Raw genomic sequence first — 55640 nt, 5'->3', positions numbered from 1 at the left:
CCCAGTTCGGCCGGGGAGGTGTGGACCTCACCCAGGCCGTGGCACTCGTGGGCGGCTTCGCGTTCCTGGCGGGCTATGTCTTCCACGCTCTTCGCACCGCCCGCACCCCGCTGCTGGACCTGAGGCTCTTCGCGGGCCGGGGTTTCGCCCTCGCGGGCGTCAACACCTTCCTGCTCGGCGCGGCCCTCTACTCCTCGATGCTGCTGCTGCCGCTGTACTTCATGCAGGTGCAGGGAACGAGCGCGCTGCACGCCGGACTGCTGCTGGCGCCCCAGGCGCTGGGCAGCGCGCTGATCACGCCGACGGCCGGCCGGCTCACCGACCGCCACGGGCCGCGCAACGTCGTACTCGTGGGCATCGGGCTCACGGTCGCCGGCACCGTTCCCTTCGTCATGACCGGCGATCGCCCGCCCGAACTCCTGCTGACCGCCGCTCTGTTCGTACGGGGTGTCGGTCTCGGGGCCGTCGTCCCGCCGAACGTCGCCGCCACCTACACCTCCGTCGACCGCACCCAGGCACCCGCGGCCACCAGCGCCCGTACGGTCCTCAACCGCATCGGCGGCTCGATCGGCACCGCCGTGCTGGCCGTCATCCTGCAGAACGCGCTGAACGACGCGGCCGCGCACGACGGCAGCGTCCAGTCCGCCTACGCCCACACCTTCTGGTGGGCGCTGGCCTTCAGCGCACTGACCCTGATCCCCGCAGCGCTGTACCCACGGCACGCCCCGGGCAAGGGCTGAATCACCTTTTCCGTACGCCGACCGACCCACACCACAGGAGAGCCCCATGACCAAGTCCACCGCTGAACTCCGCGGGGGCCTGCGGCTGATGGCCGTGCACGCGCACCCGGACGACGAATCGAGCAAGGGGGCGGCGACACTGGCACGCTACGCCTCCGAGGGCGCCGAGGTCCTCGTGTGCACCATGACCGGCGGCGAGCGCGGCGATGTGCTCAACCCGGCGATGGACCGTCCCGAGGTGTGGGCCGACCTGCCGCGGCTGCGGCGCGCGGAGATGGAGCGGGCCCGCGAGATCCTCGGCGTACAGCAGCGCTTCATGGGATTCACCGACTCCGGGCTGCCCAGGAACGGTGAGGCGCTGCCCGACGGCTGTTTCGCCCTGGAGCCGCTGGAGGACGCGGCCCGGCCGCTGGTCGAGGCGATGCGCAGCTTCCGGCCGCACGTCGTGGTGACGTACGACGAGAACGGCGGGTACCCCCATCCGGACCACATCAAGACCTATCAGGTCTCGGCCGAGGCGTTCGCCGCCGCAGGCGACCCCAAGCGCTATCCGGGAACGGGCGAGCCGTGGCAGCCGCTCAAGCTCTACTACACCCTCGCCTTCAGCAAGGCGTACTTCCAGGCGATCTACGACGCCATGACGGCCGCCGGTCTCGACTCGCCGCACGGTGAGGTGCTCAAGGAACTGGCGAACGTCGAGGAGAAGTGGCAGATCACCACGCAGGTCGAGTGCGCCGAGTGGTTCCCCACCCGGCTGCGGGCCCTGCTCGCCCATGAGACGCAGGTCAACCCGGACGGGCCCGAGCGCTCCTGCCCGCTCGATGTGGAGCAGCGGGCCTGGCCGACGGAGGACTACCACCTGGCCCGCTCGTACGTCGAGACGACGCTGCCCGAGGACGACCTGTTCGCCGGCATCGAACCCGGCACCGAAGCCGACGCCCGCTGACCGGTCCAGCACCGCTCGGCGCAGGCTCCAGTCACCCCCGCGAGGCTGGCGGCACCGACACCGGGAGCTAGAGAAAGAGAGACCCATGCGCATCATCCGCTACCACCAGCACGGAACGCCGGAGGTACTGCAGGTCGACGAGGTCGAGAAGCCCGAGCCGGGTCCCGGACAGGTGCGTATCCGCGCCGAGGCAACCTTTGAACGCCCTGGAAAGGAGCGGCTCGTGATGTCCTCGGTTCAACGCCGGCTGGTGCGCGACATGGTGCGTATCCGCTGTGTGGAGGAGACGCTGGCGGACCTGTACCGCGAAGAGCAGCAGATGCGTACCCCCACCCACTTCTCCATCGGTCAGGAGGCCACTTCGGTCGGGATCTGCGCGGCGGCCCGGCGCACGGACGTCGTCTACAGCGGCCACCGCTCACACGCGCCCTACCTCGCCAAGGGCGGCGACCTGGACGCCATGGTCGCCGAGCTGTACGGAAAGGTGAGCGGGTGCGCCGGCGGGCGCGGCGGGTCGGTGCACCTCATGGACAAGGCGGCCGGCTTCGGCGGCTCGGCGGCGATCCTGGGCGAGATGATCCCGGTCGCGGTCGGCGCGGCCTGGGCGTTCGCCATGGAAGGGGCTCCCCGGGTGGCGCTGACCTTCTTCGGTGACGGCGCGTCGGAGGAGGCGCGTTCCACGAGGCGCTGAACTTCGCCATGGTCCACCGCGTCCCGGTCGTCTTCGTCTGCGAGAACAACCAGTACTGATCGCCTCGCCGCTCAGCGCCCGCCAGCCCCGTGGGACGACCATCCGGGAGCGCGCGCAGGGCTACGGCATGCGTCAGATGCGCAAGCTCACTTACTGGCAGGCGATCAGCGAGGCCACGGTCCAGTGCATGGCCGCCGACCCCGGCGTCTTCGTCGCTGGGGAGGGGGTGGACGACGACAAGGGCATCTACGGGACGACCCGCGCGGCGTACGAGCGCTTCGGCGCGTCCCGGGTGATCGATCTGCCCAACTCCGAGAACGCGTGCGCCGGTATCGCCGTGGGCGCGGCCGCCATGGGGCGTCGCCCGCTGATGGTCCACTCCCGCGCGGACTTCATGTTCCTGGCGATGGACGCGCTGGTGAACCTCGCGGCGAAGTGGCGCTACATGTACGGCGACCAGGGCGGCGTCCCCGTGGTCACCCGTGGCGTCGTCGGCCGTGGCTGGGGCCAGGGCGCCACACACTCCCAGAGCCCGCAGTCGGTCTTCGGCCACTTTCCCGGCCTGTACGCCGCGACACCGGCCTCGCCCGCGGACGCCAAGGGGCTGCTCGTCCAGGCGCTGCGCTCCGAGACACCGGTGCTGCTGCTGGAGAACCGCGGCCTGTACCAGGTCGAGGGCGACGTTCCGCCGGAGCCGTTGCCGGCCCCCTTCGGCCGCGGCCGCGTCGCCCGGTCCGGCACGGACGTGACGGTGGTCGCGGCCTCGCTGATGGTGTACGAGGCGCAGCGCGCCGCCGATCTGCTGGCCGGACAGGGCATCAGTGTCGAGGTCATCGACGTACGCAGCATCCGCCCGCTGGACGACGACCTCATCTGCGAGTCGGTGGCGAAGACCGGGCGGCTGGTGGTGGCGGACACCAGCTGGGCCCGTTACGGCTTCGCGGCGGAGGTGGCCGCCGTGGTCGCCGAGAACGTACCGGACGCGCTGCGCCGACCGGTTCGCCGGGTCACGCCGCCGGACTGTCCGGCGCCGGTGTCGTCCCCTCTGGAGGACGCGTTCCATCCCGACGCCGGCAGGATCGCGGCCGCGTGTCTTGAGCTGGTCGGCGGCGACCGGAGCGCGGTCCCCAGGCTGACCGGGGTCACGGCGGGATTCGTCGGACCGTACTGAGCCGGGGTGGGCGCCGGAGGCGGTCGGGCGACGTCCGACCCCCTCCGGAGTGAATCCGGCCGGTTCGGGGGCCGGGTGCTGGGTACTCGTGCGGCGCCGTCACAGGTGCAGGTGCGTGCGGTCGCGCGTGGCCCGGGGCGCAGTTTCCTCTTCTGCGGTGCGGGTCATAGCTGTGACGTTGCCCCCACACGGTTGGAGAACAGATGAGCGAGAAGAACCCGGTGAAAGCCGTCGCGGCGAAGGCGGCCGATGTACTCAGCGGTGACCAAGGGCCGGAGAACGGGATTCCGGGGAAGCCCGGCGCCGAGTCGCCGCCGGTCGACGAGCCGACCGACGTCCGGGCGCCGCTGCCGCCCAAGCCCGACCAGAGCGGCCCCGAGACGGTCAGCCCCACCGGGAGGCCCACCGGCGCCGCGCAGGCCGACATGGCCCAGGGCGACGCGTACCTGACCACGGCTCAGGGCACTCGGCTGTACGACACCGATCACTCCCTCAAAGCCGGTGCGCGCGGGCCGGTGCTCCTTCAGGACCACCATCTGCGCGAGAAGATCACGCATTTCGACCACGAGCGCATCCCGGAGCGGGTCGTGCACGCGCGCGGCGCCGCGGCGCACGGCGTCTTCCAGGGCTACGGGACCGCCGCGCAGATCACCAAGGCGGCCTTCCTCGGCAAGGGCGTCGAGACGCCGGTGTTCACGCGGTTCTCGACCGTCCTCGGGTCGCGCGGTTCGGCGGACACCGTGCGGGACACACGTGGCTTCGCGACGAAGTTCTATACGGACGAGGGCAATTTCGACCTCGTCGCCAACAACATCCCGGTCTTCTTCATCCAGGACGCGATCAAGTTCCCCGACATCATCCATGCCGGCAAGCCGCACCCGGACCGGGAGATCCCGCAGGCGCAGAGCGCGCACGACACCTTCTGGGACTTCGTCACCCTGCACACCGAGGCGACCCACCACACCCTGTGGAACATGTCGGACCGGGGCATTCCGCGTTCCTTCCGGATGATGGAGGGCTTCGGCGTCCACACCTTCCGGCTGGTCAACGCCGAGGGCGCGACGACGCTGGTGAAGTTCCACTGGAAGCCCAAGCTCGGCGTGCACTCGCTGGTGTGGGAGGAAGCGCAGCTGATCAACGGGATGGATCCCGACTTCCACCGCCGGGACCTCGCCGACGCGATCGAGGCCGGCGCGTACCCGCAGTGGGAGCTCGGCATCCAGACCTTCCCCGACACCCCGGAGCAGGTGTTCGAGGGCATCGACCTGCTCGACCCGACGAACATCGTCCCGGAGGAGCTGGCGCCCGTACAGCCGATCGGGCTGCTGACGCTCAACGCCAACCCGTCGAACTTCTTCGCCGAGACCGAGCAGGTCGCCTTCCACCCCGGGCATCTGGTGCCCGGCATCGACATCACCGACGACCCGCTGCTCAGCGGTCGGCTCTTCTCGTACCTGGACACCCAGATCAGCCGTCTCGGGGGCCCCAACTTCGCCCAGATCCCGGTCAACCGCACCCACGCGCCGGTCAACGACATGAACCGCGACGGCATGCACCAGACGGCCGTGCACACCGGCGCGGCTCCCTACCGGCCCAACTCCCTCGACGGCGGCTGCCCGTTCCCGGCGGGCGCGGACACCGCGGCGTACATCGAGGTGCCCAGGGAGGTGCCCGCGGCGAGGAAGGTGCGCGAGGCACCCGCCTCCTTCGCGGACCACTTCAGCCAGCCCCGGCTGTTCTGGCTCAGCATGACGCCCGTCGAGCGCGAGCACATCATCGCGGCGTACACCTTCGAGCTCGGGAAGTGCTACGAGCCGGCCATCAAGGAGCGCGGGCTGAAGGTGCTCGCCAACATCGACCCGGAACTGTGCGAACAGGTCGCCATGGGCCTCGGCCTGCCCGCGCCGGCGGCCACCGTGTCGCTGACGACCCCCGACCCGAGCCCGGCCCTGTCCCAGCTGGGACAGACCTGGCCGCTGGACGGACGCGTCGTCGGGATCATCACCGACGCCGACGGCGACCTCGACGGCGTGCGGTCCGTACGCCAGGCGGTGCTGGACGCCGGGATGGTCCCGCTGGTCATCGCCCCGTCCGGCGGCAAGCTGGAAGGCGGCGGCGAACCGCTCGCCGTCCAGCGCACTTACGTCACCGCGCGTTCTGTCGAGTACGACGCCATTCTCGTGGCGGGCGTGCCCGGCATCGGCAGCGACGCCTACGGCGCACGGGACGCCAAGGCCGCCGAGGCGGTGGCGCCGGCCGGCGCGGCGACCGATCCACGGGTGCAGCTGATGCTGTCGGAGGCGTTCAGGCACGGCAAGGCCATCGGCGGCTGGGCGGGCGCCGAACGTGTCCTGGAGTCCGCGGGCATTCCCGTCGGCACCCCGGGCGTCGTGACCGGCGACAGCGGTACGGGCACGCTGGAGCAGATCAAGCAGCTCCTGGGGCAGCACCGCGTGTGGGATCGCTTTCCGATCGCCGTCTGAGCCGTTCCGGCTCGGGTCCTGATAGTCCGTCACTTCGCGTCATGGGCCGGCCGCGCCCATGACGCGGTATCAGCAGAGTGAGATCTCGTACGTACGAAGGGAAGCGGTGGTGGCGCACGGGGCAGTGGACACGGGGTCGGCGCCTGCGGGGTCCGCGCCGGGCACGGCGCTCAGGCGTGCCCTCACGACACCGCTGCTCTACTTCTTCATCCTGGGCGATGTCCTCGGCGCGGGCGTGTACGTCCTGGTGGGCCAGATCGCCGCCGAATCGGGCGGCGCCGTGTGGGTGCCCCTGGGCGTCGCGCTCTGCCTGGCCCTGCTGACCGCTTCCTCGTACGCCGAACTCGCCACCAAATACCCACGGGCGGGCGGCGCGTCACACTACGCCACCCTCGCCTACGGGCCGTTCGCCGGGTTCCTCGCCGGCTTCTGCATGCTCGCCGCGGGCATCGTCTCCGTCGCGGCTCTCGCCAGGGGCTTCGGCGGGGACTACCTGGCGGTTTTCGTTTCCCTCCCCGTGGCGCTGGTGGCGGTGGTGTTCCTCGCCGCGCTCGCCCTGCTCAACGCCCGCGGCATCAGCGAATCGACGCGCGCCAATGTCGTGGCCACCGTCATCGAGGTGGGCGGTCTCCTGCTGGTCGCCGGGCTCGGCGCCTGGGTGGTGCTGCGAGGCGACGGCGACCTGAGCGCACTGACGAGGCTCGGTACGCCCGAACACGGGCCCGCGGCGGCGGTCCTGAGCGGGTCCGTCCTCGCCTTCTACTCCTTCGTCGGATTCGAGACGTCCGTCAACGTCGCCGAGGAGACCCGCGACCCACGGCGCTCCTACCCCCGTGCCCTCTTCGGCGCGCTCGCCACGGCCGGCCTGGTCTACGCGGTGGTGGGCGTCGCGGCCGGTGCGGCCGTCGACACGAAAACGCTCGCCGAGTCCAGCGGGCCGCTGCTCGAAGTGGTCGAGGCCGCCGGGGGAGTACCGCCCTGGCTCTTCGGCGCCGTCGCGCTCGTCGCGGTCGCCAACGGCGCTCTGCTCACCGGCATCATGTCCTCCCGGCTTGCCTACGGCATGGCACGCGACGGGCTCCTCCCCGGAGTCCTGACCAAGGTGCTGCCCGGCCGCCGCACCCCGTGGGCGGCGATCGCCGCCACCACGGCACTGTCACTCCTGCTCGCGGTCACCGGGGACGTGGCCACCCTCGCCTCAACCCTTGTGCTGCTGCTCCTCGTCGTCTTCTTCACCGTCAATACGGCCGTGCTCGTCCTGCGCCGTGACGAAGTACCGCACGGCCACTTCAGGACGCCCACCACGGTCGCCGTACTCGGTGCGCTGTCGTGCGTCGTTCTCGCGACACAGATCGAGCGCGAGGTGTGGACGCGCGGGCTGCTCGTGCTGGCGGTGGGCGCGCTGCTGGGCGTACTGGCGGCCGTACGGAGGCGCAGGAGGCGCAGCGGCTGAGAGCGGCCTATTGCCGGGCCGGGCTGTGGTTTCCTTGGCCCTCACCGGGCGAGAGGGGGGCGGGGCAGTGGGGTGGCCGGATGTTGCCGGGGACACGGCTCTGACCATCAAGGTGCCCGAGGCCGATCCGCTCGTCAGAGCCGGATTTCCCGCCCATGTCACCGTGCTCTATCCGTTCCTGCACGAGAGCCGGACAGCCGGTCCGGTCCATCGCGAACTGCTGGAACTCTTCCGCTCGTACGACCCCTTCGACCTGACGTTCTGCGAGTTCGGGCGGTATCCGGGCGTCCTCTTCCTCGCTCCCCAGCCGGCCGATCCGATACGGGCGCTCACCAAGGAGCTCACCGGGCGCTGGCCCGAGGCGGTGCCGTACCGGGGCCTGTTCGGTGAAGGTCTCGACCCGCACCTGACGATCGCCAACCACGAGGGACCGGACACCTGGGAGCGCGCGTACGACGCCCTGGAGGCGGAGTGCGCGCCCGCCCTGCCCGTGACTTCGCGGGTCGAGACGGTGCACCTGATCGTCCGGGACGGGGAACAGTGGCGGGACCATACGGCGTACCGGCTGGGGGACGGGGTGTGAGCGTTACGCCGTGCTGTTCTCCAGGACCACCGACCGGGTGAGGTTGCGGGGCTTGTCCGGGTCGTAGCCGCGGGACTCGGCGAGGGCGACTGCCAGGCGCTGGGCGCGGATCAGGTCGGCCAGCGGGTCCAGGGCGCCGGCGTCGGTAGGTTGCGACTCGGCGGTCAGCGTGCCGCCGACGCGCCGGATGTCCTGCGCGAGGCCGTCCGGCAGGGCGCCGAAGATCCAGGCCACGCGCCCGGGTCCGGTGATGCTGATCGGGCCGTGCCGGTACTCCATGGCCGGGTACGCCTCGGTCCAGGCGCCCGCCGCCTCGCGCATCTTGAGCCCCGCCTCCAGGGCGAGTCCGTACGTCCAGCCGGTGCCGAGGAAGGTGAACTGCCCGGCGCCGAGCACCTCGGCGGGCAGCGGCACGGCGACGGCCCGCTCGGCGTCCCGGATCGCCTCGGAGAGGGGACGTACACCGGCCGGAAGCGCATCCTCCGCCTCCAGGTGCGCGCGCAGCAGCGCGAGGACGGTGGTGGCGAAGCGGGTCTGCACCACCGACTCCTCGTCGGCGAAGTCCAGTACGGCCACGGCGTCCGCCGCCCCCATGACGGGGGTGGTGGGGTCGGCGGTGATCGCGCCGGAGGGCGAGGTGCCCTTCACGCGCCGGAGTACCTCCAGGACCTCGGTCGTGGTGCCGGAGCGAGTGATCGCCAGGACGCGGTCGTAACCGTCGCGGTACGGGAACTCCGAGGCGGCGAAGGCGTCCGTCTCGCCGTGGCCGCCGCTCTCGCGCAGTACGGCGTACGCCTGGGCGATGAACCAGGAGGTGCCGCAGCCGATCACGGCGACGCGCTCGCCGCGGCGCGGCAGGGCGTCCGTGTGGGAGGAAAGCGACGTGGCCGCCCGGGCCCATGTGGCAGGTTGAGAGGCGATCTCGACCGCGGTGCGGGAGGAATCTGCGGTGGACATGGAACGAACCCCCATATGATTGAAACTGCTCGAAGAGTCGATGTTCCAAGCATCTTCGAGCGCTGGCGCGTCGTGTGGCGAAGTATCCACCAAGCCGAACTCGCAGTCCATGTTTGTGAAGGAGTCGGACCGCATGTCGAAACACGAGCGGTGGAGCGCGCTGCTGGAGCTGCTGGCCGCCGAGGGAAGGCTGGAGGTCGAGGAGGCCGCCACCACGCTGGAGGTCTCCGCCGCGACGATCCGCAGGGACCTGGACGAACTCGCGGAGCAGCAGATGCTCGTACGGACGCGGGGCGGCGCGATCGCGCACGGAGTGTCGTACGAGCTGCCCCTGCGCTACAAGTCCTCGCGCCACGCGTCCGAGAAGCAGCGGATCGCGGCGGCTGCGGCGGATCTCGTCGCGGACGGGGATGTGGTCGGCCTCAACGGGGGCACGACCACTACGGAGGTGGCGCGGGCTTTGGCGCTGCGGGCGTCTGCGGGCGGTGGTGCCGGTGCCGGTGCCGGTCCTGTGCTGACCGTGGTCACCAACGCGCTGAACATCGCGGGTGAGTTGGCGGTGCGGCCGCAGATCAAGCTTGTGGTCACCGGTGGGGTGGCACGGCCGCAGACGTACGAGCTGGTCGGGCCGCTGACCATGGGTGTACTCAACGAGGTCGTGCTGGATGTCGTCATACTCGGCGTCGACGGGGTGGACCCTGAGCTGGGCGTCATGGCGCATCAGGAGGACGAGGCGAGCGTCAGCCGGCTGTTGGCGGAGCGGTCGCACCGGGTGATCGTGGTGACGGACTCGTCGAAGATGGGAAAGCGCGCGTTTGCCCGGATCTGCGGCCTGGACCGTATCGACGTGGTGGTGACCGACTCCGCGATCCCGGCAGAGGCGGCGGGCCGGCTCACCGACGCCGGGATCAAGGTGATCACCGTCTGAGGACGGACGGAGCGGGGTGAGCTCCGCAGGACACCCGCCCGCCCGCAGCCCCTACCCCCTCACGGGGCGAGCGCCATGGCGAAGATGTGGACGTTGGCATTCGAGGGCAGGACCACGAACTCGACCGTCTTGGCCGGGTCCAGCGCCACCGAGTGGGCGAACACGCTGTACTTCACCGTCGCGTTGCCGTACCCGTCCTGCCGATTGCGGCCGTCGGTCGACTTGACCAGCGTCGCGCCGTGCGCCGTCACCGGGTCGAACGACCAGTTGGGGAAGCCGAACGTCCCCGTACTGGAGGACCCGTCGGTGTAGTAGACGGTGGCGTTGCCCGTCGCGGCGCTGGTGACGCCCGAACCGAGGAACACCAGCCTGCTGCCCTTGCCGCCCAGGGTGATCGCCTGACCGCCGCTCGCCACGTTGTCCTTCGTCCCGGCCGGTACGTCCGGCCAGGTCAGTTTCGCCCCGAGGGCGTCGACCGTCGCCCCGGGCGTCAGACCCACCGCGGCGAGCTTCTGCGCCGAGAAGCTGTTGCCCTCACCGTCGTAGTCGCCCGCCTTCGTCGCGGACTCGTCGGTGATCGCCACATTGTTGTACGCCGCCGCAAGGCTCGCCTGCGGGGTCCCGGACCGCTCCGTGCGGGTGCCGGTGGCCGTGCCCTGGCCGTCGCCGCCCTGATACGTCGCGGTCGCCGTGAACGTACGGATCACGAAACCGGGCCGCTTCTCCGGGACTTGGATCCGGAACGTCGTATCGGCCGAAGCGCCCGTCGCCAGCGATCCGCTCACGCTGCGCACCGACGGCCGGACCGCCCATCCGGCCGGTCCGGCGAACGACACCTTCAGCGAACGCAGGCGCTGCGGCCCGGCGTTCTTGACGGACACCTTCACCGTCGAGACGGCCGGTCCGTCCAGGTCCACGGGCGAGATGGTCACCTCGGTCCTGGCCGCCGCGGCGGCCCCCGGCCCGGCCGCGACCGCCGCCGCTCCTGCCGGGACGAGCATCACCGCGCCCGCCACCGCCGCTCCCACCGCCACAGCCACCGCTCTGAGCGGAGTGACCAGTCGTGCTGGGGCTGATCTCATCGCGTGCTCCTTGGAGTCCGGCAGCTCAGGAAACGGGGGGCATCTCGGTCATGCGCGAGTCGAGACCGGAGCGCAGATTGACCCAGCCGCCCCGCGTGAAGTCCGGTATCGCGACCGGCCGGCCCTTGTTCGCCAGCGACATGACGCTCAGCGGCACCGGTGCGCACCAGACCGCCGAGTCGTACACGTCGATGTCCGGGACCAGCCCCGCCCGCATCGTCTGCACCGTGCGCCACTGCAGGACGTAGTCCATGCCGCCGTGGCCGCCGTTGTTCGCGGCGTCGTCGCCGATCTTCTTCCACAGCCAGTGGTCGAACTCCTTGCGGTACGTGTCGAAGTCGCGCCAGGAGTGGCCGCCGTGGTCCGGCTCGACGTAGATGCGGCCGCCCGTCGTCGACGTACCCGCGTAGTCCTCGAAGATCCCGCGGGTGCCCGCGATGGAGTTGATGCGGCTGTACGGACGGGGCGAACTGACGTCGTGCTCGGCCCGGATGGTCCGGCCCTTGGCGGTCTCGATCGCGCAGGTGACCAGGTCGCCGTTGATGTACGTCTCGTTCCACGACGGGTGCGACCTGGGGACGAAGCGCTCCCGGTAGTCGGCGAGGCCCTTCGGCGCGGTCGCGGTGGCTTTGAGAGTCGTCATCCGGTCGCCGCGGTTGATGTCCATGGCCGCCGCGATCGGGGCCAGTCCGTGCATGGCGTAGAAGGACGCGGTGCTGCGGGTGTGCCAGAGCCGGCGCCAGGAGTCGGTGTAGTACGTGTTGGAGAAGAGCAGCGCGCGCAGGTCGTGCAGGTACCCGCCGTGGCCGTTGGTGATGTCGCCGAACAGGCCCTCGTGGGCGGCCTTGAGCATGGCCAGTTCGTTGCGGCCGTAGTTGCAGTTCTCGGCCAGCATCAGGTTCTTGCGGGTGCGCTCCGAGGTGTCCACGAGCTCCCACAGTTCGCGCAGCTCGGTCGCGATGGGCAGCTCGACGACGACGTGCTTGTCCGCCAGCAGCGCGGCCTTGCCCTGCTCGTAGTGGAACTCCCACGGCGTCGCGATGTACACGAGGTCGATGTCGTCGCGCTTGAGCATTTCCGTGTACGAGTCGGCCGAGCCGCCGAACTCCGCGGGGCGCGGCTTGCCCTTGGCGACCAGCTGGTCGGCGGTGCGCTTGGCGCGGTCGGCGCGGATGTCGCAGACGGCGGTCACGACGCAGCCGGGGACCACGGACCAGCCCGTGGTCATTCCGGAGCCGCGGTTGCCGAGCCCGATCACGCCGACGCGGACGGTTTTGTACGCCTCGAAGGGCACGTTGATCATCGACTTCTGGCCCGGTCTGCGGGCGGGCGTCGCGGCGGAGTCCTCGGTCGCGGCCGACGCGGCCGATGCGGCAGCCAAGGGCGCCGCCGTCGCGCTTCCGGCCGAACCGATCCCGGCCGCGAGCGACGCTCCGGTGGCCAGCGTCCCTCCCAGGAGCAAGCGACGTGAGACTGCGGGGATTTCGGGCATACGAGACGCTCCTCGTTACGTGACCGGCATCACTTCACTGGCGGAGTCGACTCTGGCGGGATTGCCAGTTACATGTCAATAGGTGTTCGCAGGAACCGTGTTACGAACAAAATCGAGCATTCGGCGCCGGGGGAGGACCGGGCGACGGCGCACCCAGGCACACCCGCACCCGGTGTTCACGGTTCGCCTGCGCACAGCAGGAGCACACCCGCGGGGCGGCCGAAGCCCTGCGGGTGTGTCGGTCGGGCCCTCTGGCGTGTGTCGGGGTGCGGCAGGCAGCAGCCTCAGGCCTGTGCCAGTGGGGCGGGGGTGAGTACCACGAAGTCCGCGCCGGACGGGTCGACGCAGACGGCCAGTCGTCCGACGCCCTCGGCGTCCTCCGGGCCCATCTGCACACTGCCGCCGTTTCCGGTGACCTTGGCGACCGTGGCGTCGCAGTCCTCGACCGCGAACACCGGGTGCCAGTAGGGCCTGCCGTTGTTCAGTGAGAGGGCCTCCGACGGGAGCTGCATGAGGCCGCCGTGCATGCGTTCCGGGGGAAGACCGGCAGGGGTGATCATTGAGTACGTCCCGCCGCCGCCCGGCAGCTCCATGTCCTCGGTGCCCCAGCCGAAGAGATTGCCGTAGAACTCCTTCGCCCCGGCCGAGTCGGTGGTGTAGAGCTCGGTCCAGCACAGCGTGCCCGGCCGGTCCGCGGCCTCCATCCCCTTGGTCTTGCCCGGCTGCCAGACGGCGAACTGACCGCCCTGCGGGTCGGTGTACTGAGCCATCCGCCCCTCGCCGTCGGCGTCCATCGGGGGGACCCGCACCTTGCCGCCCGACCGCTCCACGGCCTCGGTGGTGGCGTCGGCGTCCGGGGTGCAGAAGTAGATCATCCAGGCCGAGCGGGCCCCTTCCTCGGTGAGCTTCCCGATTCCGGCGATGGTCCTCCCGTCCCGCTTCAGCACGCCGTAGTCGTTCGCGTCCGGTGCGTCCGGAGGGCCGTAACCCTGGAACTGCCAGTCGAACACCGCGTTGTAGAACCCGGCCGCGGCGGGGACATCGGGGGCGCCGAGGTCGATCCAACAAGGGGAGCCCGGCGCGAAGTCAGTGGTGATCATGACGTTGCCTTTCGTCGCAGGTCCTCGTAGATCCAGCCTGTCACCCACCACTGACAACCGCCCGTCGGCCGGCTCGGGCGCTCTCTCAGGACCGGTTGGCCGTGACCCGCACCGTCTTCAGGCCCGGATCCGCCGGGTCCGGGACGTTCATGCCCGCGTCCAGGCCGGTACGCAGATAGCGCAGCACCGGCTCCGTCAGCCGCTCACCCGGCAGCGCGGCCGGGATCCCGGGCGGGTACGGCGTGATCATCTCGGCGGCCACCCGCCCGACCGCGTCCTCCAGCGGTACGTTCTCGGTGTCGCCGAAGTACGCGTCCCGTGGCAGGCAGGTCTGCTCCAGCCGCATGTCCTGCCCGGCCGGTACGTCGACGACCGGCGCGCCCGCCAATTCCTCGGAGTGGTTGGCGAGATCCTTCAGCGCGTCCAGCAGCGGCGCGGTCGTGGCCCGCGAGTCGGCGTGCGTGAGCTGCGCGCCGATCCGGCGGTGGTCGATGAGATGCATGTCGGTACTGCGCCGCTCGCGCAGCCAGTCCGCCGCCCGGTAGCCCGTCGTACCCAGCGCCTGGATGTCGATGATCACCGGCAGCGGGTCGAAGTCCGCGGCCTTGCCCGGGCCGGTGAAGTCGGTGCGGTCGTTGACGTGGAGGCCGGGGATCCGCTCGATCTCCGCCCGTACGTGGGAGGCGAGCCGCAGCACGTCGTCCATCAGCCGGTTGCCCTGCGTCATCATCTGGCGCCGCCAGCCGTCGAGTCCGGCCCAGATGATGACGGAGGGGCTGGTGGTGCCGAGCAGGTCGGCGCGGGACTTCAGCACCTGCGGGTCGATCAGATCCCCTTGCAGATGAAACACCGAACCCTGTTCGAGGCCGCTGCCCATCTTGTGGATGCTGGTCACGCAGACGTCGGCGCCCGCGTCCATCGCCCACGACGGCAGCTGTTCGTGGAACGGCAGATGCGCGCCCCACGCCTCGTCGACGATCAGCGGGACCGAACGGGCGTGGCAGGTCCGCGCGATGGCGGACAGCTCGGCGCAAGCCCCGTACGGCGTCGGGCTGGTGACCAGCGCCCCGCGCGCGTCCGGCTCGCGTTCGAAGGCCTCCTCGAAGGCCTCGGCGGACGGCGGATGCGCCAGGTTCAGCTTGGTGTCCCACTGGGGATCGACCCAGACCGGCTCGATGCCGGAAAGGATCAGGCCGGAGACGACCGACTTGTGCGCGTCCCTGCCCACCAGCAGCTTCTGGTGCGGGTGCGCGACCGAGAGCATGGCCGCCTTGACGGACAGCGAACTGCCGCAGGTGGAGAAGAAGGTGTGCTCGGCGTGGACGGCGTCGGCCATCAGCCGCTCCGCGCGCAGCAGCACGTTGCCGCTGGTGCGGTGGTCGTCGAGGCCGCCGGAGGCGAGGACGTCCGAGAGGTACACCGCGTCGCCCAGGACCTTCCGGGCCAGCGGATCCGCCCCCCGGGCCTGTTTGTGTCCCGGTGGCGTGAACGCGAGTTCGCCTCGCTCGTGGTAGCGGTCGAGTGCTTCCAGTATGGGGGCGTGGGTGTGATCCATGCGGTCCATGCGGTACGGGTTCCTCGAACGGGCCGGTCGATTCCTCTGGGGCCCGCGGATCTCAGGGCCGGGCGGCGGCGGAGAAGCGCAGAGCGAAGTGGTTGAGGGTGTACGGCAGCGGCCGGCCGGGCCGCAGTCCGTCCGGGCTGTGCAGCCGGAAGTCGTGGCGCTCCATGAGCGCGGCGACGAGCGTGGACGTGACGAGGAGGACGAGGTCCTCGCCGGGGCACACACCGGGTCCCGCACTGAACGGCACCAGCTCGGGGCCGGTGTGCGCCGTGCCGTCCAGCCAGATCTCCGGTACGAAGCGGTCACCGTACGGCGCGGAACCGTCCCGGTGGAAGTAGGGGGCGTACACGAGGAACGCCGTGCCCCCGGGCAGAGTTCCCTCGCCCCACCGCGTCTCGCGGGTGCTCTCGCGGAGCAGGAACGGCGTCGTCGGCCACAGCCGCACGGACTCCATGACGCACGCGCGCGTGTACGGCAGCAACTGCGGCCGGGTCAGCTCCGGTATGGCCAGCTCGTTGCGTACTTGCTGCTCCTGCGCCGGGTGGGTGGCCAGCAGGGCCAGCGTGCGCGCGGCCGCGATGCCTGCCGCGTCGAACGCGAACAGCCAGTGCGGCACCTGACCCGCCGGGTCGACGCCCGGCTTGGCGGACGTCCGGGCCAGCGCCTCGGCGAGGCTGCCCGGCTCCGCCCGGTCCAGGTGGGCGCGCAGGCCTTGCTGGAAGCGCTCGCGCGGGCCGGCGGTGGCGCGCGTGGGGACCAGGGCCGACCAGTTGCCGAAACCGCGCAGCCGGCCGAGGCGGTCGGTCAGGGCGGTGTCGTCGCGCGCCGCGTCACCGAGGACGACGCGGCGCACGGTCCGCCACCAGGCGGCGCCGAACGTGCCCCAGTCCAGCCGGCCGGTGCCTTGGGCCTTGGCTTCGGCGAGCAGTCCGTCGGCCTCCTCGCGGACGGTGCGTACGAACTGCGGGGCGAGGTGGTGCAGATGCCGTCCGGTCTCCAGGACGTCCTCGTTGAAGGCCCTGCGTTCGTCGCGCTCCTGGCCGGTGGAGATCAGTACGCCGTGCGGCTGGAAGTGGCCGAGCGCGTCCCGCTTCAGGCGGGCCGCCGGGGTGAACGGCTCCGGCGTCTCGTCCAGTACGCGCTGCGCGTCCTCGGCGGAGAGCGGCAGGGCGACGTTCCGGCCCGCCAGGCGCAGGTGCAGCGGCCCGGGACCGTACCGCCTGCGCAGCTCGTTCAGGAGCTCCACCGCGTGGCGGTCCGCGTCGATGCGGGTGGCGAGCGCCATGCCCTGCTTGCGGCGGACGACGACACCGCCCGCGAGCGTGGGCAGGCCCACCCGCAGGGCGACGCGGGCGGTGTCCCGGGCGGACGCGCGGCCGGGCGTCGAGGCGCGGCGCGCGGCCCGGTCATCCGGTACGCCCTGTTCGCCCGGCGCGCCCTGTTCCGGCTCGCCGGCCCATGCGGCGGCTGGATCTCTCCCGGCCATCGTGCGGCTCCCTCGGTGCTGGCGGGTTCCGGTGCTGCCGGCGGGCCCCGGTCCTGGGGGGACTCAGTGCTGGTTCTCGGCCTGGAACATCCAGCGCTGCTTCTCGAGCTCCGCGGTGAGGCCGATGAAGATGTCCTGAGTCACCGGGTCGGGCTTGTCGGTCGCGTCGATCCGCTCGCGCATCCTGAGGCCGACAACGCCGAGCGCTTCGACGACCAGGGCCACGACGTCGCTGTCCTGGGTCCAGCCGTCCGCGGGCGTGGGGAGTTCAGCGGTCTTGGCGACCGTCTCCACCCGGCCGTCGGGTGCGACGCCGATGGCCGACGAGCGTTCCGCGACGACGTCGGCGTACGAACGGGCGAAGGACACCAGCTCGTCGAGCTGGAGGTGGATGGAGCGGAAACGCGGTCCCACGATCGTCCAGTGCGCCTGCTTTGCCAGAAGTGACAGACCGAGCAGGTCCACCAGGGCGCCCTGGAGGGCATCCGCGGTGGTCTGACGGGCGGCTTCGGGCAGGGTGCTCTTGAGGGCGGTCATGCAGTTGCTCCTTTTCGACACTCTCGTCTGCTTCAGTCTGTGGTCGGATGCCGCTGTTCCGCCTGTCGGCGACTCAGCCGCCGGGGCCTCCGCTACCGAACGCACCACCGGACTTCTCGTCCCACCGCGGCCGCTCCTCCGGCTGCTCCGCACTGGGCCTGCCGGACGCGTTACCGGTGTTTCTGAGCTCGTGCGGGAGGAGGCGTCCGCCTTCCGGAGGCACTACTTCGTCGGGTTCCCGGCGCTCCCTGACCTCGGGCGGCCCCGAGCCCTCCGGCCGGTGCGGCTGCTCCTGGGGCGTGGGAGGAGCCGGCTCGCGGTTCCTGATGCGGATGCCCCACCACACGGCGGCGATCAGAGCGGCCGCGATGGCCAGTCCCGCGACGAACGGCGCGATACCGATGACCAGGTCACTCGCGGCCGTGGGGTCCGCGAGGCCGGCGAATTCGCTGGTTCTCGTGCTCTGGAGTGCGCTCATGCGCGGCGGGTACCCACGGGCGCCCGAGTCATGAGCGGCCGTACAGGTGAAACATTTCCGCACGGCCGCCGTGTCGGGTGGACTTCCCGGCCCCGGCCCGCGTTACTTCGCGTCGGCGTAGCACTCCACGACCGCCGTCGTGAAGGGGAAGCGCACCGGCGTCCGGCCGAAGGCGATCCGCCCGGCCAGATCACCGGCCGCGCGGATCGCCTCCACGACCTGCTGCGCCTCCCCGGCGGGGCAGTGCACGATCACTTCGTCGTGCTGGAAGAACACCAGCTCCGCCCGGAGGCCCGCCGCCCTCAGGCTCTGCCGCAGCGCCGCCATCATCAGCAGCGCCCAGTCGGCGGCGCTGCCCTGCACGACGAAGTTCCGGGTGAAGCGGCCCCGCGCGCGGGCGTTCGTCGACGCGTACCCCGGCGTGAACTCCCCGTCGGGCGCCGCCACCTCTCCTGCGCCGTCCTGCGGAATGCCCGCTTCACCGTCTTCTCCCGAGCCCGGCGCGGGTGGACATGTCCGCCCCAGCCAGGTCCGTACGAGCCGCTTCTCCTCTCCCGCGCGCGCCGCGTCGTCCACATACGCCACAGCGCGCGGGAAACGTCTTCGCAGCGCCGCGAGATTCTTCAGACCGTCCCCGGAGGTCTGTCCGTACACCGCGCTGAGCACGGCGAGCTTCGCCATGTCGCGGTCACCGGCGAAGGCCCGGTCCGACACCGCCTTGTAGAGGTCACCGGGCTGCCCCGCCACCTCCATCAGCCCCGGATCGTGCGAGATCGCGGCCAGGACGCGCGGCTCCATCTGGTCCGCGTCGGCGACCACGAGCCGCCAGCCGTCGTCAGCGATCACCGCGCGCCGGATGACCTTCGGGATCTGGAGCGCGCCGCCGCCATTGGTCACCCACCTCCCGGTGATCGTCCCGCCCGGCAGGTACTGGGGCCGGAAACGGCCCGCGCGCACCCAGTCCTGGAGCCAGCCCCAGCCGTGCGCCGTGTAGATCCGGTACAGCTTCTTGTACGCGATGAGCGGCTCCACGGCCGGATGGCCGACCCCCTCCAGCTCCCACCGCCGCGTGGACTTCACCTTGATCCCGGCCTGCGCGAAAGCCTTGATCACATCGGCGGGCAGCTCGGGCCGTACGCGCCTGCCGAACGCCGCCGAGATCTCGTCCGTCAGCTCCGCCATGCGGCGCGGGTCGCCGCCGCCCGTGTACCGCTCGCCGAGCAGCTCCTCCAGCACCGCCCGGTGCACGTCCGCCCGCCACGGCAGCCCCGCCCTGTTCATCTCGGCGGCCACCAGCATCCCCGCCGACTCGGCGGCCGTCAGCAGCCGCATCCGGTCGGGGTGCTCGGCAGCGCCGTGCCTGCGCTGCTGATCGGCGTACACCTCCAGCAGGTCCTCGAACGCCACCGGGACCGGCTGCGGCTCGAAGAGCGACGACTGCGATCCGGGCTCGGCGGCGCGCTGCGGCGGATCGGGCGGCACGGGCCGGTTGTGCAGCCGCGCCCAGGCCGCCGCCGCCGAATGCGGCTCGCCGTGCCGGCCCTCGTGCCCGAGCAGCAGTGACTCCGCGTCCTCGATGTCGTAACACCGCTCGACGCGCACGCCCGCGGCGAGCAGTCGCGGGTAGATCTCGGCGGTGGACCGCCACACCCACCGGCCGACCTCGGGCCTGGAGCCGACCGCCGACACGAGGTCGGGCTCCTCGCGCACGTCACCGGCCGGCCGCCCGTCCCGCCCCAGCGGCACGAGCAGCGCACCCCCTGCGTCCGTCTCGGCGACGGCCCAGCGATCGCTCATGAGTGCGAGTCTGGCACCCGCCACTGACAACGCCGTTGGCGGCGCGCCCCACGCCCCTGCTCAGCCGATACAGCCTGCGGCGCCTTGCCCGGCCCGCTCACCGAGTCCGACCCGCGTCAGCGCCGCCCGTACCTCGGTGCGCGACGGACGCCGGCCGGCCAGCCGCAGCGGCAACGAGACGTTCTGCGCGGCGGTCAGTGAGGGCAGCAGGTTGAACGCCTGGAACACGAAGCCGATCCGGTCGCGCCGCAGCAGCGTGAGCCCCCGCTCGCTCAGAGCGCCCAGCTCCATGCCGCCGACGGTGACCGTCCCGGACGTGGGCCGGTCGAGTCCGGCCGCGCACTGGAGGAGAGTCGACTTGCCCGACCCGGAGGGCCCCATGACGGCGGTGAATGTCCCACTGCCGAAGACGATGTCGACCCCGTCGAGGGCTTTGACCTCGACATATGTCCTGTGGAGTGCGGTGAGCCGCACAGCCGGTGTGATCATGTGCCCAGTTTTCCGGCCGGGCGCCCGCCGGGCACGACCGCTGAGCCGAGTCTCCGGGGTATGCCTGGCCCCACCCCCTCGGCGCCCCGTGACACCATCGAGGGCATGGAGCAGGTGGAGAAGGCGGTATCCGCGGCGGTGTACGACGAGGGCGACGCGGGTCTCGACCTCGGCGCCTCGCTGCTCGCAGCCGCACCCTGGCCGGACGCGGGACGCGAACTCCTGCGCCGGGGCGAGGAGTTCGTACGCCGCGCCTGGGAGCGCGGCTGGCAGCCCGCCGACGTCGTACGCATCGTCCGCCGCGACCTCGACGACCGCCACGTGCGCCTGGCCACCGACCTGATCGCCGCCGAGAACCGCCGGTACGCCGGAACCGCCCCCCGCTGGGAGGCGCAGCTCCGCGACCTGGAGGCGTCACACATATGGTGGGGCGGCGACGCCCGGTACGCCGACGAGCTGGCCACCCGCGAGCGGACGGACCGCTTCTCGCTCGCCACGGCGTTCCTCGAACTCTTCCGCCACCTCATCCGCCTCCCCGCGATCGAGCCGGTCGGCCCGCCCCCGGGCGAGCCCATGCACGTACGCCCGCACACACCCACCGCCGACGAGCCGCGCATGCTCACCCGCGTCCGCGCGCTGCTGGCCAAGGCGGAGGCGACCGACTACCCGGACGAGGCGGAAGCCCTCACCGCCAAGGCGCAGGAGCTGATGGCGCGCCACAGCATCGACGCCGCACTGCTCGCCGCCCAGGGCCACACCGGCGACGTACCGACGGCATGCCGGATCGGCGTCGACGCCCCGTACGAGACGGCCAAGGCGATCCTGCTCGACGCCGCCGCCTCCGCGAACCGCTGCCGCGCGGTGTGGAACAGCGGCCTCGGTTTCTCCACGGTCGTCGGCTTCGAACCGGACCTGGAGTCGGTCGAGCTGCTCTACACCTCCCTCCTGGTCCAGGGCACGGCGGCGATGACCCGTGCGGAAGCCGCCCAGCGCGCGGGCGGCCGCAAGCGCACCAAGTCCTTCCGTCAGGCGTTCCTGACGGCGTACGCGAGCCGGGTGGGCCACCGGCTGTCCGAGGCGACGGAACACGTGACGGAGGAGGCGGGGGGCTCGCTGCTGCCGGTGCTGGCGGCGCGGGACGTGGCGGTGGAGGACCGGGCGGAGCGGATGTTCCCGCAGACGACGTCGACGCGGGTACGGGGCGTCAGCGACCACGCGGGCTGGGAACACGGCACGGCGGCGGCCGACCAGGCCACGATGCCCGGGCGCCCCGGCGTGACCCGCTGACCCCGCGGGGCTTTCCCCGGGCCGCTCAGCGCGCTCCGGACACCCGTGGCGGACCTGTCACAGGCCCTGGACGACGAAGGGCCGCGGCCCCGTGAGGGAACCGCGGCCCGTGCGTAAGCCACGTACGGACTACCCCACCGTCAGGAACCCGGCAGCTTCGGCAGATCGGTGGGCATCCCCTCCGGCAACTGGTCACCGCCGGCGGACTTCTTGAAGGAGTCCTCGATCCCGCTGCCCCACTTCACGGTGAGCGAGTCGCCGCCGGCGCCCGGCGTGACAACGCCGGTCGTACGGTCGGCGTTGCCGTCGGCGCACTTCAGTTTCAGCGTCACCTTGTTCCCTTCGGCGACATCCCCCTCGGCGACCGTGCCGGTGCAGACGTGCTCCCCGGCGACAGCCGCGTCGGAACCCTGGATGATCAGCGCGACGATCTTCCCGTCGGTCGTCGCGAGCCAGGACCCGGAGACGTCCGCCGACGCCCCCTGGTCCCCGCCGGGCGGAGCGCTGCTCTGCCCGGCGCTGCCGCTGCTGCCTTTGGCCCTGCCCTTGTCGCTGCCCGTGCCGCCGCTGTCGCTGCTGCAGCCGGTCAGGACGAGGGCCGCCGCGACGGCCGCCGCCGCGACGGTGGTGCGCGCGTACTCACGCACTGCGGACTCCCCGGTTTCGGTTGGTCGGAACGCGCCAAGCTACCAGGAGGACTTGCGCACTCCGGGGAGGAAACCGGCATGCGCCTGCTCCCGCATCCGCACCCTGGAGAGCCCGAACTTCCTGAGGTGGCCACGGGGCCGGCCGTCGACACTGTCCCGGTTGCGTACGCGCGTGGCGCTCGCGTCGCGCGGCTGGCGGCGCAGCTCCTCCAGCGCGGCGGCACGCTCGGCCTCACCCGTTCCGGGCTTGCGGAGGATCTCCTTCAGCTCCGCCCGCCGCTCGGCGTACCGCTCGACGACAGCCTTGCGCCGCTCATTGCGCGCGATCTTGCTCTTCTTCGCCATCAGACCTTCACCCCCCGCGCGCGGATGCGGGCCACGGCAGCCTCGACGCCGATCACGTCGACGGTCTTGATCGCCCGGGCGCTGAGCGTGAGCCGCACATGGCGGCCCTCGCTCGCCAGCCAGTAGCGCTTGCGCTGGATGTTCGGGTCGAAGCGGCGCGACGTGCGCCGGTGCGAGTGGGAGATGTTGTTGCCGAATCCCGGCTGGGCGCCGGTCAGCTGGCAGTGGGCAGACAAGGTCGATCACTCCTCTTTGAAAATGGGAACCATTTCCATATACTAACCACATGGCACGCAACGAAGTCCGCCCGATCATCAAGCTCAGGTCCACGGCGGGGACCGGCTACACGTACGTGACCCGCAAGAACCGCCGCAACAACCCCGACCGCATGACGCTCCGCAAGTTCGACCCGGTCGCCCGCCGGCACGTCGACTTCCGCGAAGAGCGCTGACCCGCAGACCAGAAGGGGGCATCAGCACTTGAAGCCCGGAATCCACCCGCCGTACGGCCCCGTCGTCTTCCGCGACAAGGCAGGCGGCTTCGCCTTCCTCACCCGCTCCACCATGACCAGCGACAAGACAGTGGAGTGGGAGGACGGCCGTACGTACCCCGTCGTCGACGTCGAGATCTCCTCGCAGAGCCACCCCTTCTACACGGGCACGGCGCGTGTGCTGGACACGGCGGGCCGTGTGGAGCGCTTCGAGCGCCGCTACGGGGCGAAGCAGTGAGTGAGAAGAAGGGGAAGCTGCCCGTCGTCATCGTCGGCGGGCTGCACTCCGACGCCCGGAAGGAGGTCGTGGAGCAACTGCTGCGCCGGGTCCCCGGCAGCGTCGCGCTGCACCACGACCTCTCGACCGCGGCCGAAGGAACGGTACGCCGTACCGTCCGCGACACCCTCGGTGAGAGCGCGTCCGGCGACGCGCCGCTGGTCAACGACTGCGCGTGCTGCGCGCTGCGCGAGGACCTGGTGCCCGAGCTGGAGCGGCTGGCCGGCAGCGGACTCACCCGTCTCGCGGTCGTCGAGCTGTGGGACTCCGTCGAGCCCAAGGCGATGGCCGAGGTCGTCGTCGCGCACGGCGGGGACGTACTCGACCTGACCGCCGTCATGACGGCCGTCGACCCGGCGCTGCTCCTGCCCTACCTCGGCTGCGGCGACGATCTGGCGGAGGCCGGGCTGGCCGCGGCCGCGACCGACCAGCGGACGGTCGCGGACACCTGGGCGCGCCAGTTGGAGTACGCCCCGGTCCTGGCCGTGGTGGAGAGCGAAGAGGCGGACGAGCAGGACGAGGCGCTGCTCGCCCAGCTGCACCCGACGGCCCGCCGGGTCCCGGCGGCCTCCGGCGAGCTGGCCGAGGCGGCCTTCGCCGGTTTCGACATCGAGGCGGCGGCGGACCGCCAGCACCCGGCCTGTGCGCTGCTTCCGCAGGACGCGGACGACAACGGCGTCGGCACGCTGGTGTGGCACCGGAACCGCCCCTTCCACCCGGGGCGGCTGTACGAGGCCCTGGAGGACCTGACCTGCGCCGCCGCCCGCAGCCGCGGCCGTTTCTGGCTCGCCGACCGCCCCGACACCCTGATGGCGTGGGACGCGGCGGGCGGCGCGCTGTGCGTGGAGAGCGCGGGGCCGTGGCTGGCCTCACTGCCGGACGCGGCGTGGGAGATGGTCCCGCCCGTACGCAGGGCGGCGGCCGCGCTCGACTGGCACCCCGAGCACGGGGACTGCTGCCAGCACCTGGTCTTCACCTCGCCGGGTCTCGACCGCGGCGGGCTCGAAGAACTCCTCGAATCCTGCTTGTTGACCGACGCCGAATACGCGGCCGGGCGTGATGCCTGGAAGCGCCTGCCGTCCGCTTTTGATTCCCTTCTGGAGGCCTGATGTCCCGCCCGTCCCGAGGTAAAGACCCTCGTAAGCCCCTCAAGTCCCGCCCCAATCCGCTGGACGAGGCGAAGATTACGTACATTGACTACAAGGACACCGATCTTCTGCGGAAATTCATTTCGGATCGCGGGAAGATCCGGAGCCGTCGTGTGACAAGGGTCTCGGCCCAGCAGCAGCGGCAGCTGACCCGCGCCATCAAGAACGCCAGGGAGATGGCCCTGCTGCCGTACTCCTCGCGCTGATCCGGAGAGCTGTAACGGAGGGAGCACCCCGCGTGCACGTGCATCTGCCCATGCATCCGCAAGTGAACAAAGCTATGATCCGGGGCAGTTGACATCTGCACTTTCCGGGAGCGACCTGTGCACCACGCGTACAACGGCATGGCCGCCACAGAGCTTCACGGGGTGGTCTGGCAGAAGAGCAGGCACAGCAACTCGCAGGGTTCCTGCGTGGAGTTTGCCAAATTGCCGGGCGGGAATGTGGCAGTCCGCAATTCGCGGCATCCGGACGGGCCCGCTCTGGTCTACACGCCTGCCGAGATCGAGGCGATGCTGCTCGGCGTCAAGGACGGCGAGTTCGACCACCTGGTAGCCGGCGGCTGACCGGAACCAACCGGTCCGCCGCCCTGCCATGCATGGGCCCCGGCCACTGCACGTGTTACTGCCTAGGGCTGCCTGTCACTGGCTGTTACTGTCGCTCGGTTCCGAGCCGGAACAGCGCCCACACGACTTTGCCGCTGAGTGTCCCGGCGAGCGGGTGCCATCCCCAGCTGTCGCTGAATGAATCCACCAGAAACAAGCCACGCCCGGACTCCGCGGAGAAGTCGTCCGACTCGCGCGTCACCGGACTCGCGTGACTGGGGTCGCGCACCGCGCACACCAGACGCGAGGTCCAGCGCATCAGATGCAGCCGTACGGGAGGGTCCTGTTCGTCCGCGCGCGGGGTGTCGGCGGGCAGCGCGTGCCGCAGCGCGTTGGTGACGAGCTCGGAGACGACCAGGGCCACGTCGTCGAAGCACTCGCCGAGCTCCCACTGGGTCAGCGTCGACTTGGTGAAGTGCCGGGCGCCGCGCACCGCTTCGTACCGGGGAGGCAGCGCACAGGAGGCCGAGCTGGATACCGCGGCGGGGTCGATGGGTGGCAGGCCCTGCCTTAGTGGCTCGAACGGTTCGAGCACGGTCGATCCATTCGTCCCCATGCGAGGCACTCCCGGGATTCGCGGTCGGTGCGATACAGCGGTAGCGATGCGGCGGTAGTACGGCGTCAGCACGAAAGAGCATGCAGGTGCGCGCGGACCATGGTTCCGAATGCGCACGGCAGATGCAAGGGCAGATGCACGTGCACGCGCCGGACCTGTCCGGCCCCGTGCTGGTTCTTGCGCATTTATCCCCCCGACCTCTTTCGGTGTCTTGTACCGCTCTTGCTATTTCCGTAATCGGATGAGTACGGGGCGAAGCGTTTTAATGGCAGACTGCGGCTCTCGGAGACCTGGGGGAGGGCACTCCGCTACTGAACTGTCGGACTGGGGAGGGCTGGAGAAGTGACCGCAGGCGAGTCGAGCGGCTCTGTGGTGCGGCGCATCCTGCTGGGATCCCAGCTGAGGCGGCTGCGTGAGTCGCGTGGGGTCACCCGCGAAGCGGCCGGCTACTCGATCCGAGCATCCGAATCGAAGATCAGCCGCATGGAGTTGGGACGGGTGAGCTTCAAGGCCAGGGACGTCGAGGACCTGCTGACGCTCTACGGCGTCACGGACGGGACCGAGCGCGAGTCGCTGCTGAGCCTGGCGCGAGAGGCCAACGTGGCGGGCTGGTGGCACAGTTACGGTGACGTGCTGCCCGGTTGGTTCCAGACGTACATCGGCCTGGAGGGTGCCGCCTCACTCATCCGGATTTACGAAGTCCAGTTCGTGCACGGGCTGTTGCAGACGGAGAGCTACGCGCACGCCGTCGTCTCCCGCGGTATGCCGCACGCGAGCGCGGCCGAGATCGACCGCAGGGTCGCGCTGCGCCTGGAACGCCAGAAGGTGCTCGTGTCCGAGCGCGCACCGCACTTCCACGCCGTACTGGACGAGGCCGCGCTGCGCCGCCCGTACGGCGACCGGGCCGTGATGCGGGGGCAGTTGCAGCACCTCATCGAGGTGTCCGAGCAGCCGAACATCACGCTTCAGGTCATGCCGTTCAGCTTCGGCGGGCACGCGGGCGAGAGCGGCGCGTTCACGATGCTGCAGTTCCCCGAGTCGGATCTCTCCGACCTCGTCTACCTGGAGCAGCTCACCAGCGCGCTCTATCTGGACAAGCGCGAGGAAGTCGCCCAGTACCAACGGGTGATGGAGCGGCTCCAGAGGGACAGCCCGAGCGCGGCGGAAACGCGGGACGTACTCCGTGGTCTGCTCCAACTGACGTGACCGGCCAGTAGGATGACGTTTTATCAGGAGTCTGCACCTGTTCACCTTGCAGTAGGGGATCGCATGTCCTTCTTCACCGACCTGGCCCACCAGTACATCGACGGCGCGTGGCGGACCGGCAGCGGCTCGTGGGACATCATCGACTTCAACCCGTACAACGGGGAGAAGCTCGCCGCGATCACGGTCGCCTCGGTGGACGAGGTCGACGAGGCCTACCTCGCGGCCGAGCGCGCGCAGCCGGCCTGGGCCGCGTCGAGCGCGTACCGCAGGAGGGACGTCCTGGAACGCGCCCTGCGGATCACGCAGGACCGCGAGGACGAGATCACCGAGGCGATCATCGACGAGCTCGGCGGTACGCGGCTGAAGGCGGCGTACGAGGTCCATCTCGCCCAGGAGTTCCTGCGCGAGGCGATGCAGACCGCGCTGCGGCCGGAGGGGAGCATCCTGCCCTCGCCCGTGGAGGGCAAGGAGAACCGCGTCTACCGGCTGCCGGTCGGTGTCGTCGGGGTCATCAGCCCCTTCAACTTCCCCTTCCTGGTGGGGATCAAGTCGGTCGCCCCCGCGCTGGCGCTCGGCAACGCGGTCGTGATCAAGCCGAACCAGAACACGCCCGTCGTCGGCGGCGGCCTGATAGCCAAGATCTTCGAGGACGCGGGGCTGCCGGCCGGACTGCTCAACGTGCTGGTCACCGACATCGCGGAGATCGGTGACGCGCTGATAGAGCACCGGGTCCCGAAGGTGATCTCCTTCGCCGGCTCCGACAAGGTGGGGCGGCACGTCGCCGCCGTCGCCGCGAGCCATTTCAAGCGCGCGGTGCTCGAACTGAGCGGCAACAGCGCGCTGGTCGTGCTGGACGACGCGGACATCGACTACGCGGTGGACGCCGCGGTCTTCAGCCGTTTCGTGTACCAGGGGCAGGTCTGCATGGCCGCCAACCGCATCCTGGTGGACCGGTCGGTCGAGGCGGAGTTCACGGAGAAGTTCGTCGCGAAGGTACGGTCCCTGGTGACCGGCGACCCGGCCGACCCCAGGACCCACATCGGCCCGGTCATCAACACCTTTCAGGCGGACGCGCTGACGGGACTGGTGGAGCAGGCGCTTGCGGAGGGCGCGACCGCGCTCGTACGGGGATCTACGCGCGGCAACCTCGTCGAGCCGACCGTACTCAGCGGTCTGCCGGCCGACTCTCCGGTCCTTACCCAGGAGATCTTCGGCCCCGTGGTGCTGCTGATCCCCTTCGACGGCGAGGAAGAGGCCGTACGGATCGCCAACGACAGCCAGTACGGGCTGAGCGGGGCGGTCCACACGGGGAACGTGGAGCGGGGCGTGCGGTTCGCCAAGCGCGTCGAGACCGGGATGATCCACATCAACGACTCGACCGTCCAGGACGAACCGCAGGTGGCCTTCGGCGGCGAGAAGTTCTCGGGCATCGGGCGGCTCAACGGGGACTCGGCGGTGGAGGCGTTCACCACCCAGAAGTGGATCTCGGTGCAGCACGGGCGGACGCGATTCCCGTTCTGACACCCTGATCCCGCGATCGCGGACAGAGCCTGTCCGCAATGCCTCGTAGCTTGGTTCTTGTCAGTTCGACGACGAGAAGAGGCGGACGCCATGGTCGTACACGTGAACGCAGAGGCCCCCGGCGACGAGCGCGGCGCGCTCCTGGCCTTCCTGGACGCCGAGCGCGGCGGCGTCCGCAGGGCGCTGCTGGGCCTGACGGACGAACAGGCGGCGACGAAGCCGAGCGCGAGCGGGCTGTCGCTGTCCGGGCTCCTCAAGCACGTCTCCGAGGTCGAGCAGAGCTGGCTGTCCCGGGCGAAGCAGATCGCGCCGGACGTGGAGCGGACCGAGGAGAACTGGCACGAATGCTTCCGGCTGACCGGCGACGAGACGGTCGAGAGCCGGCTGGCGTACGGGGAGAAGGTCGCGCGGCAGACCGAGGGCTTCATCCGGTCGGTGCCGAGCCTGGACGACACCTTCCCGCTGCCCGACGAGCCGTGGTTCCCCGACTCGGAGCGGGTGTCGATGCGCTGGCTGCTGCTCCGGCTGATCACCGAGATGTCCAGGCACTCCGGCCACGCCGACATCATCCGCGAGAGCCTGGACGGCAAGACGGCCTTCGAGCTGGTGGCCCTGGAGCGCGGCGAGACCTGGGGCTGAGCCGCACGTTCCCGGACCGGCAACCGGTCCGGGCCGCCGCCGGCCCGGAGGCGACGATGCCGGCGCGCGTAAAACTGACGGGTCGAGAAGTGGAACCCGGCCGCGGTCTGCGGTGTACCAGAAGGAGAAGCGGTCCACCGCCGGACGGCGGACCGCCGACCGCGGAGTGCGGACAGCGAGACCGGGGGGACTCCGATGGGAAAGCCGCTCACATCAATCGGGGCGCTGACGGGCGCCGTCCTCATCGCGTCGGCGCTGTTGCCGGGGTGTACGGCGGCGCCCGGCCGGCCGGCGCCGCAGTCGTCGTCCCCACGGGGAGACGCATCGCCGCAGCCGGTACCGAAAGTGCCGTCCGGGCGTGGGTTCACGAGGGGTGGGGGACGACCGGCACCGCACGTGGTTCACGTCGGACGGCGGCCGCTCCTGGCAGGCGCGTGACGTGAAGCGGGCGGGGGCGGTGGGGTCGATATCGAGGGGCGCCGCGCTGTCGACGCTGTGCGGGTACCCGACCGCCCCCGACGGAGTCGAGTGCGCGAAGGACCAGCTCCTGGTGATGTCCCCCGACGACGGAAGGCTGCGCGAACTGAAGACGCGGCCGCCGCTGGCCGGGCGGCTGTATCCGGCGACGTACGCCGAGCCCGACGGCTCGTGGTGGGTTTCCGGGGAGGACCCGGAGAGCGGCGAGCCTGCGGTCGCCGTGTCCCGTGACGCGGGCCGGACATGGATGGCGAGTGTGCTGGACAGGCCGCTGAAGAAGGCCGGCTGGGGCGTGGAGGTCTCGGTGGGCGACGGCGTGGTCTACGCGGCGGAGCTGGGAGAGCTGCCGACCGGTGAGCCGGTCAAGAATCCGGTACGGGCCATCCACCGCAGCAGGGACGGTGGCCGCACCTGGGAGCGGACCTGGAAGGCGGGTGCGGACCGCGAACCGCGCACGCTGCTGGGCGTGCTGGTTCCGGGGGCGGGCGACGCCCTGCTGCTGCACGGGGAGCGCGGCGACTACACCAGCCTGGACGGCGGCCGCACCTTCAGCCCCGCAACCGACGGCCCCGCCCTCGGCTACGCGTCGACAATCCCGCTGGGCCGGCTGCAGGCGCGCGGGTCCTGTGAGTACGGCATATCCGCCGACTGCGTGCGCTGGACCACCTTCACGCTGGGCGCCTGCGACGACTGACGCGGCCGGTTCAGTGGTGGAATGACGTCGCGGCGGCCGGGTCCCGCGTCGTCGGCTGCCGCTGCGCTCGCAGCCCGGGGAGTACGTGCTCAAGGCTCTCCACGAGCAGCTGCGCGAGATCCGCGGAGAACCCGTTGCGGCACACGATCCGCAGGACGGCGAGATCCTGCCGGTTCTCGGGAAAGGTGTACGCCGGCACCAGCCAGCCCCGCTCCCGCAGCCGCCGCGACACGTCGAAGACGTCGAAGTTCCGTACCTCGGGGGCGGTGGTGAAGGCGAACACCGGCAACTGGTCCCCGCGCGAGAGGAGTCGGAAGTCGCCCGTCGCCTCGATCCGTTCCGCGAGCCCCCGCGCCACGTCCCTCGACGCCTGCTGCACGGCCCGGTACCCGTCCCGGCCGAGCCGCAGAAAGGTGTAGTACTGCGCGGCCACCTGCGCGCCGGGCCGGGAGAAGTTGAGGGCGAAGGCCGGCATGTCGCCGCCCAGGTAGTTGACCCGGAAGACCAGCTCCTCCGGGAGTTCGGCGGACGAGCGCCACAGCGCCCAGCCGACCCCGGGATAGACCAGGCCGTACTTGTGCCCCGAGGTGTTGACGGAGGCGACCCTCGGCAGCCGGAAGTCCCAGACGAGGTCCTCGTCCAGGAAGGGCGCGACCATCGCACCGGAGGCACCGTCCACATGCACGGGAACATCGAGGCCCGTGCGCTCCTGGAGGTCGTCCAGGGCCGCGCAGATCTCGGCCACGGGTTCGTAGGAGCCGTCAAAGGTGGAGCCGAGCACGGCGACCACACCGATGGTGTTCTCGTCGCAGAGTGCGGCGGCGGCCTGCGGATCGAGGTGGAAACGGTCGCCGTCCATGGGGACTTGGCGCGCCTCGACCTCCCAGAAGTTGCAGAACTTCTCCCAGCAGACCTGGACGTTGACACCCATCACCAGGTTGGGGCGGGCTCGGCCCGGGTACCGGTCGCCGTTCTTCATCGCCCAGCGGCGCTTGAGGGCCATCCCGGCGAGCATGCACGCCTCGCTGGACCCGGTGGTCGAGCAGCCCACGGCCGCCGTCGGGTCCGGTGCGTTCCAGAGGTCGGCGAGCATGGCGACGCAGCGCCGCTCCAGCTCGGCGGTGCGGGGGTACTCGTCCTTGTCGATCATGTTCTTGTCCCGGCACTCACCCATCAGCACGCCCGCCTGCGGTTCCATCCAGGTGGTGACGAAGGTGGCGAGATTGAGCCGGGAGTTGCCGTCGAGCATCAGCTCGTCGTGCACGAGCTGATACGCCGTCGCGGGCGCCATGGGTCCGTCGGGCAGCCGGTGCCGGGGCGGCACGGCCTCCATGCCGCCGACCGGGTCGGCCGCGCCGTAGAAGGGGTTGAGGGCAAGACGGCGGTGCTGCTGACTGTCCGGGCCCGTACCGCCTCGGTGAAGTGCCATGCGCTCACCATAAGGGTTGATAGGGGACATAACGCTCCGGCCAACGGGGCTTGCACCTCACGTGACGTGAGGGCTCAGGCTGAGACGCGTACCGAGAAGAAGAAGGAGCGGAAAGCGATGAGCTACTCCGTTGGACAGGTCGCCGGATTCGCCGGAGTGACGGTGCGCACACTGCACCACTACGACGAGATCGGGCTGCTCTCCCCGGGCGGCCGCAGCCACGCGGGCCACCGGCGCTATGACGACGCCGACCTCGACCGGCTGCAGCAGATCCTGTTCTACCGGGAGCTCGGCTTCCCGCTCGACGAGGTGGCGGCCCTCCTCAACGACCCGGACGCGGACCCGCGGGAGCACCTGCGGCGCCAGCACGAGCTGCTGTCCGGCCGGATCGCGAAACTGCAGGCGATGGCCGCCGCCGTCGAAACCGCCTTGGAGGCACGGAAGATGGGCATCAATCTCACCCCGGAAGAGAAGTTCGAGGTCTTCGGCGACCACGATCCCGATCAGTACGCCGAGGAGGCCGAGCAGCGCTGGGGCACCAGCGACGCGTACAAGGAGTCGCAGCGCAAGACCGCGTCGTACACCAAGGAGGACTGGCTGCGGATCAAGACGGAGGGGGAGGAGAACATCGCCGGCCTGGTCGCCGCCATGGAGGCGGGCGCCGCGCCCGACTCCGTCCGGGCCATGGACCTCGCGGAGGAGCACCGCTCCTGGATCAGCCGCAATCACTACGACTGCGGCTACGACATGCACGTCTGTCTCGCCGAGATGTACGTCACGGACGAGCGCTTCACCGCGTTCTTCGACGCGGCGAAGCCGGGCCTGGCTGCCTATGTGCGTGAGGCGATCCTGGCCAACGCCGCACGTCACGCGTAGCGCGCGGCGGGGCGGACGGTTCAATTGCGGCCCCGGAGGCGCCCCGGGGCCGTACCGTAACCGGCCACTGGAACCAGGAGGTCCCCAGTGGCGTTGATAGCTTTGGGCAGCAAACCCGCAGACGATCCCACCCTGGAGCCCGGTACCCGTGAATACGCTTGCGCTCGGACCGAGCTGGCTGGAGCCGAATTATCTGCTGGAGCAGTTCGGTCTGATCGGCCTGCTGGTCATCGTGTTCGCCGAGTCCGGCCTGCTCATCGGCTTCTTCCTGCCGGGCGACTCGCTGCTGTTCACCACCGGACTGCTGGTGACCACGGGCGCCCTCAAAACCCCGCTGTGGCTGGTCTGCACCCTGGTCGTCCTCGCGGCGATCATCGGTGACCAGGTCGGCTACCTCTTCGGCCGCAAGGTCGGACCTGCCCTCTTCACCCGCCCGGACTCCCGGCTCTTCAAACAGGAGAACGTCGAGAAGGCCCACGAGTTCTTCGAGAAGTACGGCCCCAAGTCGCTGGTCCTTGCCCGCTTCGTGCCCATCGTCCGTACCTTCACGCCGATCATCGCCGGCGTGAGCCGGATGAACTACCGCTCGTTCATCACGTTCAACATCATCGGTGGTGTGCTGTGGGGCGCGGGCGTCACGCTGCTCGGCGCCTCGCTCGGCAAGGTCGACTTCGTCCACAAGAACATCGAAGCGATCCTGATCCTGATCGTGCTGATCTCGGTCCTCCCGATCGTCATCGAGTACCTGCGCGCCCGCAGCAAGGGCAAGAAGGCCGCAGCCGTCGAGAGCGGCGGCCCGGCCGACGGCGCGCCCCCGGCCTCGCGCGGCCGCCACGCCAAGCGCTGACCCGGCGCGCAGAGCCTAGAAGCCGCGCGTCCGCTTGGCCGCGCGGCGGCTCGCCCCACGGCCCGCCCCCGGCACCTTCAGGAACAGCCGGGAGATCTCGCCGCCCAGATTCACCCCGATGGCGATGGCCAGCGACAGGGCCGCCGCCGTCGACAGGGACGCGAGTCCCTGGTTCAGATCGTTCTGCGCGATGCCCAGAAGTCCGAAGTACGTCGAGGAGCCCGGCAGCAGCGGACCGATCGCCGCCGTGACGTACGGCAGGGCCGACGCGTACTGGTAGCGCGAGAACAGCTGCCCGAAGAGGCCCACGAGACCGGCCGCGACGGCCGTCGAGGCGACTGCGGAGATCTCGCCGACGTCGTGCATGGCGCCGTACACGATCCAGGCCACGCCGCCGTTCAGGGTCACGATCAGCACGGTGTTACGTTCCTGCTGGAGCAGGATCGCGAAGGCGAAACAGAGCAGCATCGACGCCAGGATCTGCGTCACCGGCCGCTCGACGGTCTCCAGCGACGTCGCCGCGTGCAGCTCGGCGTCCAGTTGCACGCCCAGATAGAGCACGACCAGTACGCCGATGACGATCGCGATGAAGAAGTACATGACTTCGAGCAACCGCGCCGACGCGGTGATGTAGTAGCCGGTCAGACCGTCCTGTACGCCCGCGACCAGGGCCCGCCCCGGCAGCAGCGCGAACAGCCCACCGGTGATCACGGCGGACGGCCGGACGTCCCACATCGTCGTCGTCGGTGCCAGCGTGAGCGCCACCCCCATCGCGGCGGGCGGCATCGCCGCCACCACGAACTGGTAGAACTCCGGCAGCCCGCGCCCGGCGCACAGCCAGGCCAGCCGGTCACCGAGCATCGCTCCGATCGCGGCCGCCAGGAACACCACCGGCCCACCGCCGACCAGCACGGAAGCCGCACCGGCCAGCAGCCCGCCGGCCGCCGTCAGCGCCCAGCCCGGGTACGGGTGACGGTTACGGCGTATCTCCGCGAGCGTGCGGTACGCCTCCTCCAGCGTGACGTCGGTGTCCGGAGACGTGATGTCGTCGATCAGGTGGTAGACCGCCGCCAGCCGGGTGTAGTCGGTGCCCCGGCGGCGTACGGTCCTGCTCGCCGTCACCGGGTCCTCCACCAGCGACGGCTGGTAGGAGATCGACAGCAGCGTGAAGGTGACGTTCGGCTCGCAGCGGTCGAGCCCGTACGCCCGGCTCACGCCGAACATCGCCGCCTCGACGTCCTCGGCCCCCTCGCCGCCCGCGAGCAGCAGCTCGCCGATACGCAGCGTCAGGTCCAGCACGCGCGGTACGGCGGGCCCGGCCTCGTCGTGCCGCTGCACCGGCTCCGGCACCGGCCGGTCGCCCACCGGCATCCGCAGCAGCGTACGCATCCGGTCCTGCCAGGGCGCCTCCTTGGTCAGCCTGACCACGGGCATCCCGTGGGCCGGGGTGAACGCGGGCGGCGCGTTGCGGGCGCTGTAGGTGCTCGGGGTGTCGAAGGCCGACGCCTCCGGCGGGATGGGGTGCTCGCCCGTGGTCAGCCCCTCCGGAACGGCGAACTCGGAGGTCGGGCTGTCCTCCTCGGCCGGCTCCGGCTGCTCCACCCCGGCCGGCGGAGTGAAGGCGCTGCGCGCCTCGTCCGACTGCGGCTTGCGATCCTCGGGGCCCTCGCTGTCGGCCCCGCTGCCGCCGCGTTTCGGCTCCGCCACTACTTGCCTCGCTTCGATGCTTCGATTCCTTGATCCAGTCCAGTACGTCGGCACGGTCAAGCCATGGCCAGACATGCCCAGTATGCGGACGGACACCTTCCCCTTGCGCGCCGCTCAACACGCGGCGGGCGGTGCACCCCCATTGGGGTGCACCGCCCGCCGTGATGTGCCGTGATGTCAGAGCTGAGCCGAGGGGCTCGTCAGTGGCTGCCGCCCTGCGCCTGCAGGCGCTTGTAGGAGGCCTCGACCTCGGCCTCGGCCTCGGTGCGGCCGACCCAGTCGGCGCCCTCTACGGACTTGCCGGGCTCCAGGTCCTTGTAGACCTCGAAGAAGTGCTGGATCTCCAGGCGGTCGAACTCCGACACGTGGTGGATGTCGCGCAGGTGCTCCACCCGCGGGTCCGACGCCGGGACGCACAGCAGCTTGTCGTCGCCGCCGGCCTCGTCGGTCATCCGGAACATGCCGATCGCGCGGCACTTGATGACACAGCCGGGGAACGTGGGCTCGTCCAGCAGTACGAGTGCGTCCAGCGGGTCGCCGTCCTCGCCGAGGGTGTTCTCGACGAAGCCGTAGTCCGCCGGGTAGCTCGTGGAAGTGAAGAGTCGACGGTCCAGGCGGATCCGACCCGTCTCGTGGTCCACCTCGTACTTGTTCCGCGAACCCTTCGGAATCTCGATGGTGACGTCGAACTCCACGGGTGGTTCCTCCATGATCAGCACAAACTCCGGGTGGTGCTGCGTCTTCTGAGGGGCGACCCCCAGACTCCCGGCCGGTTCGGTAGGCCGGACGAGCCGGGGCGTCATGCTCCCGGCAACACGCAGTGGTTAAGTGTCCCTCACGCAGGTGGGTGATCGCGAAAGGGGCTGGTCCGAGGTGCTGGATCGCAGAACGTGGCAGCTCGCGACGATCGCCGCTGTCGCCGGTCTCGCCCTCTCCGCCGGGGCGGTGGCCGCTGCGGGCCCCTGGGACTCCGGTCAGCGTAAGGCCGAGCGGGTCCGGGCCGCCTCCCAGGATCCGGCGGGCGCCTCACAGGCACACGGGGCCGGGAAGGGTGGCGCACATCACGAGCCCCCCGCGGGCTCCGTCCCTGCGCCCGCCCCCAGCGCGCCCGGCGTGCTCACCGCGCTCGGCGCACCCGTACCGCCGCCCGCCAGGAGCGGCCTCGCGGACGCCCTGGATCCGCTGCTGCGCGACCCCGGGCTCGGCACGCTGCGCACCACCGCGTCGGTGATCGACACCGCGACCGGCACGCAGGTGTACGGGAAGGGCGACGCGGAGGGCATGATTCCGGCCTCCACCATCAAGATCGCTACGACGGCCGCCGCGCTCTTGGCCCTCGGCCCCGACCACCGCATCGCCACCACCGTCACCGCGGCCCCGGACGGCAAGAAGACGGTGCTGGTCGGCGGCGGCGACCCGACGCTGGACCGGGACGCCCTGGCCTCGCTGGCCGACGACACCGTACGGGCGCTGCGGGACCGGGGCGCCGAAGAGACGGAGCTCTCGTACGACGCCACGCTGTACGAGGGACCCGAGCTTCACCCCATCAGCCCCAACGAGAACATCAGCCCCGTCAGTCCCTTGATGATCGAGGAGGGCCGGCTCGACGGCTCCCGCAGCGGCCCCGCCCCGCGCAGCACCGACCCGGCGGGCGACGCCGCCCGCGCCTTCGCGGAAATGCTGCGCGAGCGCGGCGTCGAGACCAAGGGCGCCACCTCACCCGGGAAGGGGCCCGGCAACGCCGAACCGGTCGCCAGGGCCCTCTCCGCGCCCCTGTCCGCCCTCGTCGAGCGCACCCTCACCCACAGCGACAACGACATCGCCGAGGCCCTCGCCCGCCAGACCGCGCTCGCCTCGGACGAACCGGCCGGCTTCGAAGGCGCGGGCAGGGCCGTCGAGTCCCGGCTGAAGAAGCTCCGGCTGCCGCTGTCCGGCGCCCGTTTCGCCGACGGCAGCGGCCTCGACCGCGCCAACAGGATGTCCGCGGCCCTGCTGTCCGGCCTCCTCGCGCGCGCCGCCGACCCGGCCCGACCGGAACTGCGGCCCGTCCTGACCGGCCTGCCGGTGGCTGGTTTCAGCGGCACCCTGAAGCACCGGTACGCCAAGGACTCTCCAGGTACGGGCATGGTCCGCGCCAAGACCGGCACCCTCAGCGGCGTGCACACGCTGGCCGGAACCGTCGTCGACGCGGACGGCCGGCTCCTCTCCTTCGCCTTCCTCACCTCCGGCACCACAGGACCCGACACCGCCCAGTCGGCCCTGGACCGGCTCGCCTCCACGATCGCCAACTGCGGCTGCGGACCGTCCTCGGGGCGGCCGGGGCGTACGTGAACCCTGAGGAAGTTCAGGGGCACAGGTGGCGGACAACACCTCACCGCGGCCCGGCTCGACAACGTACGGTTGACGCATGACGAGCATCGGTGGTGCGGAGATGGTCGACTGGAACCTCGCGGTGGCGACCGCGACCCGACTGGTGAGGCCGGGTCCCGACGTGAGCCGGGACGAGGCGCGCGCCGTCGTGGCCGAGCTCCGCCGGCATGCCAAGGCCTCGGAGGAGCACGTCCGCGGATTCACGCGGATGATCCCCGACGGGCACGAGCCACAGGACACCCCGGTCCTCGTCGTCGACCGGGCCGGCTGGATCAGGGCGAACGTCGCCGGATTCAGGGAGGTCCTGCGGCCGCTCCTGGACAAGATGCAGGAACGCAGGGGCAGCGGGCCCGGCGGCGCCGTGCTCGGCGCGGTCGGCGGCAAGGTGACCGGCGTGGAGGTCGGCATGCTGCTGTCCTTCCTCGCCTCCCGCGTCCTCGGGCAGTACGAGACGTTCGCCCCGCCCTCCCGCGAGCTCCCGTCCGGCACCGGCGGCGGCCGCCTGCTGCTCGTCGCTCCGAACGTCGTGCACGTCGAGCGGGAGCTCGAAGTCCACCCGCACGACTTCCGGCTCTGGGTCTGCCTGCACGAGGAGACCCACCGCACCCAGTTCACGGCCGTGCCCTGGCTGCGCGACCACCTGGAGGGCGAAATCCAGTCGTTCCTCGCCGAGACCGACGTCGACCCGATGACGGTCCTGGAGCGCCTGCGCGAAGCGGCCCAGTCACTGGCCGGCGGCCGCCCCGAGGGCGAGGCGGGCGAGGACGGCGGCCGCAGCCTCGTCGAGATCGTCCAGACCCCCGCCCAGCGCGAAATCCTCGGCCGCCTGACCGCCGTCATGTCACTGCTCGAAGGCCACGCCGACTTCGTGATGGACGGCGTGGGGCCCGACGTGGTGCCGTCCGTCGCCGAGATCCGCGAGAAGTTCCAGCAGCGCAGGGCCCGCGGCGCCGGCCGCCTGGACCTGGCCCTGCGCAAGCTCCTCGGCCTGGACGCCAAGCTCCGGCAGTACCGTGACGGTGAGCGTTTTGTACGGGCTGTGGTGCAGGAGGTCGGAATGGACGGCTTCAACCGGGTGTGGACCTCCCCGAACACGCTCCCCACCAAGGCGGAGATCGCCAAACCGGCGGACTGGGTCGCGCGGGTGCACCGTAAGGCGGAGTAGTAATCCGGGTGCGGCCGACGGCAGGAGAACGCCCCTTCAATCACCCATCCGAGGGACCGTGAGCGCTGGGTAGGCGTGCAATGCTCGGGGAATGGCCCGTCTCTGTCACCATCGACGCACTCTGCGTGACTGGCTTCTCCTCCCGAGGCACTCCCAACTTCACCGAAGGGCACCGGACATGGGTCCCCATCCTGCGGTCGCAGCGATACGCCTGGCGGTCCGCCGCGTACTCCACGACGTACTCAACGACATCACCCCGCCCGCCACGGCGACCACCGTGGGCGGCGCGGCCGCCCACGAGCCGCCCCCGCCGCTCGTGCTGGTGGCATGCTCCGGCGGCGCCGACTCCATGGCACTCGCCTCCGCCCTCGCCTTCGAGGCGCCGAAGCTCGGCATCCGGGCCGGCGGCGTCACGGTCGACCACGGCCTCCAGGAGGGCTCCGACGTGCGCGCCGCCGAGGTCGTCAACCGCCTCGCCGCGCTGCGCCTCGACCCCGTCGAGGCCGTCGCGGTGAGCGTCGGCCGTGACGGCGGCCCCGAAGCAGCCGCCCGTGACGCCCGCTACGCCGCGCTGGACGCCGCCGCCGAGCGCCACGGCGCCGCCGCCGTCCTGCTCGGCCATACGCGCGACGACCAGGCGGAGACGGTCCTCCTCGGCCTCGCCCGCGGCTCCGGCATCCGCTCGCTGTCCGGCATGGCCGCCGTGACCGGCGCGGGGCGCTACCGCAGGCCCTTCCTCCAGCTCGACCGGCAGACCGCCCGCAAGGCCTGCATGGTGCAGTCGCTGCCCGTCTGGGACGACCCGCACAACACGGACCCCGCGTACACCCGCTCGCGGCTGCGCCACGACGGCCTGCCGGCCCTGGAGAAGGCGCTCGGCAAAGGAGTCGTCGAGGCCCTGGCCCGGACCGCACAGCTCTCGCGCGACGACGCCGACGCCCTCGACGACTGGGCCGCCGAGGCGGACGCGTCCGTACGGGACGAATCCGGCCGGCTGGAGTGCGCCAAGCTCTACGCCCTGCCCCCGGCCGTACGCCGCCGCGTCCTGCGCCGGGCGGCCATCGCGGCGGGCTCACCGCCCGGATCGCTCTTCGCGCGGCACATCGAAGAGCTCGACCGGCTGATCACCGGCTGGCGCGGGCAGGGGGTCATCAACCTCCCCGGCCGGGTGGAGGCGCAGCGGCAGGGTGGCAGACTGGTCATCCGGCAGGGCTGATGCGCTGAAGCACTACGAAAGTGACCCCGGTGAACGAGAAGGACATGGGCACCGACCTCAAGTCGGTGCTCATCACCAAGGAAGAAATCGACGCGAAGCTGGCCGAGCTGGCCGCGAAGATCGATGCGGAGTACGCGGGCAGGGACCTGCTCATCGTGGGTGTCCTCAAGGGCGCCGTCATGGTGATGGCGGACCTGGCGCGCGCGCTCTCCACCCCCGTCACGATGGACTGGATGGCGGTCTCGTCGTACGGTGCGGGCACCCAGTCCTCCGGCGTGGTCCGCATCCTCAAAGATCTCGACACCGACATCAAGGGCAAGCACGTCCTGATCGTCGAGGACATCATCGACTCGGGTCTGACGCTTTCCTGGCTGCTGTCGAACCTCGGCTCGCGTGAGCCCGCGTCGCTGAACGTCTGCACGCTGCTGCGCAAGCCGGAGGCGGCGAAGGTTCAGCTCGACGTGAAGTGGGTCGGCTTCGACATTCCGAACGAGTTTGTCGTCGGTTACGGCCTGGACTATGCCGAGAAGTACCGGAACCTGCCTTTCGTCGGCACTCTCGCCCCGCACGTCTACGGCGGCTGAGCCGTAACCTGCCGGGAACCCACCGGGAACCTCCACCCCCGCCCCGCCGTTGGAGCATGGGAAGGCAGGTTCGTCAGCCGTCCCCGGCAGTCGCGGGGGACAATGCTGGGGTACCGTCCGAAGAACAGTCTTTTTAAACAGCAGCATTTACCTACGGGCAGGAGGGACGGGGCGACTACCGCCCCGTATGGATGGACGTGAAGCGATACTTCCGTGGGCCGGTCATGTGGATCGTGCTGGCCGTCCTCGCCGTGGTCGTGTTGATGCAGGTTGTCGGCTCGTCCGGCGGCTACAAGACGGTGGACACTGCCGAGGTCGTCCAGGCGATCGACAAGAACCAGGTCAAGCAGGCCAAGCTGACGACCGGTGACGAGCAAGTCATCAAGGTCGAGCTCAAGGACGGCCAGAAGGTCAAGGACAGCAGCAAGATCCAGGCGAGCTACATCGGCGACCAGGGCGTCGCGCTCGCCAACAAGCTGCAGTCGAAGTTCGACAGCGGGGACATCGACAAGGGCTACACGGTCTCCCCCTCCAAGCAGAATCCGTTCGTCGGGATCCTGCTCTCCCTGCTCCCCTTCGTCCTGATCGTGGTCGTCTTCCTGTTCCTGATGAATCAGATGCAGGGCGGCGGCTCCCGGGTCATGCAGTTCGGGAAATCCAAGGCCAAGCTCATCACCAAGGACACCCCCAAGACGACGTTCGCCGACGTGGCGGGCGCCGACGAGGCGGTCGAGGAGCTCCACGAGATCAAGGAGTTCCTCCAGGAGCCGGCGAAGTTCCAGGCCGTCGGCGCCAAGATCCCCAAGGGTGTGCTGCTGTACGGCCCGCCCGGTACGGGCAAGACGCTGCTCGCGCGTGCCGTCGCAGGTGAGGCCGGTGTCCCGTTCTACTCGATCTCCGGTTCCGACTTCGTCGAGATGTTCGTCGGTGTCGGTGCCTCCCGGGTGCGTGACCTCTTCGAGCAGGCCAAGGCGAACGCTCCGGCGATCGTCTTCGTCGACGAGATCGACGCCGTCGGCCGCCACCGCGGCGCCGGCATGGGCGGCGGTCACGACGAGCGCGAGCAGACGCTGAACCAGCTGCTCGTCGAGATGGACGGCTTCGACGTGAAGGGCGGCGTCATCCTGATCGCCGCCACGAACCGGCCGGACATCCTCGACCCGGCGCTGCTGCGCCCGGGCCGCTTCGACCGGCAGATCGCGGTCGACCGTCCGGACCTCATGGGCCGCCTCGAGATCCTCAAGGTGCACGCCAAGGGCAAGCCGGTCACGCCGGAGGTCGACCTTCGGGCCGTCGCCCGTCGTACCCCCGGCTTCACCGGCGCCGACCTGGCGAACGTGCTGAACGAGGCGGCGCTGCTGACCGCCCGTACGGACAAGAAGCTGGTCGACAACCACGCGCTGGACGAGGCGATCGACCGCGTCGTGGCCGGACCGCAGAAGCGGACCCGGATCATGAGCGAGAAGGAAAAGAAGATCACCGCGTACCACGAGGGCGGACACGCCCTGGTCGCGGCGGCTTCCCCGAACAGCGACCCGGTGCACAAGGTCACCATCCTGTCCCGCGGGCGTGCCCTCGGTTACACGATGGTGCTCCCGGACGAGGACAAGTACTCGACCACGCGCAACGAGATGCTGGACCAGCTCGCCTACATGATGGGCGGCCGTGCGGCCGAGGAACTGGTGTTCCACGACCCGACCACGGGCGCTTCGAACGACATCGAGAAGGCCACCGCCACGGCCCGCGCGATGGTCACGCAGTACGGCATGACCGAGCGCCTCGGCGCGATCAAGTTCGGCCAGGACGGCTCCGAGCCGTTCCTCGGACGTGACATGGGTCACCAGCGCGACTACTCGGAAGAGGTCGCCGCGCTGGTCGACGAAGAGGTCAAGAAGCTCATCGAGACCGCGCACAACGAGGCGTGGGAGATCCTCGTCGAGAACCGCGACGTTCTCGACAACCTGGTTCTGGCCCTCCTGGAGAAGGAGACGCTGAACAAGGAGGAGATCGCCGAGATCTTCAGCCCGATCGTGAAGCGCCCGGCCCGCCCCGCGTGGACCGGTTCTTCCCGCCGCATGCCGTCCACACGGCCGCCGGTGCTCTCCCCGAAGGAGCTCTCCCTCACCAATGGCGTCACTGCCAACGGTGTGACTCCCGCGGTGACGGCCGGCCCGGTGGACACCCCGGCCACCGAGGCGGTCCCGGAGGAGCGCCCCGAGAGCTGATCATCCGGCCCCCCCCGGGGCCCGGAATGTACGCCGCGTCCCCCAGGTTTTAGCCTGGGGGACGCGGCGTTTTCGGCGCGGCATTCGTACGACCGCCCGATTGCGGCATGTGAGAGCACAGGAACGAGGCACAGATGACCGACCCGGTGACGTTGGACGGCGAGGGCACCATCGGCGAGTTCGACGAGAAGCGGGCCGAGAACGCCGTACGCGAGCTTCTCATCTCGATCGGAGAGGACCCCGACCGAGAGGGACTGCGGGCGACGCCGGGGCGCGTGGCGCGGGCGTACAGGGAGATATTCGCAGGCCTGTGGCAGCAGCCCGAGGACGTGCTGACGACGACGTTCGACCTGGGCCACGACGAGATGATCCTGGTCAAGGACATCGAGGTCTTCAGCACCTGTGAACACCATCTGGTTCCGTTCCGTGGGGTCGCCCACGTCGGCTACATCCCGGCGACCAGCGGGAAGATCACCGGCCTGTCCAAGCTGGCGCGGCTGGTCGACGTCTTCGCCCGCCGCCCGCAGGTGCAGGAGCGGCTCACCACGCAGGTCGCCGACTCCCTGATGGAGATCCTGGAGCCGCGCGGTGTGATCGTGGTCATCGAGTGCGAGCACATGTGCATGTCGATGCGCGGCATCCGCAAGCCGGGCGCGAAGACCATCACCTCGGCGGTGCGCGGGCAGCTCCGCGACGTGGCCACGCGCAACGAGGCGATGAGCCTGATCATGGCTCGCTGATCTTCTCGCGAGTCGGCTCGGCTCAGACGGATCGGACGGCTGAGAGGCTCACACGGCTCAGACGGTGGGAGCCGCGCCGGTTTCCTCGTCGTCCGGGAGCTTGCATACCCGTTCCAGGAAGAACGCCGCCGCGACGACGCCCGTGCCCGCCAGGACGGCCAGGCCCGCGTAAATGGCCTGATCCCGGCGGGCCGGGACGTCGAGGCCGTTCATCAGCAGGTAGACACCCACACCGCCGTACATCCCGCAGACCAGTGACGCCACGAGAGCGCTCGCCTGGCCGAATACCACCGCGCGGGCCGCCATCAGCGGCTCCACGCCCTTGGCGCCCGGCCGCCGCTCGCGCTGGGCGCGCAGCCGGGACCGGATCGAGAGGGCGGTCGCGAGGAGTACGACGGCGATCACGGCCAGTACGACGGGCGCCGCGAGCGGCACGCTCGGCAGCGTGCCGACGGTGTCCCAGAGGCGGGCGCCGCCCCAGGACAGGACGCCCGCCACGGCGAAGAGACCGGCCAGTACGCCGAGCCGAAGTTGCTTCACCGAGAGCGCCCCTCACATCGGTTCATGTCACAGCCGGTCATGATCGTTCGTCCGGTTGATGCCGTCCGCCAGCCTAACGACTACTCGGGCAGACGGAGTTCCAGATCGGGGCGGGCGAGTACGCCGTGGGCGCCGACGCCGGTCAGCAGGTCCGCGACGGGGCCGCGGCCCGGCAGCTGGGCTTCCGGGTCCACGTCGTGCCACGGGGCGAGCACGAAGGCGCGCTCGTGGGCGCGGGGGTGCGGCAGGGTGAGGAGCGGGTCCTCGGACACCACGTCGGCGTACGCCACGATGTCCACGTCGATCGTGCGCGGCCCCCAGCGCTCCTCGCGGACCCGGTCGAAGGCTTCCTCGATGGCCTGGCCGCGCTCCAGCAGGGAGGCCGGCGGCAGGGTGGTCTTGATGACGACGACGGCGTTGAAGTACGACGGCTGGGAGCCGGGGTCGACGCCCCAGGGCTCCGTCTCGTACACCGGAGAGACGGCCTTGACCCGCAGGCCCGGCGTGTCCTCCAGGGCGTCGATCGCGCCCTGGATGGTCTCCAGGCGGTTGCCCAGATTCGAGCCGAGCGAGATCACGGCCCATTTCGGGTTGGACAGCGTGGTGTCCGCGGCGTCCACCTGTTCCACCACGGAGGCGGGCACCGGCTGCACGGTCGGGTCGCTCTGGGTGCGGTTCATACTCGGCTCCGGGTGATGGTGATGGACACGTCGTCGAAGGGGACCGTGATCGGGGCGTCCGGCTTGTGGACGCAGACCTCGACTTCCTTCACCCCCTCGTGCTTGAGGCACTGCTGGGCGATCCGCTCCGCGAGCGTCTCGATCAGGTCGACCGGTTCGCCCTGGACGACGTCCACGACCTCCTCCGCCACGACGCCGTAGTGCACGGTCTTCGCCAGGTCGTCGTCGGCCGCCGCGGGGCGGGTGTCGAGGCCGAGAACCAGGTCCACGATGAAGGTCTGGCCTTCCTCGCGCTCCCGGGGGAACACGCCGTGGTGCCCGCGGGCCTTGAGGCCGCGCAGCGCGACACGATCCACGCGAATCACTCCTGCTGTCGTAGAGAACGAGGGCGCCTGCCGAGTGCGGTCGGCCTGCCACCCTCACCCGAATCTACCTGCGAGCACTGACACCGGGCGCCCACGGGGGCTATGGACAGAAGCTCTTGGGGCTGGTAGCCGCCCATACCCAAGGGCTCCGGACGCCAACCTTCCACAGGCCCCTACCCACTCAGGCGGGTGTCTCGTCGTCCTCTTCCTCACCGTTTTCGGTCAGAACGGGGGACGCGTGGTGCGACCACAGTTTCCAGCCGTCCTCTGTGCGGCGGAACACATTGGTGGCGACGATCAGCTGGCCGACGAGCGGGCCGAGTTCGCCCGCCTCCTCGGCCGGGCCGCCGCTGAGGGTGTTCTCGGTGCAGACCACCAGGGCGGTGTCGCCCAGGACCGTCACCTTCACGTCTGTCAGGAAGAACTGGATGTACTCCGTGTTCGCCATGATCAGCGCATACGAGCGCAGCACCTCGCCGCGCCCCGACAGCACGGGCCAGCCCGGGTGGACGCAGGAGATCTCGTCGTCCATCCAGAGCACCGACAGCTCGTCGAAGTCGCCGCGCTCCACGGCTTCGTAGAACGCCGTGTTGGCCTGTTCGACCTGCTCGACGTCCGTGTGCGCGCGGCTCACAGGGCTCCCTCTACGGCCCTGGCGACCCGTACGGCGTCGGCGGTGGCCCGTACCTCGTGGACGCGCACCGCCCAGGCGCCCTCATGGGCGGCGATGGCGGAGACGGCGGCGGTGGCGGCGTCCCGTTCGCGGGCGGGCGGCGGGGTGGCTCCCTCGCCCGCGTCGGCCGCGAGGACGTGGCCGAGGAACCTCTTGCGGGAGGCGGCCACCAGGAGGGGATGGCCGAGGGCGCGCAGTTCGGCGAGATGGGCGACCAGGGCCAGGTCGTGTCCGGCCTGCTTGGCGAAGCCGAGGCCCGGGTCTACGACGATGCGCTCGGGGGCGATGCCGCCCGCGATGACGGCCTCCACGCGCGCGTGCAGCTCGGAAACGACCTCGCCGACCACATCGGCGTACACCGCGAGGCTGTTCATCTGCTCGCTGAAGCCGCGCCAGTGCATGACGACGAAGGGGGCTCCGGCCGCCGCGACGGCCGGGATCATGGCCGGATCGGCGAGGCCGCCGCTGACGTCGTTGACCAGGGCGGCGCCGGCCGCGACCGCTTTCTCGGCGACGGCGGCCCGCATGGTGTCCACGGAGACGGTGACGCCCTCGGACGCGAGGCCGCGCACCACGGGGATCACCCGTTTCAGCTCTTCGTCGGCGTCGACGCGGGAGGCGCCGGGGCGGGTCGACTCGCCGCCGACGTCGATCAGGTCGGCGCCCTCGGCGACGAGGGCAAGGCCCCGCTTGACCGCGGCGGCCGTGTCGAACCAGCGTCCGCCGTCGGAGAAGGAGTCCGGCGTCACATTGACGACCCCCATCACCGCACAGCGGTCCCACTCCGGCAGACCCTCGACCCGGCCACGCGTGCGCAACGTACTCATGCGTCCAGCGTAGGCGTCAGGTGGTGTCGCGCGGACCGCGCGCACCGCAGAAGACGCGGCCGAGGAGGTCGTAGAGGGCGGCGCGGTCGGCGTCGTCCAGGGCGTCGAGGGCGGCGTGGGTGGTGTGCATACGGGCCCGGATGGCGTCGACGGTCTCCTCGCCCGCAGGGGTGAGGACGACGTTCTTGACCCGCCGGTCGTTGGGGCTGACCTCGCGGCGTACGAGATCGCGCTTCTCCAGCCGGTCGACGATGCCCGTGATGTTGGAGGCGTCGCAGGCCAGGGTGGTCGCCAGGGCACGCATGGAGGCGGGGGCGCGCAGCACGCCGAGGGTCTTGGCCTGGCTCGCGCTGAGGCCTGCGTCGGCGGCGGCGAGCGTGAAGTCGCCGTAGTAGCCGCTGAAGGAGTCGGCGAGCCGCTCCATCAGCTGGGCTTTGGTGGGAATCGTCTCTGCCATGCCGCCAGCTTATCGTGATGTACTTGACTATCTCAAACGTTGAGGTCTACGGTCTATTTATTGCTTGAGCTCATCAAGCAATACCAGCAAACACGGCCGCAACGCTCACAGGAGTACCACCATGAAGGCCATCACGTACCGCACCTACGGCAGCCCGGACGTTCTCAGCTACGAAGACGTGCCGGAGCCGAAGCTCGGCCCCGACTCCGTGCTGGTCCGCGTCAAGGCGGCCTCCGTCAACCCCGTCGACTGGAAGATCCAGGCCGGCTACCTCGATTCCGCCCTCGACGCGGTCTTCCCCGTCATACCCGGCTGGGACGTCGCGGGTGTCGTCGAGCAGGCGGGCGTCGGAGTGAGCGAGTTCGCGCCGGGCGACGAGGTCATCGGGTACGTACGTGAGGACTTCGTCTCGCGCGGCACCTTCGCCGAGTACGTCGCCGCGCCCGTGCGCACGCTCGCCCGCAAGCCCGCCAACCTCTCCTTCGAGGAGGCCGCGGGGCTGCCGCTGGCCGGCCTCACCGCGTACCAGGCGCTCGTCCACCGGCTCAGGGCCGCCGAGGGGGAGACCGTGCTGGTGCACGCGGCGGCCGGCGGCGTCGGTTCGCTCGCGGTGCAGATCGCGCGCGCCCTCGGCGTCCGGGTCATCGGCACGGCGAGCGAGCGCAACCACGCCTACCTGCGCTCCCTGGGGGCCACCCCAGTGGCGTACGGCGAAGGGCTGGCCGACCGCGTCAAGGCGCTCGCGCCCGAAGGCGTCGACGCCGTGCTCGACCTCGTCGGCGGCGAAGCGCTCCAGCTCTCGCCCGCCCTCCTCGCCCCCGGCGGCCGACTGGCTTCGATCGCGGACGGCTCGGTGCTGGGCCTCGGCGGCAGCTACCTCTTCGTACGCCCCGACGCCGCCGATCTGGCGGCACTGACGGAGCTGGCCGAGCGTGGCGCGCTGAGTGTCGACGTCGCCGCTGTCTTCCCGCTGGAGAAGGCCGCCGACGCCCTGCGGCTGAGCATGGACGGCCACACCCGCGGCAAGATCGTGATCACCGTCGGCTGAGCACGGGTTCCAGGTGCGCGCACGGCCGCCGACGGGCGGCCGTGGCGCGGCGGGCGAACGGGCGGGGCAGCGCCAGCGTGACGAAGCCCTCAGCCTGCATCGCGGCGAAACCGATGCGGGGCAGGTCGCGGGTGGTGCGGAAGACGACGAAGCGCGGTTCCCACTGGGGCCGGAACTTGGCGTTGAACTTGTACAGCGACTCGATCTGGAACCAGCGCGAGAGAAAGACCAGCAGGCCGCGCCACACGCGCAGCACCGGTCCCGCACCGATCTTCTCGCCGCGCGCGAGCGCGGAGCGGAACATCGCGAAGTTGAGCGAGACGCGGTCGACGCCCAGCCGGGGAGCGGCCTGGAGCGCGGCGACGATCAGCAGTTCGTTCATGCCGGGGTCGGCGGAGCGGTCACGGCGCATCAGGTCCAGGGACATGCCGTCCGTCCCCCACGGGACGAAGTGGAGTACGGCCTTCAGGTCGCCGTACGCCGAGTCCGCGCCGGACGCGCCGTCCGTCGTGTCCGGCTTGTGGGCGGTCGCGATCACGCAGTCCCCGTCGCCCGGGTCCCCGATGCGGCCGAGCGCCATCGAGAAGCCGCGCTCGGTGTCGGTGCCGCGCCAGTCGGCGGCGGCCCGCCGGATGCGGTCCAGCTCGGCGTCGCCGAGGTCGCGCACGCGGCGTACCCGCGTCTCGTAGCCGCTGCGTTCAATGCGCTTGACCATCTGGCGTACGTTGCGCATCGCGCGCCCGGCGAGGGAGAAATCCGGCACGTGCACCACCGCTTCGTCGCCGAGCTCCAGCGCGTCGAGCCCGGTCTCGCGGGTCCACACCTCGCCTCCGGTCTCGCTGCAGCCCATCACGGCGGGGGTCCAGGAATGGGCCTTGGCCTCGTCCATGAAGCGTTCGATGGCGCCCGGCCAGGCCTCCACGTCGCCGATCGGGTCGCCGCTGGCGAGCATCACGCCGGAGACGACGCGGTAGGTGACGGCGGCCTTGCCGCTCGGTGAGAAGACGACGGCCTTGTCGTGGCGCAGCGCGAAGTGGCCGAGGGAGTCGCGGCCGCCGTGCCTGGCCAGCAGCTCGCGCAGCCGCTGTTCGTCGTCGGTGGTGAGGCGGGCCGCCGGGTGCTCGGGCCGCAGCGCCAGGTAGATGGTGGTGACGGCGGTGAGCAGGCCGAGGGCGCCGAGCGAGTAACCGACGGTCCAGGAGACCCGGCCCGCGTAGTCGACGGGGCCCTCGAAGCCGAACAGCCCGTACAGGACATGCTCCAGGCGCTCGGCCACGCTCGGGTTGCCGACGACCTTCGCCGGGTGCGAGCTGACAATGACGAGGCCGAGCCCGAGCGAACCGGCGCCGAGGAGGAAGAAGTTCGCGAGCGCCTTCCAGCGGCTGCGCGGATCGGGCAGGGCCGCGAACTCGCCGCGGTGGCGCAGCAGGAGCCAGAGCAGCGCGAGCGAGATCAGTACGCCGATGACCGAGTTCCGGTAGATGAACTGCGCCGCCGCTCCGGCGGGCAGCAGGACCACGGCGGCGCGCCAGGCGCGGCGCTTGTGGCGCTTGAGGCCGTGCGCGAGAAGCAGCAGCAGTACGCCCGCGCTGATCGCGAGAGCGGCCGCGAACGGGCCGAGCGCGCCGGGGAGCACCTCGGCGAAGGCGTGCATCCTGCTGTGCCGGAAGCGCGGGAAGACGCCGGCGGCTATGTCGAGGAGGCCCACGACGGTGCAGGCCGTACCGACGAGGGAGGGCACCCGCTCGGGCCGAGGACCCCGGAGGATCCGCCGTACCCGATCCGGAACCGTCGCTGATTTATCCCCATCTAGCCTGATAGACATCGCTTCCCGTGGCTCCGCGAGAGAATTTCTGTCCTTGGGCCGAAGCAGCCGGACAATTTGCGCCCTCTAGGACGGTGCATCCGGGGGGCGGGTTCACTCGCTCCCCGGAAATTCTCAGGCAGAAAGCTCTCTTTCCTCATGGGCCTCACCAGTAACAAGGTTCTGGCGCTTGCCGCTTTTCTGGCAGTGGTGCTGTTCGTCGCCACAGTCTTGCTCTGGCCTCGCCTGGCGGGCCGCGACTGGCGCTCCGTACTGGGCCGTGTCGGCCTGCTCCTCGTGACTCAGCTGATGCTGTTCGCCACGGTCGGGCTCGCGGCCAACAAGTCCTTCCTCTTCTACGGCTCGTGGACCGACCTCTTCGGTCAGGAGACGGAAATGGGCGTGGTCGTCGACCACTCGGCCGCTGCCAGGGACCTCAAGGTCGTCGACACGCAGGGCATGGACGTGCCGGGCGGATCGAAGCCCGCGAGGGGAGGCCAGATACAGAAGGTCGTCATCACGGGCGAGCGCTCGAAGATAGCCGGCAAGGCCTACGTCTATCTGCCTCCCGAGTACTTCCGGCCGCAGTACGCCGCGCAGACCTTCCCGGCGTCCATCGTGCTCACCGGGTATCCGGGTACGGCAGAGAACCTGCTCAAGGGGCTGCGTTACCCGCGAACAGCACACACGCAGGCGCAGGCGGGCAGGATGCAGCCGATGATCCTGGTGATGCTGCGGCCGACCGTGGCACCGCCGCGTGACACCGAATGCGTGGATGTGCCCGGCGGCCCGCAGACCGAGACCTTCCTGGCCAAGGACGTCCCGAAGGCGGTGTCGGAGTCCTACAGGGTGGGCACGAAGCCGCGGAACTGGGGCGTCATAGGGAACTCCACCGGGGGTTACTGCGCCCTGAAGTTCGCCCTCCACCATCCCGCGACGTTCGGCGCGGGCGCCGGCCTGTCCGCGTACTACAGGGCCGCCGAGGACCCGACGACCGGTGACCTCTTCCACGGCGACAACGGCCGGCGGAAGCGGGCCGACCTGCTGTGGAGCCTGGACCATGTGAAGCCGTCGAAAACGTCGTTCCTTGTGACCAGTTCCAAGGAGGGCGAGGGAAACCTCAAGGACACGGTGAAGTTCATCGGGAAGGTGCGGCCGCCCGCGCGGGTCTCCTCGATCACGCTGGACAGCGGCGGCCACAACTTCGGCACCTGGCGGCGCGAGATACCGGCCGCCATGGAGTGGATCAGCGCCAGGCTCAGGGCGAGCTGACGGACTCCACTTCCACTGCCGTACGGGGAACGGCCTGTGCGTCGGCGTCGATGGACCGGCGCAGCGCCTCATGGAGACGCGCCGGTGTGAGCACACCGAGGAAGCGCCCCGCGCTCTCCTCGTCGATGACCGCGATCCAGCCGGCATCGTGCTGGAGCATCGTGGAGAAGGCCTGCTTGAGGGAGGCGCCGACGGGCAGCCAGGCCTCCATGCGGCGCGCGTGTTCGCGTACGGTCCCGGTGGCCGTACGGACCTGCTCGGCGGAGACCCAGCCGTGCAGATCGTCTGCGCTGTCCAGGACGACGGCCCAACGGGCGCCATCGGCGGCCAGCTTGGCGGCCGCCTTGCCGACCGGGTCGTCGAGATGGACGACGGGCGGCTGCTCCAGGTCACCGGGCTCGATGGGTGTGACGGAGAGGCGCTTGAGGCCCCGGTCGGCGCCGACGAAGTCCGCGACGTACGGCGTGGCGGGTGCGCCGAGGACGGCGGCCGGGGCGTCGAACTGCTCGATCCTGCCCTGCCCGTAGACAGCGATGCGGTCACCGAGCCGGACGGCCTCCTCGATGTCGTGGGTGACGAAGAGGACCGTCTTGCGCACCTGGGACTGGAGCCGCAGGAACTCGTTCTGCAGGTGCTCGCGGACCACCGGGTCGACCGCGCCGAAGGGCTCGTCCATGAGGAGTACGGGCGGGTCGGCGGCCAGGGCTCTGGCCACGCCGACGCGTTGGCGCTGGCCGCCGGAGAGCTGGTCGGGGTAGCGGTCGCCGTGGACGGACGGGTCGAGGCCGACCAGGTCGAGGAGTTCGGCGGCGCGCTCGCGGGCCTTGGCGCGCTTGACACCGAGGAGGTGGGGGACGGTCGCGGTGTTGTCCAGGACCGTCTTGTGGGGGAAGAGGCCGACCTGCTGGATGACGTAGCCGATACGGCGGCGGAGCTGGACGGGGTCGACGGTGGATATGTCGTCCCCGTCGAGGAATATCCGGCCGTCGCTCGGCTCGATCAGCCGGTTGACCATCTTCATGGTGGTGGTCTTGCCGCAGCCGGAGGGCCCGACGAGCGTGACCAGTTCGCCCTCGGCGACTTCGAAGGAGAGGTCGTCGACGGCGGTGGTGCCGTCGGCGTACCGCTTGGTGACGTGCTCGAATCGGATCATGAGTCCCCATTGTGGCCGGTCCGGTGTCAGGACCATGTTGCGGGAATGAGGCGGATTCCGGCGATTGTCAGTGGCCGGGGATAGGGTCGTCAGACATGGGTTCGGGCATGAGTTCGGCATGGGTTCGGGGTCTCGGGGGAGGTGGGGCGGCATGAGCGGCCGGAGTTGTCTGACGGCGAACGACTGGATCTGCGGCGAGTACGTCCGCTCCCGCGGCCAGGAGTTGGCCGACGCGACCGTGCAGCATGTGTGGATCACGGTGGTTTCGGTGATGATCGGCCTGCTGATCGCCCTTCCGCTGGCGTTGCTCGCGCGTGGCCGGGACGGACGCCGGTCCAGGTTCGCGGGTCCGGTCCTCGGCCTCACGACCGTGCTCTACACGGTCCCCTCGCTGGCGATGTTCTCGCTGCTGCTGCCGGTGTTCGGGCTTTCGGCGGCCGTGGTGGTCACGGGGCTCGTCCTCTATTCGCTGACCGTCCTCGTGCGCAACATCCTGGCCGGGCTCGAAGCGGTGCCGGCGGAGGCGCGGGAGGCCGCGCTGGGCATGGGGTACGGGCGTGGCCGGCTGCTGTGGGAGGTGGAACTGCCGCTGGCGCTGCCCGCCCTGCTGGCCGGGGTGCGGATCGCGACGGTGTCGACGGTGGCCCTGACGACGGTCGGCGCGATCGTGGGGTACGGCGGCCTGGGGACACTGATCGTGGACGGCCTCGACTCCCTCTTCAAGGCGCAGGTGCTCACGGCTTCGGTGATCTGTGTGCTGCTGGCGGTGGTGGCCGACCTGCTGCTGATCGGCCTGCAGCGGGCGCTCACTCCGTGGACCAGGGCGCCGGGGCGGCGTACGCCCCGAATACGTACCGGCCGGTCTTCTGTCCGTACCACCCGTATCGCGAAGGCCGGCTGATTCATGGGAGCGATCGGGGACGCCTTCACGTGGCTGGCGACGGGCGCCAACTGGCAGGGGGAGAGCGGCGTCTGGAACCGGCTCGCCGAGCACCTGTATTTCAGTGGCGTCTGCCTGCTGCTGTCCTGTCTGATCGCGCTGCCTGTGGCGCTCTGGCTCGGGCACCTGGGCCGGGGCGGCGCGCTCGCCGTCAATCTCTCCAACGTGGGGCGGGCGATCCCCACCCTCGCGGTGCTGATCCTGCTGACGCTCACGCCGCTGGGCAAGCAGGGGGACCTGCCGACGGTCATCGCGCTGGTGCTGTTCGCCGTACCGCCGCTGCTGACGAACGCGTACATCGGCATGCGTGAGGTGGACCGGGCGGTGGTGGAGGCCGCGCGCGGGATGGGGATGTCGGGGCGTCAGGTGTTCGTCCGGGTCGAACTGCCCCTCGCGTACCCGCTCGTCATGACCGGGCTCAGGTCGGCGGCCGTCCAGGTGGTCGCCACGGCCACGCTCGCCGCGATGGCGGGCGAGGGCGGCCTGGGCAGGATCATCACGGCCGGCTTCAACACGTACAACACGCCGCAGGTGGTGGCGGGCGCACTGCTTGTCGCCGCGCTGGCGCTGCTGGTGGAGGGCGTGCTGGTGGCGGCGGACCGGCTGCTGGACCCGCGGCGGCGGGGCGCGGCGCGGCGGCGGGGTGCGGTGCGGCGGGCGACGGCCTGACGGTGTCTTTCTTGTCTGTTCTTTCTTCTTCCTCTGGATGGTGAACCTCATGAGCAGAATCTCGCGTACGGCGGGTGCGGTACTGGGCGTGATCGCGCTGGCCGGCGGGCTGGCGGCGTGCGGCGGCAAGAACCTGGAGGAGGGCGGGACCGGCGGAGAGAACAGAGCCGGCGGCGATGGCAAAAGGGGGTCGCTGGTGGTCGGTTCGGCCGGATTCACCGAGTCCAAGGTGCTGGCCGAGCTGTACGCGCAGCTCCTCTCCGACGCCGGATACAGCACCTCCATCAAGACGGTGGAGAACCGCGAACTGTACGAACCCGCCCTGGAGAAGGGCGAGATCGACGTCGTACCGGAATACGCCGCTACGCTTGCGGAATTCCTCAACGCCAAGGCGAACGGACCCAAGGCGCCCGAGAAGAATCCGGTCGCGTCCAGCGATGTGGCCGCCACCTTCAAAGCACTGGAGAAGCTCGCGGAGCCGCGCGGACTGAAGCCGCTGCCGGCCGGTGAGGCCGTCGACCAGAACGCCTTCGCCGTGAGCAAGGAATACGCCGGGAAGAACAACCTGAAGACACTTTCCGATCTTGGTAAGTCCAAGCTCAAGGTGAAGATCGCCGCGGGTGACGAGTGCGAGATCCGGCCCTTCTGCGCACCGGGTCTGAAGAAGGAGTACGGGATCGACGTCATCGGCGTCGACCCCAAGGGCGTAGGCACCCCCCAGGCCAAGCAGGCGGTCAAGGACGGCGCGGATCAGCTGGTGCTGACCACGACGACCGACGCGACGCTGGAGGGATTCGGACTCGTCCTCCTGGAGGACGACAAGAAGCTCCAGAACGCCGACAACGTACTGCCGGTGGTCAATGCGAAGGACGCCGGAGCGCCGGAGATAGCGGACGCTCTCGGCAAGCTCACCAAGGTGTTGACGACCGGTGATCTGGTGGAGCTGAACCGCAAGATCGACGCTGACCGGATGAAGCCCGCCGATGCCGCGAAGGAGTATCTGGAGGCCAAGGGGCTGGTCAAGAAGTAAGCGGCGTAAGGAATTGGGTAACCGCCCGGGAACAGATTGCCGGGCGGGGCCCCATTCGTCGTCCACGCACGGTAAATTTCAGGCCATGCCACGTGGACGCCACCGCCATTCCCCACCCCTGCACAGGATCCTTCCGCCTTCCGCGGTCGCCGGCTCGTCAATACTCTGCGCCGCCGGTGCTTGGTTGTTCGCGGAACCGGTGGTGTTGCGCGGCCTGGTCGCTGCCGCCGCGGCCGCGGCGGTCACCGGCGCGGTGCTCATGCGCTCCTGGGACCGCGCGGCGGGCCGCCGTGTGGCTGAACTGACGCGAGCGCGCGCGAGCGACGAGTGGAAGACCGAGGAGCGCCTGGCAGACCTCGAGTCGGACATCGAGGAGTCGCGCGAGCTGCGCGCCAGGCTCGACGCGAAGCTGCGCGCCAAGCGGGTCGAACTGGCCGCCCTGCGCGGCGAGCACGCCGCGCTGTTGCGGCGGTACGCGACCGCGGAGACCGAGCGGGCCAGCGCGCTGGAAGGCCGGCGGCTGCTGGCCATCGAGGCGGCGGCCCCGAAGGCACTGCCGGCTGCCGGCGCTTCCCCGACGCCGTCCGCGTATCTGCGTGCGTCGATGGCGCTGGACAATCTGTCGCGCAACGCGGCGGAGCAGGAGTCCCGCGCGTCGCGCGAAGCGCGGGGCCGTGGGGTGGCGGAGCCGGAGGGGAAGCACGAGGCGGCCGCCGGTAGCGACGCCGTGTCCTCCCCGGAACACGCTCGCCCGTCGTCCGCCGTCGTGCCGTACGCCGCCGAGCGGCGCCGCGCCTCGCGTGTTCAGGGGGGCTTCGACTTCTTCGGCAACCAGAAGTCGGCCGCCGCGGCGATCGCAGCCGTCCAGAACGAGGACCTCGCGGACGTGGTGGGCGAGGAGGCGCTGGCGGACGCGCATCGGGCGTCGGGGGACCGAGTGGTGGGTCAGGTCATCGACCTGACGGCCCATGACGAAACCGAGCAGCTCGACGTGGCGGTTCTGCGCAGCGCGATCTCGTAACCCCGCGGGGTGGGGAACAGGCCCCGCGCGGCGGTGCGTCCTACAACGGGGTCGGGCCGGCGCCGCCGCCCGCTCGGACCAGGCCCGACTCGTACGCCAGGACCACGACCTGCACCCGGTCGCGCAGGCCGAG

General features: G+C 70.5%; 56 protein-coding genes and 2 pseudogenes (2 of these 58 only partly in view). 32 read left to right on the top strand and 26 right to left on the bottom strand.

The features are described 5' to 3' along the window. The 7 genes and pseudogenes from J7E91_RS27585 to J7E91_RS27555 form a co-directional block, all read left to right on the top strand. A protein-coding gene (locus J7E91_RS27585; RefSeq protein ID WP_251016334.1) for an MDR family MFS transporter crosses the window boundary here: on the top strand, window positions 1–740 show its 3' portion. Its footprint begins 664 nt before the window's first position; only the last 740 of its 1404 coding nucleotides appear in the window; its start codon lies beyond the left edge, outside the window; it ends in the stop codon at window positions 738–740. A 46-nt stretch (window positions 741–786) separates the two neighbouring features. Next, window positions 787–1686: a mycothiol conjugate amidase Mca gene (gene mca, locus J7E91_RS27580; protein WP_251016333.1), complete on the top strand. Its 900-nt coding sequence runs from the start codon at window positions 787–789 to the stop codon at window positions 1684–1686. An 85-nt stretch (window positions 1687–1771) separates the two neighbouring features. Beyond that, window positions 1772–2436, top strand: a pseudogene (locus J7E91_RS27575) (thiamine pyrophosphate-dependent enzyme). A 77-nt stretch (window positions 2437–2513) separates the two neighbouring features. Then, window positions 2514–3548, top strand: coding sequence for an alpha-ketoacid dehydrogenase subunit beta (locus J7E91_RS27570; protein ID WP_214909278.1), 1035 nt, complete (start codon window positions 2514–2516; stop codon window positions 3546–3548). Window positions 3549–3751: 203 nt separating this feature from the next. Continuing rightward, window positions 3752–6031, top strand: a complete 2280-nt coding sequence (locus J7E91_RS27565; RefSeq protein WP_214909250.1) for a catalase — start codon at window positions 3752–3754, stop codon at window positions 6029–6031. A gap of 193 nt (window positions 6032–6224) precedes the next feature. Continuing rightward, complete coding sequence (locus tag J7E91_RS27560) at window positions 6225–7484, top strand: APC family permease (protein WP_251016354.1); 1260 nt, start codon at window positions 6225–6227, stop codon at window positions 7482–7484. 67 nt (window positions 7485–7551) lie between these two features. Beyond that, on the top strand, window positions 7552–8067 hold the full coding sequence (locus tag J7E91_RS27555; protein WP_308377291.1) for a 2'-5' RNA ligase family protein: 516 nt from the start codon (window positions 7552–7554) through the stop codon (window positions 8065–8067). Window positions 8068–8070: 3 nt separating this feature from the next. Here J7E91_RS27555 and J7E91_RS27550 read toward each other — a convergent pair whose 3' ends face one another. Next, window positions 8071–9024 (bottom strand): SIS domain-containing protein, encoded by a 954-nt coding sequence (locus J7E91_RS27550; protein WP_214909247.1) that lies wholly within the window; start codon window positions 9022–9024, stop codon window positions 8071–8073. Window positions 9025–9157: 133 nt separating this feature from the next. On the opposite strand from J7E91_RS27550, the gene J7E91_RS27545 reads away from it, so the two are divergent. Continuing rightward, the gene (locus tag J7E91_RS27545; protein WP_214909246.1) at window positions 9158–9952 is read left to right on the top strand and encodes a DeoR/GlpR family DNA-binding transcription regulator; all 795 of its coding nucleotides are present in this window, start codon (window positions 9158–9160) and stop codon (window positions 9950–9952) included. 59 nt (window positions 9953–10011) lie between these two features. Here the strand turns inward: J7E91_RS27545 and J7E91_RS27540 are convergent, their stop codons facing one another. From J7E91_RS27540 to J7E91_RS27500, 9 genes and pseudogenes are all read right to left on the bottom strand, one after another. Further along, window positions 10012–11034: an NEW3 domain-containing protein gene (locus tag J7E91_RS27540; RefSeq protein ID WP_251016330.1), complete on the bottom strand. Its 1023-nt coding sequence runs from the start codon at window positions 11032–11034 to the stop codon at window positions 10012–10014. Window positions 11035–11059: 25 nt separating this feature from the next. After that, window positions 11060–12526: a Gfo/Idh/MocA family protein gene (locus J7E91_RS27535; protein WP_214909245.1), complete on the bottom strand. Its 1467-nt coding sequence runs from the start codon at window positions 12524–12526 to the stop codon at window positions 11060–11062. 284 nt (window positions 12527–12810) lie between these two features. Next, window positions 12811–13626: a VOC family protein gene (locus J7E91_RS27530; RefSeq protein WP_214909243.1), complete on the bottom strand. Its 816-nt coding sequence runs from the start codon at window positions 13624–13626 to the stop codon at window positions 12811–12813. 85 nt (window positions 13627–13711) lie between these two features. Then, window positions 13712–15190 (bottom strand): aminotransferase class I/II-fold pyridoxal phosphate-dependent enzyme, encoded by a 1479-nt coding sequence (locus J7E91_RS27525; RefSeq protein ID WP_214909240.1) that lies wholly within the window; start codon window positions 15188–15190, stop codon window positions 13712–13714. Window positions 15191–15242: 52 nt separating this feature from the next. Next, entirely contained in the window at window positions 15243–16676 is a 1434-nt protein-coding gene (locus J7E91_RS27520) for a cytochrome P450 (protein WP_214909238.1), read from the bottom strand. Window positions 16677–16739: 63 nt separating this feature from the next. Beyond that, on the bottom strand, window positions 16740–17213 hold the full coding sequence (locus tag J7E91_RS27515) for a Dps family protein (protein ID WP_214909236.1): 474 nt from the start codon (window positions 17211–17213) through the stop codon (window positions 16740–16742). A gap of 73 nt (window positions 17214–17286) precedes the next feature. Further along, the gene (locus J7E91_RS27510; RefSeq protein ID WP_251016329.1) at window positions 17287–17691 is read right to left on the bottom strand and encodes a DUF6479 family protein; all 405 of its coding nucleotides are present in this window, start codon (window positions 17689–17691) and stop codon (window positions 17287–17289) included. Window positions 17692–17793: 102 nt separating this feature from the next. Beyond that, entirely contained in the window at window positions 17794–19488 is a 1695-nt protein-coding gene (locus J7E91_RS27505) for a bifunctional 3'-5' exonuclease/DNA polymerase (RefSeq protein WP_214909235.1), read from the bottom strand. A gap of 87 nt (window positions 19489–19575) precedes the next feature. Beyond that, a pseudogene (locus tag J7E91_RS27500) lies at window positions 19576–19977 on the bottom strand (ABC transporter ATP-binding protein); the annotation flags it as partial. Between the two features lie 105 nt (window positions 19978–20082). Here J7E91_RS27500 and J7E91_RS27495 point away from each other — a divergent pair. Beyond that, on the top strand, window positions 20083–21264 hold the full coding sequence (locus tag J7E91_RS27495; protein ID WP_214909275.1) for a DUF2786 domain-containing protein: 1182 nt from the start codon (window positions 20083–20085) through the stop codon (window positions 21262–21264). 140 nt (window positions 21265–21404) lie between these two features. Here the strand turns inward: J7E91_RS27495 and J7E91_RS27490 are convergent, their stop codons facing one another. Genes J7E91_RS27490 through rpmB form a run of 3 tightly spaced genes read right to left on the bottom strand, consistent with a single transcriptional unit; the run spans window position 21405 to window position 22492 of the window. Further along, entirely contained in the window at window positions 21405–21911 is a 507-nt protein-coding gene (locus J7E91_RS27490) for a hypothetical protein (protein WP_214909234.1), read from the bottom strand. A 39-nt stretch (window positions 21912–21950) separates the two neighbouring features. Next, a complete protein-coding gene (rpsN, locus tag J7E91_RS27485; protein ID WP_214909233.1) occupies window positions 21951–22256 on the bottom strand; it encodes a 30S ribosomal protein S14 in 306 nt (101 codons plus the stop codon). Continuing rightward, window positions 22256–22492: a 50S ribosomal protein L28 gene (rpmB, locus tag J7E91_RS27480; RefSeq protein WP_028810338.1), complete on the bottom strand. Its 237-nt coding sequence runs from the start codon at window positions 22490–22492 to the stop codon at window positions 22256–22258. Before rpmB ends, rpsN begins: the two co-directional genes overlap by 1 nt. A 50-nt stretch (window positions 22493–22542) precedes the next feature. Here rpmB and rpmG point away from each other — a divergent pair, with 50 nt between their 5' ends. From rpmG to J7E91_RS27455, 5 genes are all read left to right on the top strand, one after another. Continuing rightward, window positions 22543–22707 (top strand): 50S ribosomal protein L33, encoded by a 165-nt coding sequence (gene rpmG, locus J7E91_RS27475; RefSeq protein ID WP_214909232.1) that lies wholly within the window; start codon window positions 22543–22545, stop codon window positions 22705–22707. 28 nt (window positions 22708–22735) lie between these two features. After that, window positions 22736–22984: a type B 50S ribosomal protein L31 gene (locus J7E91_RS27470; protein WP_028810336.1), complete on the top strand. Its 249-nt coding sequence runs from the start codon at window positions 22736–22738 to the stop codon at window positions 22982–22984. Then, on the top strand, window positions 22981–24132 hold the full coding sequence (locus tag J7E91_RS27465; RefSeq protein ID WP_214909231.1) for a GTP-binding protein: 1152 nt from the start codon (window positions 22981–22983) through the stop codon (window positions 24130–24132). The genes J7E91_RS27470 and J7E91_RS27465 overlap by 4 nt, the downstream gene beginning before the upstream one ends. Then, entirely contained in the window at window positions 24132–24377 is a 246-nt protein-coding gene (rpsR, locus tag J7E91_RS27460; protein ID WP_028810334.1) for a 30S ribosomal protein S18, read from the top strand. The genes J7E91_RS27465 and rpsR overlap by 1 nt, the downstream gene beginning before the upstream one ends. Window positions 24378–24494: 117 nt before the next feature. Continuing rightward, a complete protein-coding gene (locus J7E91_RS27455; RefSeq protein WP_214909230.1) occupies window positions 24495–24737 on the top strand; it encodes a DUF397 domain-containing protein in 243 nt (80 codons plus the stop codon). Window positions 24738–24822: 85 nt separating this feature from the next. On the opposite strand, the gene J7E91_RS27450 is transcribed toward J7E91_RS27455, so the two are convergent. Next, window positions 24823–25332, bottom strand: a complete 510-nt coding sequence (locus tag J7E91_RS27450) for an ATP-binding protein (RefSeq protein WP_214909229.1) — start codon at window positions 25330–25332, stop codon at window positions 24823–24825. 342 nt (window positions 25333–25674) lie between these two features. Here J7E91_RS27450 and J7E91_RS27445 point away from each other — a divergent pair, with 342 nt between their 5' ends. The 4 genes from J7E91_RS27445 to J7E91_RS27430 all read left to right on the top strand — a co-directional run bounded on the left by J7E91_RS27445 (window position 25675) and on the right by J7E91_RS27430 (window position 29869). Next, on the top strand, window positions 25675–26538 hold the full coding sequence (locus J7E91_RS27445; protein ID WP_214909227.1) for a helix-turn-helix transcriptional regulator: 864 nt from the start codon (window positions 25675–25677) through the stop codon (window positions 26536–26538). Window positions 26539–26601: 63 nt separating this feature from the next. After that, window positions 26602–28059: an aldehyde dehydrogenase family protein gene (locus J7E91_RS27440; protein WP_214909225.1), complete on the top strand. Its 1458-nt coding sequence runs from the start codon at window positions 26602–26604 to the stop codon at window positions 28057–28059. Window positions 28060–28149: 90 nt separating this feature from the next. Beyond that, window positions 28150–28698 (top strand): DinB family protein, encoded by a 549-nt coding sequence (locus J7E91_RS27435; protein ID WP_214909223.1) that lies wholly within the window; start codon window positions 28150–28152, stop codon window positions 28696–28698. Window positions 28699–29056: 358 nt separating this feature from the next. Further along, window positions 29057–29869 carry a sialidase family protein gene (locus tag J7E91_RS27430; RefSeq protein ID WP_214909220.1) on the top strand — a complete coding sequence of 271 codons (813 nt, stop codon included), beginning with the start codon at window positions 29057–29059 and terminating at the stop codon, window positions 29867–29869. 10 nt (window positions 29870–29879) lie between these two features. On the opposite strand, the gene J7E91_RS27425 is transcribed toward J7E91_RS27430, so the two are convergent. Beyond that, entirely contained in the window at window positions 29880–31298 is a 1419-nt protein-coding gene (locus J7E91_RS27425) for a glutamate decarboxylase (RefSeq protein WP_214909218.1), read from the bottom strand. Between the two features lie 117 nt (window positions 31299–31415). Between J7E91_RS27425 and J7E91_RS27420 the strand changes: the two genes are divergently transcribed. Then, window positions 31416–32174 (top strand): MerR family transcriptional regulator, encoded by a 759-nt coding sequence (locus J7E91_RS27420; RefSeq protein ID WP_214909215.1) that lies wholly within the window; start codon window positions 31416–31418, stop codon window positions 32172–32174. A gap of 148 nt (window positions 32175–32322) precedes the next feature. Further along, a complete protein-coding gene (locus J7E91_RS27415; protein WP_214909213.1) occupies window positions 32323–33021 on the top strand; it encodes a DedA family protein in 699 nt (232 codons plus the stop codon). A 15-nt stretch (window positions 33022–33036) separates the two neighbouring features. On the opposite strand, the gene J7E91_RS27410 is transcribed toward J7E91_RS27415, so the two are convergent. Together J7E91_RS27410 and J7E91_RS27405 are read right to left on the bottom strand one after the other, a co-directional pair. Beyond that, window positions 33037–34728 (bottom strand): threonine/serine exporter family protein, encoded by a 1692-nt coding sequence (locus tag J7E91_RS27410; protein ID WP_308377273.1) that lies wholly within the window; start codon window positions 34726–34728, stop codon window positions 33037–33039. Window positions 34729–34928: 200 nt separating this feature from the next. Beyond that, window positions 34929–35423 carry an inorganic diphosphatase gene (locus J7E91_RS27405; protein ID WP_069930540.1) on the bottom strand — a complete coding sequence of 165 codons (495 nt, stop codon included), beginning with the start codon at window positions 35421–35423 and terminating at the stop codon, window positions 34929–34931. Window positions 35424–35601: 178 nt separating this feature from the next. Here J7E91_RS27405 and dacB point away from each other — a divergent pair, with 178 nt between their 5' ends. From dacB to folE, 6 genes are all read left to right on the top strand, one after another. Beyond that, entirely contained in the window at window positions 35602–37059 is a 1458-nt protein-coding gene (gene dacB, locus J7E91_RS27400) for a D-alanyl-D-alanine carboxypeptidase/D-alanyl-D-alanine-endopeptidase (protein WP_214909209.1), read from the top strand. A gap of 76 nt (window positions 37060–37135) precedes the next feature. Further along, the gene (locus J7E91_RS27395; RefSeq protein WP_214909207.1) at window positions 37136–38263 is read left to right on the top strand and encodes a zinc-dependent metalloprotease; all 1128 of its coding nucleotides are present in this window, start codon (window positions 37136–37138) and stop codon (window positions 38261–38263) included. Window positions 38264–38441: 178 nt separating this feature from the next. Next, the gene (gene tilS / locus J7E91_RS27390; protein ID WP_214909205.1) at window positions 38442–39479 is read left to right on the top strand and encodes a tRNA lysidine(34) synthetase TilS; all 1038 of its coding nucleotides are present in this window, start codon (window positions 38442–38444) and stop codon (window positions 39477–39479) included. Window positions 39480–39523: 44 nt separating this feature from the next. Next, the gene (gene hpt, locus J7E91_RS27385) at window positions 39524–40063 is read left to right on the top strand and encodes a hypoxanthine phosphoribosyltransferase (protein ID WP_214909273.1); all 540 of its coding nucleotides are present in this window, start codon (window positions 39524–39526) and stop codon (window positions 40061–40063) included. Window positions 40064–40254: 191 nt separating this feature from the next. Further along, on the top strand, window positions 40255–42288 hold the full coding sequence (gene ftsH, locus J7E91_RS27380) for an ATP-dependent zinc metalloprotease FtsH (RefSeq protein ID WP_214909203.1): 2034 nt from the start codon (window positions 40255–40257) through the stop codon (window positions 42286–42288). Window positions 42289–42422: 134 nt separating this feature from the next. Beyond that, a complete protein-coding gene (folE, locus tag J7E91_RS27375; protein ID WP_214909201.1) occupies window positions 42423–43028 on the top strand; it encodes a GTP cyclohydrolase I FolE in 606 nt (201 codons plus the stop codon). Between the two features lie 57 nt (window positions 43029–43085). On the opposite strand, the gene J7E91_RS27370 is transcribed toward folE, so the two are convergent. The 6 genes from J7E91_RS27370 to J7E91_RS27345 form a co-directional block, all read right to left on the bottom strand. Continuing rightward, window positions 43086–43568, bottom strand: coding sequence for a DUF3180 domain-containing protein (locus J7E91_RS27370; protein WP_214909199.1), 483 nt, complete (start codon window positions 43566–43568; stop codon window positions 43086–43088). Between the two features lie 80 nt (window positions 43569–43648). Beyond that, window positions 43649–44248 (bottom strand): 2-amino-4-hydroxy-6-hydroxymethyldihydropteridine diphosphokinase, encoded by a 600-nt coding sequence (gene folK / locus J7E91_RS27365; protein ID WP_214909197.1) that lies wholly within the window; start codon window positions 44246–44248, stop codon window positions 43649–43651. Continuing rightward, window positions 44245–44604, bottom strand: coding sequence for a dihydroneopterin aldolase (folB, locus tag J7E91_RS27360; protein WP_214909195.1), 360 nt, complete (start codon window positions 44602–44604; stop codon window positions 44245–44247). Before folB ends, folK begins: the two co-directional genes overlap by 4 nt. Before the next feature lie 190 nt (window positions 44605–44794). After that, complete coding sequence (locus J7E91_RS27355; protein WP_214909193.1) at window positions 44795–45247, bottom strand: nuclear transport factor 2 family protein; 453 nt, start codon at window positions 45245–45247, stop codon at window positions 44795–44797. Continuing rightward, window positions 45244–46113, bottom strand: a complete 870-nt coding sequence (gene folP, locus J7E91_RS27350) for a dihydropteroate synthase (RefSeq protein WP_214909191.1) — start codon at window positions 46111–46113, stop codon at window positions 45244–45246. The genes J7E91_RS27355 and folP overlap by 4 nt, the downstream gene beginning before the upstream one ends. 16 nt (window positions 46114–46129) lie before the next feature. Further along, window positions 46130–46570 (bottom strand): MarR family winged helix-turn-helix transcriptional regulator, encoded by a 441-nt coding sequence (locus J7E91_RS27345; protein WP_251016327.1) that lies wholly within the window; start codon window positions 46568–46570, stop codon window positions 46130–46132. A gap of 121 nt (window positions 46571–46691) precedes the next feature. Between J7E91_RS27345 and J7E91_RS27340 the strand changes: the two genes are divergently transcribed. Continuing rightward, window positions 46692–47618: an NADP-dependent oxidoreductase gene (locus J7E91_RS27340; protein WP_214909189.1), complete on the top strand. Its 927-nt coding sequence runs from the start codon at window positions 46692–46694 to the stop codon at window positions 47616–47618. Here J7E91_RS27340 and J7E91_RS27335 read toward each other — a convergent pair. Then, entirely contained in the window at window positions 47605–49443 is a 1839-nt protein-coding gene (locus J7E91_RS27335) for a phosphatidylglycerol lysyltransferase domain-containing protein (protein WP_214909187.1), read from the bottom strand. The two genes, J7E91_RS27340 and J7E91_RS27335, sit on opposite strands and share 14 nt — an antisense overlap. A gap of 138 nt (window positions 49444–49581) precedes the next feature. Between J7E91_RS27335 and J7E91_RS27330 the strand changes: the two genes are divergently transcribed. Continuing rightward, on the top strand, window positions 49582–50694 hold the full coding sequence (locus tag J7E91_RS27330; protein WP_214909184.1) for an esterase family protein: 1113 nt from the start codon (window positions 49582–49584) through the stop codon (window positions 50692–50694). Here the strand turns inward: J7E91_RS27330 and J7E91_RS27325 are convergent. Further along, the gene (locus J7E91_RS27325) at window positions 50681–51847 is read right to left on the bottom strand and encodes an ABC transporter ATP-binding protein (RefSeq protein WP_214909182.1); all 1167 of its coding nucleotides are present in this window, start codon (window positions 51845–51847) and stop codon (window positions 50681–50683) included. The two genes, J7E91_RS27330 and J7E91_RS27325, sit on opposite strands and share 14 nt — an antisense overlap. A gap of 151 nt (window positions 51848–51998) precedes the next feature. Here J7E91_RS27325 and J7E91_RS27320 point away from each other — a divergent pair, with 151 nt between their 5' ends. The 4 genes from J7E91_RS27320 (at window position 51999) to J7E91_RS27305 (ending at window position 55507) form a co-directional block, all read left to right on the top strand. Then, window positions 51999–52748 carry an ABC transporter permease gene (locus J7E91_RS27320; protein ID WP_214909180.1) on the top strand — a complete coding sequence of 250 codons (750 nt, stop codon included), beginning with the start codon at window positions 51999–52001 and terminating at the stop codon, window positions 52746–52748. A 3-nt stretch (window positions 52749–52751) separates the two neighbouring features. Continuing rightward, complete coding sequence (locus tag J7E91_RS27315; protein WP_214909178.1) at window positions 52752–53456, top strand: ABC transporter permease; 705 nt, start codon at window positions 52752–52754, stop codon at window positions 53454–53456. Between the two features lie 49 nt (window positions 53457–53505). Next, window positions 53506–54486 carry an ABC transporter substrate-binding protein gene (locus J7E91_RS27310; protein WP_214909176.1) on the top strand — a complete coding sequence of 327 codons (981 nt, stop codon included), beginning with the start codon at window positions 53506–53508 and terminating at the stop codon, window positions 54484–54486. Between the two features lie 85 nt (window positions 54487–54571). Then, window positions 54572–55507: a hypothetical protein gene (locus J7E91_RS27305; RefSeq protein ID WP_214909174.1), complete on the top strand. Its 936-nt coding sequence runs from the start codon at window positions 54572–54574 to the stop codon at window positions 55505–55507. Between the two features lie 40 nt (window positions 55508–55547). Here the strand turns inward: J7E91_RS27305 and J7E91_RS27300 are convergent, their stop codons facing one another. After that, window positions 55548–55640 carry the final stretch of a response regulator transcription factor gene (locus tag J7E91_RS27300; protein ID WP_214909172.1) on the bottom strand. It continues 600 nt past the right edge of the window, so 93 of the gene's 693 nt are visible here — the last part of the coding sequence; its start codon lies off the right edge, out of view; its stop codon occupies window positions 55548–55550.

The organism is Streptomyces sp. ISL-99 (assembly GCF_018614005.1).
Taxonomy (GTDB): domain Bacteria; phylum Actinomycetota; class Actinomycetes; order Streptomycetales; family Streptomycetaceae; genus Streptomyces; species Streptomyces flavidovirens.
This window is presented reverse-complemented; position numbering and strand designations above follow the sequence as displayed.

What these genes read in the sequence shown, in the direction of transcription:
- mca (WP_251016333.1), top strand. Translation starts at nt 787, where the DNA reads ATGACCAAGTCCACCGCTGAACTCCGCGGGGGCCTGCGGCTGATGGCC.
- J7E91_RS27570 (WP_214909278.1), top strand. Translation starts at nt 2,514, where the DNA reads ATGCGCAAGCTCACTTACTGGCAGGCGATCAGCGAGGCCACGGTCCAG.
- J7E91_RS27565 (WP_214909250.1), top strand. Translation starts at nt 3,752, where the DNA reads ATGAGCGAGAAGAACCCGGTGAAAGCCGTCGCGGCGAAGGCGGCCGAT.
- J7E91_RS27550 (WP_214909247.1), bottom strand. Translation starts at nt 9,024, where the DNA reads ATGTCCACCGCAGATTCCTCCCGCACCGCGGTCGAGATCGCCTCTCAA.
- J7E91_RS27545 (WP_214909246.1), top strand. Translation starts at nt 9,158, where the DNA reads ATGTCGAAACACGAGCGGTGGAGCGCGCTGCTGGAGCTGCTGGCCGCC.
- J7E91_RS27540 (WP_251016330.1), bottom strand. Translation starts at nt 11,034, where the DNA reads ATGAGATCAGCCCCAGCACGACTGGTCACTCCGCTCAGAGCGGTGGCT.
- J7E91_RS27535 (WP_214909245.1), bottom strand. Translation starts at nt 12,526, where the DNA reads ATGCCCGAAATCCCCGCAGTCTCACGTCGCTTGCTCCTGGGAGGGACG.
- J7E91_RS27530 (WP_214909243.1), bottom strand. Translation starts at nt 13,626, where the DNA reads ATGATCACCACTGACTTCGCGCCGGGCTCCCCTTGTTGGATCGACCTC.
- J7E91_RS27525 (WP_214909240.1), bottom strand. Translation starts at nt 15,190, where the DNA reads ATGGACCGCATGGATCACACCCACGCCCCCATACTGGAAGCACTCGAC.
- J7E91_RS27520 (WP_214909238.1), bottom strand. Translation starts at nt 16,676, where the DNA reads ATGGCCGGGAGAGATCCAGCCGCCGCATGGGCCGGCGAGCCGGAACAG.
- J7E91_RS27515 (WP_214909236.1), bottom strand. Translation starts at nt 17,213, where the DNA reads ATGACCGCCCTCAAGAGCACCCTGCCCGAAGCCGCCCGTCAGACCACC.
- J7E91_RS27510 (WP_251016329.1), bottom strand. Translation starts at nt 17,691, where the DNA reads ATGAGCGCACTCCAGAGCACGAGAACCAGCGAATTCGCCGGCCTCGCG.
- J7E91_RS27505 (WP_214909235.1), bottom strand. Translation starts at nt 19,488, where the DNA reads ATGAGCGATCGCTGGGCCGTCGCCGAGACGGACGCAGGGGGTGCGCTG.
- J7E91_RS27495 (WP_214909275.1), top strand. Translation starts at nt 20,083, where the DNA reads ATGGAGCAGGTGGAGAAGGCGGTATCCGCGGCGGTGTACGACGAGGGC.
- rpsN (WP_214909233.1), bottom strand. Translation starts at nt 22,256, where the DNA reads ATGGCGAAGAAGAGCAAGATCGCGCGCAATGAGCGGCGCAAGGCTGTC.
- rpmG (WP_214909232.1), top strand. Translation starts at nt 22,543, where the DNA reads ATGGCACGCAACGAAGTCCGCCCGATCATCAAGCTCAGGTCCACGGCG.
- rpsR (WP_028810334.1), top strand. Translation starts at nt 24,132, where the DNA reads ATGTCCCGCCCGTCCCGAGGTAAAGACCCTCGTAAGCCCCTCAAGTCC.
- J7E91_RS27450 (WP_214909229.1), bottom strand. Translation starts at nt 25,332, where the DNA reads ATGGGGACGAATGGATCGACCGTGCTCGAACCGTTCGAGCCACTAAGG.
- J7E91_RS27440 (WP_214909225.1), top strand. Translation starts at nt 26,602, where the DNA reads ATGTCCTTCTTCACCGACCTGGCCCACCAGTACATCGACGGCGCGTGG.
- J7E91_RS27435 (WP_214909223.1), top strand. Translation starts at nt 28,150, where the DNA reads ATGGTCGTACACGTGAACGCAGAGGCCCCCGGCGACGAGCGCGGCGCG.
- J7E91_RS27425 (WP_214909218.1), bottom strand. Translation starts at nt 31,298, where the DNA reads ATGGCACTTCACCGAGGCGGTACGGGCCCGGACAGTCAGCAGCACCGC.
- J7E91_RS27420 (WP_214909215.1), top strand. Translation starts at nt 31,416, where the DNA reads ATGAGCTACTCCGTTGGACAGGTCGCCGGATTCGCCGGAGTGACGGTG.
- J7E91_RS27395 (WP_214909207.1), top strand. Translation starts at nt 37,136, where the DNA reads ATGACGAGCATCGGTGGTGCGGAGATGGTCGACTGGAACCTCGCGGTG.
- tilS (WP_214909205.1), top strand. Translation starts at nt 38,442, where the DNA reads ATGGGTCCCCATCCTGCGGTCGCAGCGATACGCCTGGCGGTCCGCCGC.
- hpt (WP_214909273.1), top strand. Translation starts at nt 39,524, where the DNA reads ATGGGCACCGACCTCAAGTCGGTGCTCATCACCAAGGAAGAAATCGAC.
- ftsH (WP_214909203.1), top strand. Translation starts at nt 40,255, where the DNA reads ATGGACGTGAAGCGATACTTCCGTGGGCCGGTCATGTGGATCGTGCTG.
- folE (WP_214909201.1), top strand. Translation starts at nt 42,423, where the DNA reads ATGACCGACCCGGTGACGTTGGACGGCGAGGGCACCATCGGCGAGTTC.
- folK (WP_214909197.1), bottom strand. Translation starts at nt 44,248, where the DNA reads ATGAACCGCACCCAGAGCGACCCGACCGTGCAGCCGGTGCCCGCCTCC.
- folP (WP_214909191.1), bottom strand. Translation starts at nt 46,113, where the DNA reads ATGAGTACGTTGCGCACGCGTGGCCGGGTCGAGGGTCTGCCGGAGTGG.
- J7E91_RS27345 (WP_251016327.1), bottom strand. Translation starts at nt 46,570, where the DNA reads ATGGCAGAGACGATTCCCACCAAAGCCCAGCTGATGGAGCGGCTCGCC.
- J7E91_RS27340 (WP_214909189.1), top strand. Translation starts at nt 46,692, where the DNA reads ATGAAGGCCATCACGTACCGCACCTACGGCAGCCCGGACGTTCTCAGC.
- J7E91_RS27335 (WP_214909187.1), bottom strand. Translation starts at nt 49,443, where the DNA reads ATGTCTATCAGGCTAGATGGGGATAAATCAGCGACGGTTCCGGATCGG.
- J7E91_RS27330 (WP_214909184.1), top strand. Translation starts at nt 49,582, where the DNA reads ATGGGCCTCACCAGTAACAAGGTTCTGGCGCTTGCCGCTTTTCTGGCA.
- J7E91_RS27325 (WP_214909182.1), bottom strand. Translation starts at nt 51,847, where the DNA reads ATGATCCGATTCGAGCACGTCACCAAGCGGTACGCCGACGGCACCACC.
- J7E91_RS27320 (WP_214909180.1), top strand. Translation starts at nt 51,999, where the DNA reads ATGAGCGGCCGGAGTTGTCTGACGGCGAACGACTGGATCTGCGGCGAG.
- J7E91_RS27315 (WP_214909178.1), top strand. Translation starts at nt 52,752, where the DNA reads ATGGGAGCGATCGGGGACGCCTTCACGTGGCTGGCGACGGGCGCCAAC.
- J7E91_RS27310 (WP_214909176.1), top strand. Translation starts at nt 53,506, where the DNA reads ATGAGCAGAATCTCGCGTACGGCGGGTGCGGTACTGGGCGTGATCGCG.
- J7E91_RS27305 (WP_214909174.1), top strand. Translation starts at nt 54,572, where the DNA reads ATGCCACGTGGACGCCACCGCCATTCCCCACCCCTGCACAGGATCCTT.